The organism is Rhizobium sp. SRDI943, assembly GCF_057653695.1.
Window position 1 is genome coordinate 1,831,323 of sequence record NZ_CM172787.1, and the last position, 55,052, is coordinate 1,886,374.

The window sequence follows — 55,052 nt, forward strand, 5'->3', positions numbered from 1 at the left end:
AGGCTTCGGGGACAATCTGCCGCCGCCCGGCCTCTATGATCGCGTGCTGACCGAAATGGAATATCCGCTGATCCTCGCCGCCCTGACGGCGACGCGCGGCAACCAGATCAAAGCGGCCGATCTTCTCGGTCTCAACCGTAACACCTTGCGCAAGAAGATCAGGGAACTTGGCGTCTCGGTCTACAGGAGTTCTCGCACCGCCTGAGCCTGTTCGGGGGCGCGATGAAAAGAAGGCGGCGGGCCCTCATGTTTGCCCACCGCCCACCCTCCCGGCGTCCGCCGCCACGGTCGGGAGGAGAGGTGAGCCTATCTGAGCCAAGTTGCGGTTTATATCCAAGCAGACAAACAAAGATGCGGTGTCATTCAACAGTCACATAAGCATTTGTGAGGAGTGATGTGACGCCGGGTGAATGTCATTGAAGTTGCTGCGAACGTCGTCGCCGTGCCTGTGGATAAGCTGTGGACATCCGGTGGATGACGTGATCAATCAGCGGGCGATAATGTCGCAGATTCCAATCGCATGTTGCCTCTCCGTTCCGAATCTCATCATTCTGCCGTTGCTGCTGTCGACCTCCGCCGCAAACGTCGTCGATCGCATGCCACGGGGCGCTCCGACTGATGTCGTTGAGCGCCCTTTTTCTTTACGGTCGGGGGCTGGCGGGAACTGCGACATCGTGTTTTGGGCAACTTGCGGGCTGAGCCTCGCATATCGTTGCGCATGCCATAGATTACGCGAATCGGTCGTCGATCAATCGGGCGACGCCGACCCCGGTGAGCAGCCGGCACATATTCATAATTTGCGGGAGTTGCATGATGGAATATCGACGTTTGGGAAAGTCGGGCCTGCAGGTGAGCGAGTTCGCCTTCGGCTCATGGGTGACGTTCGGTAAGCAGGTCAATGGAGGCGACGCCGTCGACCTCATGAAGCTTGCCTATGACAACGGGGTGAACTTCTTCGACAATGCCGAAGGATACGAGAGCGGCAAGTCCGAGATCGTGATGGGCGAGGCGCTCAGCAGGCTCGGCTGGAGCCGCGACAGCTTCGTCGTCTCCAGCAAGGTCTTCTGGGGAGGCCAGAAGCCGACGCAGCGCGGCCTGTCGCGCAAGCATGTGACCGATGCCTGCCATGCAGCGCTTAAGCGGCTTCAGGTTGATTACCTCGACCTCTACTTCTGCCACCGCCCGGATATCGACACGCCGATCGAGGAAACGGTCCGGGCGATGCACGATCTCGTCGCCCAGGGCAAGGTGCTCTATTGGGGCACGTCGGAATGGTCCGCGCAGCAATTGACGGAAGCCTACGCCGTTGCCCGCGACCTGCGCATTACTCCGCCGACCATGGAGCAGCCGCAGTACAACATCTTTGAACGCCAGAAGGTCGAATCCGACTATCTGCCGCTCTACGACCTGATCGGCCTTGGCACCACGATCTGGTCGCCGCTCGCCTCGGGCGTCCTGACCGGCAAATACAACAACGGTGTCCCTGCCGACAGCCGTATGAACCTGCCGGGCTACGAATGGCTGAAGGAAAGTGGTCCAGTGATGCCGGCCTTGCCCAGCTCAAACAAGTTGGCGAGCTCGCAAAGCTCGCGGACGAGATCGGCATATCGATCACCCATCTCGCCCTTTTGTGGTGCCTCGCCAACCGCAACGTCTCGACCGTCATTCTTGGAGCCTCGCGCGCCAGCCAGCTGCAGGACAATCTCGCGGCCCTCTCACACCGAGAGAAGATGACGCCTGACGTGCTGGACCGGATCGACACGATCGTCGGAAACAAACCCGAAGGACCACGTCGCTTCTAGAGAAAACAAACCTCTCGACGGGCCAGATCAACGCCCGTCGAGAGACGTCGCTGGCCAATCGTTCCAGCACCATGGCGCGTGAGAGGGCCTGCGTATCCGTGACTAGGTTGGATCGGCTGTAACGAGCTTTTTGCAACAGTGACATGCTAGGGAGGCGGGATGCATTTTCTTGAAGTTTTCGCGATCGGAAGTCTTATAGCCGCTGGAATTTTTCACGTCTGCATGCTCTTCGCCTTCGAGCACCTGACCAGTAAGATCAACAAATATGGGCCGAACTTGGTAACGAAAAGGGGAAGGGCGCTCCCCGAAATTGATCAGAACAGCCAAGTGATTCCACGGGAATTGAAGAGTCAATTCGTGCTTTACAGGCAGTGTTGGATCGTTTTCATGGTCGTGTTTATGATGCCTGTGGCGGTTTACTTGATCAGTAAGGCAAAATGAAACGCTCTAAGTTTCGTATCCTTGCGTGGCTGTTATTTTTCTGCGCCATCAGTCAGGGGAAAATCGAGGCGAATTTGACAGGGATCAGTCTTTTCGCAAGACCTGATAGCTTTGCCAGTATGTATCTGAGAATAAACGCTTTCGATGAATCCTTCACTCGCTGCCGGATCGCCATGGACCTTGCAAGTGCGATCGGTGATGCCAGTTGCAGAAGGTCTCTACGACTCATCAACGAGTTCTCTGACCTGGTCGGTATGGGTGTAATACGCGATGACGACGAGAAGACGCTCAAACGGGTCTTAGATTTTCTGATCCAATACAGGGATCATAGTAAATGAGCCTGCAGTCTAGTTTTCAACACGACGGAAAGGCTGACGGCACACAGCATGGCAAACGGCAGGCGATTTGCCCAGCCTACAGCGTCTGCTCGTCAGTGTATCATCCGGCAACCGCGACGCCGCGACTGCGAAAGCATGGCCGACGAGACAAGGTTAACACGGCTTGACAATGTGACGAGACGCGTTGCATTTTCGCCACAATGCGTTGCTTAAAGGTCACGCAAGGGTTTTGGACATTCGCTCCCGATCGAGTCGTTGCAGCGCTGGCTTTCTAAAGCCGGCGTTGCTTGGTTTTCGATCGGATGGCGAGGGCGGCAGGTGTCGTCTGAAGAGAGGCCGAATGACGCAGGATGGGGTATCGCCGGCGGCGGCGGGCGAGACGGTGACGACAGTGACCGACCGCCGCGCCCTTTTTGCCGTGCCCGGCCTGGTGCTCGCCGGCGGCGCGCTTCTCTGCGCCACAGCGACGCTTTTCGTGCTGCTCGGCCTGACGCCGATCGCCCCGACGTCGCATGTCGTCATCACCTCGGTGATCGTCAATTCCTTCTTTGTCCTGACGCTGCTCGCCTTGATCGGCCGCGAGGTGGCAAGGCTGCTGAAAGCCCGCACCCGCGGCCGTGCGGCAGCCCGCCTGCACATCCGCATCGTCGTGCTCTTTTCGATCGTCGCGATTACGCCGGCGATCCTCGTCGCCATCTTCGCCAGTATCACGCTGAATGCCGGCCTCGACCGATGGTTCGCGCTGCGCACCCAGTCGATCGTCAGCTCGTCGCGCAATATCGGCCAAGCCTACATGATGGAGAATGCCAGCTACCTGCAGGGGCAGACGGTCTCCATGGCCAACGACCTGGAGCGCAACCGCGCGCTCTACAGCCTTGACAGGACCGGTTTTGCCGACCTGATGACCCGCCAGGCGAGGGGCCGCGGCCTGCTCGGCGCCTTCCTCGTCGAGCGCGACGGCTCGGTGATCGTCCAGGCCGACATCGCCACCGAAAAGCCGCTGCCGGCCATTCCACAGGACGCACTGGAAAAGGCTGCGGCCGGTCAGCCGACGCTGATCCCGCCCGGCGTCACCAATCTCGTCGGCGCCATCATCAAGCTCGACGCCATCCAGGGCACCTTTCTCTATACGGTGCGCGCCGTCGATCCCAAGGTCATGGGCGCCATGCGCATGATGGAGGAGAACGCCACCGAATACCGCTCGATGGAGGCCAACCGCTTCTCGCTGCAGGTCGCCTTCGCCGTGCTCTATATCGGCTTCGCGCTGATCGTGCTCCTGGCGGCGATCTGGACGGCGATCGCCGTCGCCGACCGCATCGTCCGGCCGATCCGCCTGCTGATCACGGCGGCCGACAGCGTTGCATCGGGCAATATGGATATCGTCGTGCCGGTGCATGCCGTCGACGGCGACGTCGCCAATCTCTCTCGCACCTTCAACAAGATGATCTCCGAAATTCGCACCCAGCGCGACGAGATCCTTGAGGCCAAGGACGAGGTCGACGACCGCCGCCGCTTCATCGAAGCGGTGCTGTCGGGCGTCACCGCCGCCGTCATCGGCGTCGAGCAGGATCGCCGCATCGCCATCGTCAACAGTTCGGCCGAGACGCTGATGTCGTTGTCGGCCGACGAAATGCTCGGAAAGCAGCTGGTCGACATCGCGCCGGAGGTCGATCACGTGCTGACGGAGGCTGCGGTGCGTTATCGCGGCGATTTCCGCAAGCAGATCGCGCTGGTGCGCGGCGGCACGGTGAGGACGCTGAGCGTGCAGGTCACCCGCGAGGAAGTGCGCGACATGAGCGAATCCTACGTGATCACGCTCGACGACATCACCGATCTCGTCATCGCCCAGCGCTCGACCGCCTGGGGCGACGTGGCCAGGCGCATCGCTCATGAGATCAAGAACCCGCTGACGCCGATCCAGCTGTCCGCCGAGCGCATCCAGCGCCGTTACGGCAAGCAGATCGACCCGGATGACCGGACCGTCTTCGACCAGTGCACGGATACGATCATCCGCCAGGTCGGCGACATCGGCCGCATGGTCGACGAATTCTCCGCCTTTGCTCGCATGCCGAAACCCACCAAGGAGCCGAGCGATCTGCGCAATATCCTGCGCGACGCGATCTTCCTGCGCGAGATGGGCAACCATCACGTCACCTTCGGGCAGGATTTCGGCGACCAGCCGCTGGAAGGCCTGTTCGACAGCCGCATGCTCGGCCAGGCCTTCGGAAATCTCATCAAGAATGCCGTTGAATCGATCGAGGCCGTTCCTGGCGACGAACGGGACGAACGCAAGGTTCTCGTCCGCGCCGCCCTCGATACCGGCCGCGACCGCTTCACCGTCGACGTGATCGACAATGGCCGCGGCCTGCCGGTGGAGAACCGCCACAGCATTCTGGAACCCTATATGACGATGCGCGAGAAGGGCACCGGCCTCGGCCTCGCCATCGTCAAGAAGATCATCGAGGAACATGGCGGGCAGCTCGAGCTGCATGATGCGCCCGCCGATTTTGACCGGGGAAGAGGGGCCATGATCCGCGTGCATCTGCCACGTCTGGATCCGACGCCTGCTGCCCCCGCAGCCAATGACAAGGAAAGCGTTTATGGCCTCTGATATTCTCGTCGTCGACGATGAGCACGATATTCGCGAGATCGTTTCCGGCATTCTCTCCGACGAAGGGCACGAGACGCGCACGGCCCATGACAGCGACAGCGCACTGGCGGCGATTTCCGATCGCGTGCCGCGGCTGATCTTCCTCGATATCTGGATGCAGGGCAGCAAGCTCGATGGTCTCTCACTGCTCGACGAGATCAGGACTCGCCATCCGGAACTGCCCGTCGTGATGATATCAGGCCATGGCAACATCGAGACCGCCGTCTCGGCGATCAAGCGCGGCGCCTTCGATTTCATCGAAAAGCCCTTCAAGGCCGACCGGCTGATCCTGATCGCCGAACGCGCGCTGGAGAATTCCAAGCTGAAGCGCGAGGTCTCGGATCTGAAGCGCCGCACCGGCGATGCGCTGGAGCTGATCGGCACCTCGGTTGCCGTCTCGCAGTTGCGCCAGACGATCGAGAAGGTTGCGCCGACCAACAGCCGCATCATGATCCTCGGCGCGTCGGGCTCCGGCAAGGAGCTGGTGGCGCGGATGATCCACAAGAAGTCGGCCCGCGCCAACGGCCCCTTCGTTGCGATCAACGCCGCCAACATCACGCCCGAGCGCATGGAAGTGGCGCTGTTCGGCACCGAGGGCACGCCCGGCCAGGCGCGCAAGATCGGCGCGCTCGAAGAAGCCCATCGCGGCATCCTCTATCTCGACGAGGTCGGCGAGATGCCGCGCGAGACGCAGAACAAGATTCTCCGCGTCCTGGTCGATCAGCAGTTCGAGCGGGTCGGCGGCTCCAAGCGCGTCAAGGTCGATGTCCGCATCATCTCCTCGACCGCATACAATCTCGAGAGCCGCATCGCCGAGGGATGGTTCCGCGAGGATCTCTATCATCGCCTTGCCGTCGTGCCGGTGCGTGTGCCCGCGCTTGCCGAACGGCGCGAGGACATTCCCTTCCTCGTCGATCAACTGATGCGCCAGATATCGGAGCAGGCCGGCATCCGTCCGCGCCGTATCGGCGACGACGCCATGGCGGTGCTGCAGGCGCATGACTGGCCCGGCAACATCCGCCAGCTGCGCAACAATATCGAGCGGCTGATGATCCTTGCCCGCACCGACGGCCCGGATGCGCCGATCACCGCCGACATGCTGCCGACCGATCTCGGCGACATGCTGCCGAAGGTGTCCGCCAAGAACGACTATCACATCATGACGCTGCCGCTGCGCGAAGCCCGCGAGATGTTCGAGAAGGATTACCTGATCGCCCAGATCAACCGCTTCGGCGGCAACATCTCGCGCACCGCGGAATTTGTCGGCATGGAGCGTTCGGCGCTCCACCGCAAGCTGAAGTCGCTCGGCGTCTAAGTGTATCCGGCGCGGCCGACCCCGCGCCGCGTCCCATATTGCTTCCCGGAAGACCAGGTTTCCCATGCCGAGAATTGCCTATGTGAATGGCCGTTACGTCAAGCATTCCAATGCCAGCGTGCATATCGAGGATCGCGGCTACCAGTTCGCCGATGGCGTCTATGAGGTCTGCGAGGTGCGCCACGGCTATATCGTCGATCTCACGCGCCACCTGAACCGTCTCGACCGATCGCTTGGTGAGTTGCGCATCGCCTGGCCGATGGGCCGGGCGGCGCTGACGCAGGTCATTCGCGAGACGCTGCGCCGCAACCATGTCCGCAACGGGCTTTTCTACATGCAGGTGACACGCGGCGTCGCCCGCCGCGATCACGTCTTTCCGGCCGAGGGAACGCCGCCCTCACTCGTGATCACCGCCAAGAGCACCGATGCCAGGATCATCGCCGCCAAGAACGCCAATGGCATCAAGGCGATCACCCTTGTCGATAATCGCTGGGACCGCGTCGACATCAAGTCCGTCGGCTTGCTGCCGAATGCCATGGCCCGCCAGCAGGCCAAGGAAGCCGGCGCCCAGGAAGCGATCTATACCGACGGCGACGGCATGGTGAAGGAAGGGGCGGCGACCAATGTCTGGATCGTCGATCCTGATGGAACGCTGGTGACGCGCCCGGCCGAACACGGCATTCTGCGCGGCATTACCCGCACCACTCTGATGGATGTCGGAGCCAAGCTGGGGTTGACGATCACTGAGCGGAACTTCTCCGTTTCGGAGATGCTCGCAGCCCGCGAGGTCTTCCTCACTGCAGCCACAAGCATTTGTTTTCCGGTCGTTTCCGTCGACGGCCAGCCCATTGCCAACGGTCATCCGGGCAGCGTTTCGCAGAAAGTCCGCGAGGCCTTTTTCGACGTTGCGGAAAAGATTGCGATTTGATACCAAGATTTGCTGGACAGGTGGAATGAGGATGCCACCGGTCTTCGCATGGTGAGGTTGATTGATATTCTACTGGCCGGATCAGGTCGGCAATAAAGAAAGAAGCGGCGCGATGGCGGAACGTTCTCAGAATCTTCAGGACTTATTTCTCAATACTGTTCGCAAGCAAAAGATTTCCCTGACAATCTTTCTGATCAACGGCGTGAAACTCACGGGCGTTGTTACGTCTTTTGACAATTTCTGTGTTCTTCTTCGCCGTGACGGCCATTCGCAGCTCGTGTATAAGCATGCGATCTCGACGATCATGCCGGGCCAGCCCATGCAGATGTTCGAGAGCGAAGAAGCAGCGTCCTAACAGGATCAGCCGTCATTTCGACACGCGATACCAAGAACGATTCGATCATCCCTGAGGCCGCCAAGCACAGGGACGACATGCGCGCGACTGTCGTCGTGCCGGTTCTGAAATCGCGCAGTCGCGGCGGCCAGGGCGAATCGGCCTCGACCCGCACACCGGAAAGCCGGCTCGAAGAGGCGACGGGCCTTGCCCAGGCGATCGACCTCGATGTCGTCAACGGCTCCATTGTCCCGGTCAACGATCCGCGACCGGCCACACTGCTCGGCACCGGCAAGATCGAGGAGATCAAGGCACTGCTCGATGAGCGCGATTCCGGTCTCGTCATCGTCGATCATCCGTTGACTCCGGTACAGCAGCGCAACCTCGAAAAGGTATGGAACGCCAAGGTCATCGACCGGACGGGCCTCATCCTCGAAATCTTCGGCCGCCGCGCCTCCACCAAGGAAGGCACGCTGCAGGTCGACCTCGCCCATCTGAATTATCAGAAGGGCCGCCTCGTCCGAAGCTGGACCCACCTTGAACGCCAGCGCGGCGGCGGCGGCTTCATGGGCGGTCCCGGCGAAACCCAGATCGAAGCCGACCGGCGGATGCTGCAGGACCGCATCATCAAGCTCGAACGCGAGCTGGAGCAGGTCGTGCGCACCCGCCAGCTCCACCGCGCCAAGCGCCGCAAGGTGCCGCACCCGATCGTGGCGCTGGTCGGCTATACCAATGCCGGCAAGTCGACGCTGTTCAACCGCATCACCGGCGCCGGCGTGCTGGCCGAAGACATGCTCTTTGCCACGCTCGACCCGACGCTTCGGCGCATGAAGCTGCCGCACGGGCGCACTGTCATCCTGTCCGACACCGTCGGCTTCATCTCTGACCTGCCGACCCATCTGGTCGCCGCCTTCCGGGCGACGCTGGAAGAAGTGCTGGAAGCCGATCTCATCCTGCATGTCCGCGACATGTCCGATGCCGACAACCAGGCGCAGAGCTCCGACGTGATGCGCATCCTGAACGATCTTGGCATCGACGAGGCCGAAGCCGAGAAGCGGCTGATTGAGGTCTGGAACAAGATCGACCGGCTGGAGCCCGAGGTGCACGACACCATGGTGCAGAAATCGGCCGGCGCCAGCAACGTGGTGGCCGTTTCGGCCGTCAGCGGCGAGGGCGTCGATACGCTGATGGAAGAGATCAGCCGCAGACTATCCGGCGTGATGACCGTGGCAACGATCCGCCTTCCGGTCGACAAGCTGGCGCTGCTGCCCTGGCTTTACGATCACGCGATCGTCGACGGCCGCGAGGATAATGAAGACGGAACGATCACCCTCGACCTGCGCTTGTCCGAAACCGAAGCCACCGAACTCGAGCGCCGCATCGGCAACGGCCAGAAGTCTTCAAAGGAAGATTGGGAGCGGTAAGGTCGGCGAGACCAGCCCCTCATCCGGCTGCCGCCACCTTCTCCCCGTAAACGGGGCGAAGGGACAAGCCGCAATGTCTCGGCTCTCGCGCACCTCTGGTATGGCACGTCCCCTCTACCCGTTCACGGGGAGAGGGTTAGGGTCATATGCGCTAGGTTTAGCCCTGGACATAAGGAATCTGGTTGTGATTCAAGCTTTGGATGAAGATTCGTCCTGAGGTTTTGGATCATTGGCCGGAAGTGCGCGAGCGGCTTCCGGCGGGTTTTGACTTGGAAGCAACGGCGCGGTTGCGCGGTGCTTTTACGCGGGTGCGGGAAATCAAGAATGCCGAGACGCTGTTGCGGCTGGCACTTGCCTATGGCGGCCTTGGCATGTCGCTACGCGAGACCTGTGCATGGGCCGAAGCGGGCGGGATCGCCCGTTTGTCAGACCCATCGCTGCTTGAGCGGCTGTGCAAAGCGGCGCCTTGGCTTGGCGACATCGTGGCCGCGCTGATTGCCGAACAGGCCAAAGTGCCGACGGGGCGCTTTGCGGGATATCGCTTGCGTGTGCTCGATGGAACGTCGATTTGCCATCCAGGCGCTGACCGCACGACATGGCGGTTACATGTCGGCTACAACTTGGCAACGGCTCAGGTCGATCAGCTTGAGTTGACCGACATCCATGGTGCCGAGAACCTTCAGCGCCTTACCTACGCACCCGGCGATATCGTGCTGGCCGATCGCTACTATGCAAGACCGCGCGACCTGCGGCCGGTGATCGACGCCAGTGCAGACTTCATCGTGCGGACCGGCTGGAACTCGTTGCGCCTGTTGCAGACGAATGGCGAGCCCTTTGATCTGTTTGCCGCACTCGCCGCTCAGCAAGAGCAGGAAGGCGAGGTGCAGGTTCGTGTCCACGAAGGCATGACGGGGACGCCGCCACCACCGCCGCTGGCCCTGCGCCTCATTGTCCGACGCAAGGATCCGCAACAGGCCCAAGCCGAGCAGGAGCGTCTGCTCAAAGCCGCCCGCAAGCACGGCAAAAAACCCGATCCGCGCAGTCTCGAGGCGGCGAAGTACATTCTGCTGCTGACCTCGCTGCCGGCCACCACCTTCCCGCCGGCCGATATCCTCACCCTCTATCGCTTCCGCTGGCAAATCGAGCTGGCGTTCAAACGGTTCAAGAGCCTGGCCGGCCTCGACAGCTTGCCGGCCAAGAAGCCGGAACTGGCCCGGGCATGGCTCTACGCCAGACTGATCGTCGCCATCATCGCCGAACAGATTGCCGGGCAAGTCCCGGACTCTCCCCCCTCTGGATGTGGCAACCCCACTGGCTAGCCCCCCCATTGGCAAGCCCATCGCGCTGGCGTCTCATGAAGATCGCCCTGGCCACCATTTGCGCCGCCATCCGCGGACCACTTCTGTGGCAGGCCGTCTGTAATCTCGTCACGCGAAGTCGTCGCCACCTCTGTGAGCCGCCGCGACGACGCCGAAAACAATGCGACGATCTACACGCTCGCTTAACCTAGCGCATATGAGGGTTAGGGTGAGGGGCAGCCATCTGCACAAACCGGACAGCCGATACCTCACTCCGCTCCAACCACGATCGCCCTTTCAATCGCCTTCGCCGCCTGCCAGATTTCCTCCATCCGCTCCAGCGTCGCGTCTTGCAGAGTCTCACCTTCTGCTTCAAGAACCTGTTCTATATGGCTGAACCGACGACGGAATTTCGTATTAGTTCCGCGCACTGCCTGTTCCGGATCGGCCTTCACATGCCGGCCGATATTGACGACCGCGAAGATCAGATCGCCGAGCTCGTCGTTGACCTTTGCCTGATCGCCTTCGCGAAGGGCCACCCGCAATTCGCCGATCTCCTCCTCGATCTTGTCGAGGATCGGCTCGGGCGCTGACCAATCGAAGCCGACCTTGGCGGCGCGTTCCTGCAGTTTCAGTGCTTCCGTCAAGGCCGGGAAGCTGCGCTGTACGGAGCCGAGGAAGCCGCTGTTGAAGTCCTCGGTGATGCCGCGCCGTGACCGTCGCTCGGCGCGCTCGCGTTTCTCCGCCTGCTTGATCTCGTCCCATTGTCTCTTCACCGCGTCTGGCGTATCCGCCGCCGAGCGTGCAAAGACGTGCGGGTGGCGGCGGATCATCTTGGCAGTGATGGCGTTGACCACGTCGCCGAAGGAAAATTCGCCGGCCTCCTCGGCCATGCGGGCGTGAAAGACCACCTGCAGCAGCAGATCGCCCAACTCGTCGCAGAGATCGTCCATATCGCCGCGCTCGATCGCGTCGGAGACCTCATAGGCCTCCTCGATCGTATAGGGCTTGATCGTCTCGAAATTCTGCACGATGTCCCAGGGGCAGCCGGTTTCGGGATGGCGCAGCGCCGCCATGATCTCGATCAGCCGCGAAATGTCTTTGGAAGGTTCCATGTTGCCTCAGTTCAGCGGGCCTCGGTTCGTGGGCCTCAATTCAGCGGCCCTCAATTCAGAGGAATGTCGTTGGCGTTCTTCGACGACTGGTAGCTGGTCGACAGCGCGTCGTAGCGCGCCTTGATGCGGGCGGTTTGCGTCTTCAGCGCGGTCTTCAGCTGAGCCTCCTCGGTCTCGACCAGATCGGCGATGGCAAAGCTGTTCCAGAATGCGTTTTGCCTGCGGTAGCCGCCGGGTTCAAGCCCGAAGACTTCCTTCAGGATCTTCAAATCGTGCGGAATGGCGAAGGCGTCGCGCGAATCCTCATGGCTGAAGAAATAATAGAAATTGTCAAAGCCGGCCCAGGTGATCGCCGACATGCACATGGTGCAGGGTTCGTGCGTCGAAAGGAAGATCAGATCCTTGGTCGGCGGCTTGTCGCCAAGCTCGTAGAAACGCTTCAGCGTATGCACCTCGCCGTGCCAGAGCGGATTTTCCAGCTCGTTATTGGTCTCGGCGACGACAAGCGAAAGATCGGATTTCCTTAAGATCGCCGCACCGAACACCTTGTTGCCAAGCGAAACCCCACGCTCCGTCAGTGGCAGGATATCGTCTTCCATGACCGAAAGCAGGCGGGAGGCAATGGTCTTATCAGGCATGAGGACACTCCAGTTTTCCTCAGTCTATCGCCTTGGCGGCGCGAGTGAAATGCGTCAAGCACGGGTGGACGTCTTTTGTCACAGGCTTTATACTGCACCGCAGCAAGCGGGCTGGGAACATGCGGCTTTTGGGACGCACGGGTGACTTTTCTCAAATCACTGACGGCACGAGCAAAAGAATACCTGTTTGCTTGGGCTTTCGAATTTCTGTTCCTTCAATCCCTTGTCGATCAAGGGCATATTCCGGCAACCTCGAAGTGGATTGATGATGCCTCCCAAGACTGAACAGCTTTCGGTATTTCCCGCCTTCTTTCGCGTGGAAGGCCAGAAGACGGCTGTCTTCGGCAATGGCGACGAAGCGTTCGCCAAGGTGCGGCTGCTGCTCAACACGCGGGCGCGGATTATCGCCTATGCCGACCGGCCGGAAGCCGATTACCACGCTTTCCTGATCGCCAACCGGATCGAGACCGTACGCGCTGCCTTCGCAGCCGAACAGGTCGAGGGTTCGGCGCTCGTCTTCGCCGCAACCGGCGATGAAGCTGACGACCGCAGCATCGTCGATGCCGCCCGCGCTGCCAGAATTCCGGCCAATGCCGTCGATCAACCCGATTACTGCGATTTCTTCACGCCGGCGCTGGTCAACCGCGCCCCCGTCGCCGTGGCGATCGGCACGGAAGGGGCAGGGCCGGTTTTGGCGCAGATGATCCGCGCGCAGATCGACCAGCTTCTTTCGCCCTCGCTCGGCCGTCTTGCCGGGCTGGCGACGAGCTACCGCAAGGCCGTCGAACAACTGATTCCCAGAGGCGTCTCCCGCCGGGTCTTCTGGCGCCGTTTCTTCTCCGGTGCCGTGGCCGATGCGGTCGCCAACGGCAACCTGCCGCAGGCCCGGCATGCCGCCGACCGGCTGCTGCACGCGATGGACAAGGTCGCCGGCCACGTCTGGCTGGTTGGCGCCGGTCCGGGTGCCGAGGACCTGCTGACGCTGCGCGCCCAGCGCGTGATGATGGAAGCCGATGTCATCGTCTATGACGCGCTGGTGCCGCAGGCGATCGTCGATATGGGCCGCCGTGATGCCGAGCGGCTTTCCGTCGGTAAGCGCAAGGGCTGCCACTCGAAGTCCCAGGAAGAGATCAACGACCTGCTGGTCGATCTCGGCAGTCAGGGCAAGCGCGTCGTCCGTCTGAAATCCGGCGATCCGCTGGTCTATGGCCGGGCAGGGGAAGAAATGGCGGCACTGCGCGCTGCCGGCATCACCTATGAGGTCGTGCCCGGCATCACCTCGGCTTTCGCCGCCGCTGCCGATTTCGAGCTGCCGCTGACACTGCGCGGCGTCGCCTCCTCGCTGGTCTTCACGACAGGCCATGATCTTACAGGCGACGTGCTGCCCGATTGGGCAAGCCTTGCCGTCTCCGGCGCGACGATCGCTGTCTATATGGGCCGCACGGTTGCCGCCTCCGTCGCCGAGCGGCTGATGCAGGCGGGCATCCCGTCTGAGACCACCGTCGCCGTCATCGAAAATGCCAGCCGCGCCGATCGCCGCCTGCTGCATGGCACGCTCGCCGATCTGCCCGATCTGCAGCACCGCGACGAATTAACAGGGCCCGTCATGGTCATCATCGGCGATGCGGTCGCCGGTGCCAATTTCGAACTGTCCGAGCCCTTGGTGCGCGCAAACGCCCGGCTCGAGGAACTTGCAAGGAGCTGAATATGGGTGACAAGGTTCTGACCGCCAACCGGCTGACGGACGGCATTGCCGTCTGGCTGGATGCGAACGGGAAGTGGTCCACCTCGCTGCAGGAGGCGCTTGTTGCCCGTCATGCCGAGGCCGTTGAGGCGCTGGAGGCGATCGGCAAGAAATCCTATGCCGACAACGAGGTGGTTGACGTCGCCGTTGTCGACGTTCAGGAAACCAACGGCATTCTCTGGCCTCTTCGCCTTCGCGAGCGCATCCGCGCGCAGGGCCCGACCATGGAATATGCCCCGGGCTACGCTCCTGCCGATCCCGAATTCATTGCAGTCTGAGGAAGACGATGTACCGTTACGACGAATTTGACCATGCCTTTGTTACCGAGCGCGTCGAGCAGTTTCGCGATCAGGTCGAGCGCCGCCTTTCCGGCGAGCTCGCCGAGGACGCGTTCAAGCCGCTGCGCCTGATGAACGGCGTCTACCTGCAGCTTCACGCCTACATGCTGCGCATTGCCATTCCCTATGGCACGCTGAGCTCCCGCCAGCTGCGCATGCTCGCCCATATCGCCCGCACCTATGACCGCGGCTATGGCCACTTCACCACGCGCCAGAACCTGCAGTTCAACTGGCCGAAACTGTCCGACATTCCCGATGCGCTTGCCGACCTTGCCAGCGTAGAGATGCATGCGCTGCAGACCTCGGGCAATTGCATCAGAAACGTCACGGCCGATCACTTCGCCGGTGCCGCCGCCGATGAGATCGCCGATCCGCGTCCTTACGCCGAAATCCTGCGCCAGTGGTCGTCGGTCCACCCGGAATTCTCCTTCCTGCCGCGCAAGTTCAAGATCGCCGTCACCGGCGCCGAGCGCGACCGCGCCGCAATCCAGGTCCATGATATCGGCCTGCACGTGAAGACGAACGACAAGGGCGAGATCGGCTTTGCCGTCTATGTCGGCGGCGGCCAGGGCCGTACGCCGATGATCGCCAAGCTGATCCGCGACTTCCTGCCCGAGGAAGACCTGCTCTCCTACACCACGGCCATCGTGCGCGTGTACAATCTGCACGGCCGCCGCGACAACAAATACAAGGCCCGCATCAAGATCCTGGTGCACGAAACCGGCACCGAGGAACTGACGCGCCAGGTGGAGGCTGAATTCGCCGCGCTGAAGGATACCGAGCTCAAGCTGCCGGAAAAGGACGTCCAGTCGATCGCTGCCTATTTCGCGCCGCCGGCGCTGCCCCAACGCGCCGAAGGTTGGGAAAACCTTGCCCGCTGGAAGAAGGCCGATTCCGGTTTCTCCCGCTGGGTTCAGCAGAACGTGCAGCCGCACAAGAACCCCGATTACGGCATGGTGACGATTTCGTTGAAGCCGATCGGCGGCATTCCGGGCGATGCCTCGGATGCGCAGATGGATGCGATTGCCGATCTCGCCGAGGAATATGCCTTCGACGAAATCCGCGTCAGCCATGAGCAGAACCTGATCCTGCCGCATGTGGCGCTTGCCGATCTCGAAGCCGTCTATCGCGGCCTCGTCGCCATCAATCTGGCGGAAGCCAATGCCGGCCTGATCACCGATATCATTGCCTGTCCCGGGCTGGACTACTGCGCGCTCGCCAATGCGCGCTCCATTCCGCTGGCACAGGAAATCTCCCGCCGCTTCGGCAATGCCGAACGCCAGGCCGAGATCGGCGAGCTGAAGATCAAGATCTCCGGCTGCATCAATGCCTGCGGCCATCACCATGTCGGCCATATCGGCCTGCTCGGTGTCGAGAAGAAGGGCGCCGAACTCTACCAGATCACCCTCGGCGGCTCCGGCGACGAACATACCTCGATCGGCGAAATCATCGGCCGCGGCTTCGAGCCGGACCGCGTGACGGACGCGATCGAGACAATCGTCGACACCTATCTCGGCCTGCGCCTCGATCAATCCGAGAACTTCCTCGCCGCCTATCGCCGCGTCGGACCGCAGCCATTCAAGACTGCGCTCTACGGCTCGGCCGCCGAAGCGGCATAAGGAGGGGATGATGACGAAGATCTGGAGAGAAACCGGTTTTGTCGAAAACGATCCCTGGGTGATCGAGACCGACGAGGTAAAGGCGACCGAGGAGCAGAAGCCGCTGCTCGGTCTCGACGAACTGATCGCCAGGGCCGACGAAAGCAACGATGTCGGCCTCGGCGTGCTTATCAAGCCGGCCGACGATGTGCGCCGGCTGGAGCCCTATCTCGATCGCCTCGAAATCGTCGCCGTCGCCTTTCCGGCTTTCAACGACGGCCGCGCCTTCAGCCATGCCTCGCTGCTGCGCCAGCGGCTCGGCTACACCAACGAGCTGCGCGCCGTCGGCGACGTGCTGATCGACCAAGTGCCACTGATGCTGCGCGTCGGGATCGACAGCTTTTCCGTCACCAACGCCACGGCGCTGAATCGGCTTTCTGAAAACCGTCTTCCCGCCATTCCCCATCATTATCAGCCGGCGGTGCGTGACGCCGAAGCGGGCAAGGGCTATAGTTGGCGCCGTCAGGCGAAGCCGGCCGCATGAGCGACCGGTTCGTCCTCGTATGATGACGGAACGGTAGCATGAAGACATTCGAAGTGGCGGTGATCGGTGGCGGTCTGGCCGGTATGATTGCTGCAATCGCGCTGGCGCGCGGCGGCCGCAGCGTGGCGCTGGTGGCGCCCGTTGCTCCGAAGGAAGACCGGCGCACCACGGCGCTGATGGATCAGTCGATCCGCTTCCTCGACCGCCTAGCGATCTGGGAAAAGCTCCGCCCCGCAGCCGCTCCTCTGACCAGCATGCGCATCGTCGACGGCACCGATCGGCTGCTGCGCGCGCCGACCACCACTTTCCGCGCGGCCGAGGTCGGCCTCGATGCCTTCGGCTACAATTTCCCCAACAAGGCGCTGACCGGCATTCTCGAAGAGGCCGCGGCCGGCGAGGGCAATATTACCCGCTTCACCGATATGGCCGAATCGATCGAAATATCGGCCGTTTCAGTCTCGATCACGCTTACCGGTGGCGAGATGCTGTCGGCCGATTTTGCCGTCGGCGCCGATGGCCGCGGCTCGAAGCTGCGCGAGACCTCAGGCATTGCCGTGCGCAACTGGTCCTATCCGCAATCGGCCATGGTGCTGAATTTCGCCCATTCGCTGCCGCACCAGAATATCTCGACCGAATTCCACACCAAACACGGCCCCTTCACCCAGGTGCCGCTGCCGGGAAGCCGCTCCAGCCTGGTCTGGGTGCAGGATCCCGCTGAGGCGGCGAACCGCATGGAATTGCCGCTTGCCGAGCTCGGCGCCCTTGTCGAGGCGCGCATGCAGTCCATGCTCGGCAAGGTCGATGTCGAAGAGGGCGTCCAGGTCTGGCCGCTCTCCGGCATGATGGCGCATCGTTTCGGCAAGGGACGCATCGCGCTGATCGGGGAGGCCGCCCATGTCTTCCCGCCGATCGGGGCTCAGGGGCTGAACCTCAGCCTGCGCGATATCATGGCGCTTGCCGATATCCTCTGCGACAGGGCGGAATTGCCGGTGCCGGCCGACGCCGGCGAAAGCTTCGACCGCAAACGCCGCGCCGACATCATGACGCGCACGGCAAGTGTCGATATTCTCAACCGCTCGCTGCTTTCGGATTTCCTGCCCGTCCAGATGCTGCGCGCTGCCGGCCTGCACATCCTCTCGGCCATACCGCCGCTGCGCAATATCGTCATGCGTGAGGGCATCGAGCCGGGCCGCGGCTTCCGCGATATTCCGGAGGCGCTACGGGAAAAGCTGAAGCGGAAGAAGGCCTGAGCGGATCACGATTAGCCAGAGCGAAACAGTCACCACCGAAAACACCGTCGTGATCAGGATCGTCGCCGAGGCGCGCTCCTGCCAGACGCCATACTGCTGACCGATGACGAAGACGTTGGTCGCCGTCGGCAGTGAGGCGAGCAGCACGGCCGCCTGGATCCAGACCGGTTCGAAACCGCCAACCGCCGTCAGCGCAACGAAGACCGCGATCGGATGAAGGATCAGCTTCGCCGGCACGATATAGGAGATTTCTGCCGGGATCCGCTTCAACGGTCGGAGCGCCAGCGTCACGCCCATGGCAAAGAGCGCGCAGGGCGCCGCCGCCTGGGCGAGATAGTCGACGAGGCGCTGAAACGCCGGCGGCTGGTCGATGTGCAAGGCGGCCACCGCAAAGCCCTGCGCGGTCGACAGGATGAAGGGATGCAGCGCCACCTTCCGGACGATATCGGCGGCGAGTTGGCCTGTTGAACGCTTGTCGTCGCCGGCCGCCGCCATCAGCGCCGGCGCCACGATGAAATGCAGCGCGTTTTCGAAGCAGATGATCAGCGCCACCGGCACGGCTGCGCCTTCGCCGAGCGCCAAGAGTGCCAGGCCCGGTCCCATATAGCCGATATTGCCATAGGCGCCGGCAAAGGACTGGATGGTGCAATCGGCCAGCGAATTGCCGCGCACGACGCGGCCGATGACGAAAAGCAGGATGAAGACCGCATAGGTCGCCGCGATATCGGTGACAATGAAATCGAGGCGCGTCAGCTCTTCGATCGGCGTGCGCGAGACGAGCTTGAAGAACAGCGCGGGCAGGGCGGCATAGATGATGAAAGTGTTCAGCCAGCCGAGCGCTTCGGCCGGCTGCTTGGTCGCCTTGGCGGCGATGTAACCGATCAGGATCAGGCCGAAGAACGGCAATAGCAGGCTGACAATATCGGCCAAGAGGTCTTCCAGGGCGCGGGGATGATCGGCGGGTCAGGATCTGACTTAAGCAATTCCAGCAAAAGTGTGTAGCGGTTTTTCGTCAGGAATTGCGCAGAAACAAGAGCAATTCCAGCGAAACTGTGTAGCGGTTTTGCGTTCGGAATTGCTCAAAAAAACAAACCAGTAGAGCGTGGACTCATTCACGCGATGAGTACACGCTCTGCGACCGCCAACAAGCGATCAATAGTCCCAGAAGGCCGCCACCCAACGAAAGGCGTCGCCGTCCACCGCCACCCGGCCGACGGAGGGAAACGGCAGGTGAGTGGCCACCAGCTGCTCGCCGGTCTCCGCCAGTTCCCGCAACAGACGGACCCGAACGCGCGCCGCCTCCTCGGGGTCGTGTTCGAAGCCGTTGTACCAGTCCGGATGTTCAAACCCGACCGCGAACACGGCGTCGCCGGCAAACATTAGCCTGTCGCCGCCGGAGGCCACGCGGACCACGCTGTGGCCGGGGGTGTGGCCGCCGGTGCGATGGACGACCACGCCCGGCGCCACCTCGTACTCATCATCGAACAGCCTGAGATGGCTGCGATACTCTTTGGCGAATCGCTTGGCGGTCGCCCGAAGCGCGTCCGGGAAGCCCGGCGGCATGGAGACCCGAGAGAAATCGGGCGCCTCCCAGAACTTGACCTCTGCCGCCGCCACGTGGATCCGCAGGTCCGGACGCAGCTGGTCCTTCACTCCGTCGACGAGCAGCCCGCCAATGTGGTCCATGTGCATGTGGGTCAGGACCACGTCGGTCACCGACGCAAGATCGATGCCGGCGGCCTCCAGTCGCTTGATCAGCTGCCCGGCCCGCGGCAGGTGCAGGTCCGGGTCGAGCCCCAACCCGGCGTCGAGAAGTATGGTCTGGTCGCCGCTGCGTACCACGACCACGTTCAGCGCCCAGTCGAAAGCGTCCGCTGGCAGGAACATGTCTTTCAGCCAGGCCGCTCGGACGGCGGGATCGATGTTGTGTCCCAGCATCGCGGTTGGGAGCGGTAGCACCCCGTCGCTGACCACCAGCACCTCAATCTCGCCGACCTGCACCGCGTAGCGCGACGGAACCAATTCGTCGAGCCGAGGTCTGCCGGTGTGTGCGGTGTTTTCCAGGCTCATCTTTGTCTCAAGGTTCATGTTCGTCTCCTTCTGACCGCCGCCTTAAACACGGCATCGACGACGCTACATGGAGCCGTGTTTTCGATCGATTGGGTCGAGGGATAAGGGCGGGTGGGGCCGAGGGACAGGGCAAGCCATACCACGGCATAGGTCCAGGCCTCGCTTTTTGCTGTCGGCGGCGTGCTGATGGGCGGACTCGATCAGATCAGCGAACGCGGCATGCCTGTGACTGGGCTCGCCACAAATGTCATTTTTGACAGTCGAGGCCGGACATGATGCCGTTTTCTACGCTGCCGGGAGGCATCTTGCCGGGCCAGCGGACCATGGCGGGCGCGCGAAAGCCGCTTCGAAAAGCTGCAAATAGCCCGCCACGGCAGCGCATCGCGGAGACAACTTCCGACGAAGACGATGCAGTGGCCGGTCGGTGGAGTCCGTCAGAGCGTGTCGATCAGGCCTCCGTCCACGCGCATCGAAGCTCCAGTCGTTGCGGACGCTAAAGGGGAGGCCAGATAGGTGACGAGATTGGCGATTTCCTCGACGCTCGCGGCGCGTTGGATGATCGAACCGGCGCGGTGCTTCTTGACGAAGTCCGCCGCCACCTCCTCGATCGGTTTCCCTGTCCTCGCACGTTCCTCGGCGAGCATCGCCTCGACGCCTTCGGACAGCGTGGGGCCGGGAAGGACGGAGTTCACGGTGACGCCTGTGCCGGCCATGCGTTTGGCAAGGCCGCGGGCAACCGCGATGTCCGCGGTCTTGCTGACACCGTAGTGGATCATCTCGACCGGTATGTTAAAGCCGGATTCGGACGCGATGAAGATGACGCGGCCCCAATCGAGCTTTTGCATGCCCGGAAGATATGCGCGCGAAAGCCTGACGGCGGACATGACATTCACCTGCCAGTGGCGGTCCCATACCTCGTCGTCCGCATCGAAGAAGTCTAGCGGCTGGAAGATGCCCGCGTTGTTGATGAGGATGTCCACGTGAGGAACCTGGGCGACAAGAGCGTTACATCCGCCAGCGGTTGCGAGATCCGCTGCCGCCGCGGTCACGCTTCCCTTGGCGCCTTCGCCTTTCAGGCGGTCGGCGGCCTTCGCGGTCTTTTCCTCGGACCGGCCGTTGACCACCACGTTCGCACCCGCCCTCGCGAGCTGGCGGACGATTGCGTATCCAATGCCTTCGGTGGATCCGGTAACCAGAGCGGTCTTGCCTGTAAGGTCGATCTGCATCTTCTGCTCCTGTGAGGTTGGATGACAGAACGTATGAACTGGCGGCCGGTCTCGCAACAGCCAACGATGCGGATAATCCTTTCGCGTAGGGGAGGGAACCGATCAACGGGCTCTAGTGGCGCAGAATCTTGCCGAGGAAGGCGCGGCTGCGGTCGGTCTTCGGGTGGGCGAAGAATTCATCCGGCGTGCCGCTTTCGACGATGGCGCCGGCGTCCATGAACACCACGCGTTGCGCGACCTTGCGGGCGAAGCCCATTTCGTGGGTCACCACCATCATCGTCATGCCTTCCTCCGCGACGGCGACCATGACATCGAGCACTTCCGATATCATCTCGGGATCGAGCGCCGAGGTTGGTTCGTCGAACAGCATGATCTTGGGGCGCATGCCGAGGCAGCGCGCGATGGCCACGCGCTGCTGCTGGCCGCCCGACAGTTGCGCGGGGTAAGCATCGACCTTGTCCGCGAGCCCGACCTTGGCCAGCAGCTCGCGGCCGGCCTTCTCGGCTTCGGCGCGCGGGATCTTGCGCACGTGCATTGGCGCCAGCGTGACGTTCTCCAGCGCTGTCTTGTGCGGATAGAGATTGAACGACTGGAAGACAAAGCCGATCTCCGCGCGCAATAGTGTCATGTTGGTGGTGCGATCGCCGAGACGCTGACCGTCGACAACCAAGTCACCGTCACGGATCGTCTCCAAACCGTTCACGCAACGGATCAAGGTGCTCTTGCCCGAGCCGGATGGACCGCAGACGACGACGACCTCGCGCGGCGCGACGTCGAGCGTGATATCCTTGAGCACATGAAGTGGGCCAAACCATTTATTGACGGCGCGAAACTCGATCATGCTGGTTCAACCTTTCGGATTCTGCGGCGGCGTCACAATCGCACCTCGCCATGGGCCGCGCCCATTCGAAGCTCCAGACGGCGGGCGAGCATGATGAGCGGATAGCAGACAATGAAATAACCCACGCCGACCAGGAAGAAGACCAGGAGCCCATTCGGCACCCGCTGCACCACCAGCCAGCCGACCCGCGTGAGGTCGGTGAGCCCGATGGCCGAGACGACGGAGGAATCCTTGATCAGCAGCACGTACTGGCCAACCAGTGGCGGCAACACGATCCGCATCGCCTGCGGCAGCACGACCTGGCGCATCCTCTGCCACCGTGACAGCCCGGACGCCAGCGCCGCCTCGATCTGGCCGGTTGGAACGGCGCGGATGCCGGCGGCGACGATCTCGCAGATAAAACAAGCCGCGAGGTTTGTCAGAGCAATGATGCCGGCACTGAAGGCGTCGAGCTCGATGCCGAATTCCGGCAGAATGAAGAATATCAGAAAGATCTGCACCAGGAACGGCGTGCCGCGGATCAGGTCGACCCAGGAGCCGATCGCTGCGCTTAAAAGCCGGCTTCCACCAGTCCGAAGGATGCCGAGGCAAAAGCCGATCAGCGTACCGAGCACCAGGCTAATCAGCGACAACGCGACGGTCATGCCGAGGCCACGCAAGGCGAGGGGATAGCTGCCGGCGAGGCTCTGCAACTGCTGCCAGATCATGTCCGCGCTCCTGTCGGCGCCAATCCGAGCCAGTACGCGGATAGCGCCGCTAGCCCCTTCAGGCCGTAATAGAGCAGGAGGTAGAAGGCCGCGATGGTCATGAACCCTTCGGCGGGCATGAAGCGGTCGGAGGCGAGCAGTTGCCCGGCACGGGTCAGTTCGGCGACCGAAATCAACGATAGCAAGGCCGAATCCTTGACCAGCACGATCGCTTGGCCGAGCAATGGTGGAATCGTCACCTTGAAGGCTTGCGGCAGGATGACGAAGCGCATGCGTTGGATGAAGGTCATGCCCGAAGCGATGCCTGCCTCCACCTGGCCGCGGTGGATCGACAGGATGCCGGCACGGATGATCTCGGCAATATAGGCACCGCTGTTCAGCGACAAGGCGAGAATGCCGACAACGAGTTCCGGCAGGATGAAGCCGAGGCGAGGCAGACCGAAATAGAGGAAATAGAGCTGCGCCAGCAAGGGTGTGGCCCGCACCGCGTCGATGAAGGCCTTGGCGGGAAGGCGAAACAGCCGGGCGGGCTGCAGGTTCATGGCGACGAGCACGATGCCAACGGCGAGCGCACCGGCGAAGGAGAGGAGCGACAGCCACACCGTCGTGAAGAGACCCTGCCCGAACAAGGGCAGATATTCAACGATGGCGCGGAAGCTGAAGTTCTCGAGCATGGCGAATGGCCTATCCCAGACGGCGGAAGACGAAATGTCCCGGACGGTCTCGCGACGCCGAAGCGCGCGCGAAACCGGCCGGATCAGATGGATGCTTGAACCATGGGTCGGGCTTAGTGATCCTTCTTCCAGTTGTCGGAGTTGACCCAATAATCGAGGTTTTTCTGCAGACGGCCGTCGAGGGTGACCTGGTCGAGAAACTGGTTCATCCAGATCAACAGGTCCGGTTCGTCATAGCGCGTGGCGAATGCCAACGGCTCCTTCGACAGCATGTCGGGCATAATGGTGAAGCTGCCGGCCGGATAAGCCGTTGACTGACCCTTGACCGCCGAGACGTCGTTGACGCCGCAATCGGCCTGGCCGTTATTGACGGCATCGAGCAGCAGCGGGCCGCCACCCTTGTAGCTCTTGATCTCGGCATCGGGAAAGGCGGCCTTGGCCTCTTTCTCGCCGGTGGCACCGAGCAGTACCGCGATCTTGGTGCCCTTGGCCTTGCAGTCTCCGGTCGTGTTGAACTTGCCGCCGGCCTTGGTGAAGACGGTGCTGCCGGTATACATGTAGGGCTTGGTGAAGGCGACCTTCATTCCCCGCGCCAGCGTCGGCGTCATGTCGGCGACCAGGAGATCGGCCTTTCCGGACAACAGCGCCGGGATCAGGCCATCCCAGTCGAAATCAAGGAAGGTGATCTTCACGCCCATTTCCTTGGCCATCAATTCGGCGAGCTCGACCGAGCTGCCGGTCCGTTCGCCGGCCGCGTCGACCAACGAGAAGGGAGGGCCTTGTGTCTGCACCGCGACGCGCAGCTCGCCGCGCTTGGCGATGTCGTCGAGCGTTCCGGCATTGGCGGCGGCGGCGATACTGGCAAGCGCGACCGCTGCGGCGAAAAACTTGGTAATGTTCATTTCATATTCCTCCCGGTTGTCGTTGTCCTACCCACCCGTGGGTGCCTTTTGAACCTCGGCGCCGTTCCCGGCGGCGACCGCGTTCGAAACTCTCAATCCCAGCTGACCGTCTCGGAAACCCGGATGCCGCGCCTGGCCAACTCGTCGAGGAAGCGACCGTCCGGCACATGCATCAGCGGGTTGAGCAGGCCAGGCTTAGCGATCTCGCCGCGGGCCAACATCTGCGCCACGATGCTGGCGGGATAGCCGACGCCGCGGCTCATGCCGAACAGCCCGGACGTCAGGTCGCGCTCTACGATCAGGTCCGATGTCACTGTCTTGCGGCGGCCGCCTTCGCTGCCGGAGAACACGTTGCGCATCACGCAAAGATCCTTCTCATCGACACCATACTGTAATTGCGGACCGAGCATCCGGCCGAGAAATTCGCGCGGGCTGGTGCCAATGCCCGGCACCTTGTCTTCGGAGAGGAAGCCGAGTTCCTTCAGCGGAGCCCAAAAAGCCGACCAGCCCGGCCAACGCAGTGAATAGCGGCCACCGCGCCGCAGCCCTTTGGCATGGCCGAGCATGTCGGAATAGTGCGGCGCATCGCCGTTCGGAAAGGCCTCCAGCCTGCCGAGGCCCGCGAACTCGATCTGATGGATGAAACGGTTGTCGTGTTGCCGGGCGGCGGGCACGTCGACCCGTTCGCCGTTTTCGACCAGCACGCTGTCGCGATTCTGGCTCGTCAAGACCATGTCGAAGTTCCAGCTCACCTTATAGCGTAGCGGCTCGGTCGTCGCTTTCGGCTCGGGGATGCCGCCGCAATAGGAGTCGATGGAGGTGATGGTGTCGAACTGCCTGGCGGCACGCGCGTAAAGCACCAGATCGATGCCGGGGTCGAGCCCGCATTCGGTCATGATCGAAACGCCCGCCGTCGTGGCCGCGGGATCGAGATCGGCGATGGCCTTGCCGTAATTGGTGGTGACGAGCGGCGTGCCTGTGGCGATCGCCGCGAGAACCGCCTCGCGCATCAGCGGCTGCGGCAAGAGGTCGATGACCGCGTCGGCGTCCTCCATCACATCCGCCAGCGTTGGACCGATCGGGCCTTCCGGCACCACGAAACGAATGCGGCCAATGTCTGTCAGTCCGGCAAGCAGGGCCGCGCCATCCGGCGCGGTATCGAAACAGACCACTCGCTCGACACCGTCGCTGGCGACGAGATCGGTGATCGCGGCGCGCCCTTGCAACCCGAGGCCGCCAAGTACCGCGATCTTCACGCGCTTTCCTTTCGAGGATTCTCGTCCGACCAGCAACCTTCCGGCAGGCTGACCCACTTGTTGCATGATGCCATGACGACGAAGGTCTCGCTGCGCACGACTTCGCCCGGCTCGCCCGCGCCCGGGATCAACTCGCTGGTGACGCGGTAGAGATCGGCGACATCGCCGACCACTGTCACGTCGACGATAATGTCGAAGCGCCCGGTGACCACGCAGGCGGAGTTCACGAAAGGCAGCTCGGAGATGCGTTCCGCCAGTTTCCGGGCCTGCCCGCGCCCCTGGGCATTGATGCCGACAATGGCCGAGATCAATTCCGGACGCTCGGTCAGGTTCAGCAATCCGACGATCTTGAGCAGGTTGCGGCCCAGGAGGTTTCGCAAGCGCATACGCACTGTCGGAACAGAGATCGCCATCTTCTCGGCGAGGCGATTGACGCCAAGCTGCGCATCCTCCGACAGCAGTTTAACCAGTCGCCGGTCGGTCTGATCGAGATGTTCTCGCAATGGTCATGGCTTTCATAAATAGAAAAAATCTGAAGATATTTCTTATAAAACTGAAGATATCCTAGGCATTTTCTTTTGAAAGGCAAGCACATCAATCATTCGGCATTCAATCGACGAGAATGCGGGCCCTTCAGGGCCAGGCACGCCAAGGCGGCCGTCGGCGTTTTGCCGCGACGATTAACTCGCTCGCAAGATTCCACGTTCAATACGATCTTGAGGCGCTCTCAGACAACGACTGCGTGCGAATTCCTGGCGTATCGGCTAGCCAGGGTCGACGGTCACGATCCCTCGTCCGGTATGTTCAAGACCTCTCCGCACGCCTTGCAATGAACGGCGTCGGCGTCATGGCGCTGAAGGCCGCATCGGTGACAGGAATAGGTCACTTTGTGAGGGCGGACCACTGCCTGAGCAAGCCTGACGAATAGGGAGATGCCGACGATCATCGTCACAACGGAAGTGAGCTTGCCCAGCGTTCCCGGAAGCGTGATGTCTCCGAATCCCGTCGTCGTCACCGTCGCGACCGTGAAGTATAGCGCATCGACGAATCCTTCGCTTCCCTCCCTGTTGTAGAAGAAGGACGTATAGACGAACCCGGTTGCCATGAAGAGGAACACAAGGAGATTGATCACCGCCCGGACGACGTCGAGAAGGTACAAATAGCCGGCCTTGCGCAGCAAGTCCTTGAGCAGCGGACTGGTGCCGATCGCCCAGAACCGCATGATCCGCAGGAAAGCGAAATTGAAGAGCAGGTCCGGCAGCAACAGCGTGGCCAGCACCACGAAGTCGATCCAGGTCATCGGTCGCCGAATCCACTCGCGCAAAGAGAATGCGGCGACCGCCCGGCCGACCATCTCGGCGGCGATCCACACTGCTATCGCATAGTCGATGATCAGATAGGACGGACCGGATCGCAGGTACGGACCGAGCAGGAAGAAGGCGAGAATGGCGACGTCAATGGCAGCAAATACCAGCCGAAAGGCAATCGCCTGCCTGCCGTCGGCCCTATCGAGCCCTCGCAGCACCTGACGAAGCGAATTCTGCAGAGAGCCGTCGTCGGATTCGAAAGTTTTCATCCAGGGAATGTAGATCCCTCATCGGCGTCCGCAAGTCGCCGAAGAGATCCTTGTCCGGCAAATCGTTGTTCTCGTCTGGACAGGACTTGCCCTGCAGGGGCCGCCTCGGTCTCAGGCGACGGACCATCCACCGTCTACCAGCAGATTAGCGCCGGTAATCAGGCTCGCAGCCGGTGATGCAAGGAAGACGACGGCACCCACCACATCATCGGTCTCACCGATCCGGCCGAGCGGAATGTGACCGAGCGTCGCTTCCCGATTGTCGGCGTCGGATAGAAAAGGCGCTGTGCCATCGGTGTGAATGAATGTCGGCGATACGGTATTTACGGTGACGTCATAGCGTGCCCATTCGGCTGCAAGGCAGCGCGTGAGGTGATTGATGGCCGCCTTGCTCATGCAATAGATTGCCTCGCCGCGCAGTGCCACGGTGCCGGCCTGTGAGCTGATGTTGATGATCCGGCCGCCGTTGCGCTTGATCATGTGCCGGCCCACAGCCTGCGTCATCAGAAAGGTACCCTTGATGTTGACGTCGAGTATCTCGTCAAGATCCTTCTCTTCGACGAGTTCCGCGAGATTGCCTGGAGCCACGCCGACGTTGTTGACGAGGACGTCGATCCGGCCGAATGTCGCAAGCGCCGCGTCGACGGCTTGTGCGATATGGGCCTTGTTGGGGATGTCCAGTTCAACAGGGAGAACTTTTCGGCCCGCGCCCTCGAGTTCGGCAACCAGGTCCGCCGACGCCGCGACATCGCGGACCCCTAAAACAATATTGGAACCTGCTGCGGCGCAGGCAAGTGCGCAAGCTCGACCGATGCCGCGGCTCGCTCCTGTCACCAAAGTCACCTTGCCCTCAAGGCTGAAGTCCGGCGCATTCTTCTGCATCACGATGCCTCCCTCGATGAAGCTCCATTTATGGCAGTGTCGGCGTGCGGATGCCAGATATTCTCAGCATGCTGAGGAGTGTCTCTTTGACCAATGGGCGATCCGGCAACGTGGGACGCTTTTTCCGATACCTGCACACGACGACAGACGGCGCGGAAGGAAGCGGAGGAGCCCGCGCACCTGCACCATGGCCTGGAAAATCGGCAGCCGGTGGCCTAGCCGATCTGCATCAGGATCGGAAAGGTCTGCTGGAACCAGATCGCCACATTGCTGACCCATCCGAACAGGAAGGCGAGGCCGGTAAGCACGAGGAACAGACCCATCACCTTTTCCACCGTGCCGAGATGGCGGCGGAAGCGCGACAGGAAGCGCATGAAGGAGCCGGAAAAGCCGGCGGCGATCCAGAAGGGGATGGCAAGGCCGAGCGAATAGATGGCGAGCAGCCCGGCGCCGGAGCCGACCGTCTCGCGCGAGGCGGCAACGCCGAGGATTGCGCCAAGCACGGGGCCGATGCAGGGCGTCCAGCCGAAGGCGAAGGCAAGGCCCATGATATAGGCGCCCGTCAGCGTCGCCGGCTTGCCGCTGCCCTGGAAGCGCGCCTCACGCGCCAGCACCCCGATTCGAAAGAGGCCAAGGAAGTTCAACCCCATGACGATGATGATCAGCCCGCCGATCTTCGACAGGAGGTCGAGATGCTGGCGAAGCACCATGCCGATGCTGGAAGCACCGGCGCCGAGCGCCACGAAGACGGTGGCAAAGCCGAGCGTGAAGAGCAGTGCGGAAAAGAACACGCCGCGCCTGACGTCGGGCGCCACCGCCACTGCACCGCCGCCGCGAAACTGCTCGACGGAGATGCCGGCCATATAGCAGAGATAGGGCGGGACGAGGGGAAGCACGCAGGGCGACAGAAAGGAAAGCGCCCCGGCAATCAACGCGCTCCACAGGGAAATATCGGCAATCGACACGCATTCTCTCCGGCTGCAATCTGCGTGATGTTCCTAGCTTTGCAGGCAAGCGATTGCCAATCACCTTTTTGCGCGCGCGAGACATCTGTGTCTGAGCCCGCAAGAAATGTGCCGAACGTTTGCAAAAGGCAAAATTTTCGGTTGACCGGCATGGGTCGCCTGCCTATGTTCCGCCCACTTCCAGCCGGGGTGGTCACACCCGCGGAGAGGGAGAGCGTAGCTCAGCTGGTAGAGCAACTGACTTTTAATCAGTAGGTCTCGGGTTCGAACCCCGACGCTCTCACCATTTTAATCTTCAAGATAGCTGCCGCGATCTTAGATCAGCAGTCGCAGTAACGCGCCCTCGTCCTTCACCCCATGCTGGTACGAATGGATAACCCGCCGAGCAAGATCTTCGCGCTCGGTGTCTGTTGTGATTTGTCGCATCGAGCTGATGTGGTCGAATACTCTCTGGCAGAGGGCAACTTCTTCGTCGCTCAACACGGTTTGTGCGTCGGCTATCTGGGATCGGATCATGATCGCCCTCGCTTCCTTCGGATCGATAGGAGGGTGGAACATCTGCTTTTTAAGCGGGTGAAGGGAGACACAAGGTCGTGAGGTCTCACCCTCATTGTCGTGATAGGTCTTTGTCCCATCTGGCAACTAATTCTCGTTCGGCCCGCTCCACACATATGCAGAAGCCGGCTTTCGCTGGGCATTCCAGATCACTTCGTACCCTATCTTCTCAAGCGAGAGTAAAGCGCCAAGCCTTTCGTCATCTGAAAGGCTTCGCAGGGAAACGTTAAGTGCGTCCAGGCCGCCTAAATTGTAGAGGCTAACGAATACATTGAGTGACATTGTTCCTCTCCCGTTGGTACAGTATAACACGCAAAGAAATATTTGCTTAGGCCTAGATAAATATTTTCAACATCTAGTATAGCTCCAAAAATTTATTCAGATTTCCTTGTTTGGAGTGTGGGTTTGATTTGAGATGGGTAGCGCCTTGCGTCTTTCCCGCAGGAATTGAGCTTCACTCGGTGCCATGCCACCCATTGAAATTTCTGGAAGTTGTTATAAAATCAGTTCGTTGTGGTTACGTGTCACGTCAGCATCTGGGAGGATTGCGATGTTTCAAGGTATGCACGGCTCCAAGTCGGCACTGGGTCCAGAAGACCTCACAATGATCAAAGACATCTATGACGAATGGTGCGCCGCGCGCTGCTGCGCCAAGGATAGCCCAAGTGCAATCAAAGCAGCTCAAGAGTTGATCTCCATGTTCGAGCATGGGGTACGATCAAAAGATGATCTCCGCACTATGGTCGGTACAATAGGTGCGCATTTGCTCAAACACTGAAATGAGCCGATGGCGATCCGCTGCTGGCGAGCGCCTGCGCGAATGGCCTAACCTGTCGTTTATGTGCGTCGATACAGGTCACGCGACGGTTTAAGAAATTGGCTCAGACACAGGAACCAAATTCCGCTGCGGTCCGTTTTCTCCTCATCAACAACAGGAGAAATCCACCATGGATTGGAATCGTATCGAAGGAAACTGGAAGCAGGCGAAGGGCAAGGTCAAGGAGCAGTGGGGCAAACTCACTGACGACGATCTCGACCAGATCGCCGGCAAGCGCGACCAGCTGGAGGGCAAGATCCAGGAGCGGTATGGCATCGAAAAGGATCGTATTAAACGCGACATCGATGACTGGTCTGGTCGCCAAACTTGGTAGTCACAGAACAAAAACCCGGTGAAAGCCGGGTTTTTGCTGCCGAAGGAGTGGAGTTAAGGCGGCTGATGTCCGTCGGACGTCATGAATATCCGCCAAAAGCCAGGAGAAGGACGCCGAGCGCGATCACGGCGAGCGCCGGCCAGTTTTGCGATAGGCCGAGGAACCTGAGGCCTTGGCGCCGGGGTTCCAGCGTGGTGCCGCCTTGCGGCATTCGATGCGGATCACTCGGTCTTCGACCAAGCGCCGACGTAAAGAGAAAAAGAACTCCGCCGATGATGAGAGCGGCTCCGGTGAGGATTGCCCACATGGTGGCCTCCGCTAGCGATGAGGATGTGGATTAACCAAATCCGGACCTGATCGTTCCGTGAGCGGCTACTCACTTGAACAACCGCCGCGTCAGAACCAAAAGCGCTCGCATTGAATTTGACCGCTGAGCAATCCTGGAGATCCCTGATGGACAAGACACCGAAGACGGCCATCCGCGGCATGATGTTGTACGTACTCGCTCTTCTCGTCCTGGGGGTGCTGGCGGGGGCTGCGTACACGATCTATGGCCATCCCGCCGATCCGTCCGAGCGACCGGCGGCCGAGACGATTCCGCAAAAAGCTCCGGCTCCGCAGTAAGATACCTCTTTCCAAGTCATTGATTGATCGCCGTTCGAGAACAGACGATGACCGGGGAAGATGCCTGTCAAAATCCGGCGCCCACCCAGTCAGGTCGTACTGAAACGCCTGTGCTCCATGGCACCAGATCAGCAAGTGGCAAAGAATATGGCTTCGGAAAGCAAGCCCGACATCCTGTCGCAAGTCCTTCCAACCAGTATGGAACTCTTATTATAGGGAGAACAACCTGCGACAGAGAAAATCGGCATCTGCGCAGAAGCGATGAGATTGGGGAGAAGCAGTGGGGGCCAGCTCTGTCTGGAACCCTGAGAGAGTGCGCCGGAACAGAGGAGTTTACGGATGAGGGAACATGCAGTCGTGATATCAGGGGCAGGGCCGACGGGCCTGATGCTGGCAGGCGAACTGGCCTTGGCGGGCGTCGACGTCGCCATCGTCGAGCGCCGACCCAATCAGGAGCTTGCAGGTACGCGGGCCGGCGGTCTGAGTGCGCGCACGCTCGAGGTTCTCGATCAGCGCGGCATCGTCGACCGGTTCCTCGCGGAAGGGCAGATAGCCCAGGTCACGGGGTTTGCGGTCACGCGGCTTGATATCAGCGATTTTCCGACCCGGCACAATTACGGGCTGGCGCTGCGACAGAAGCATATCGAGCGCATTCTGGCCGGCTGGGTCGGCGAGTTGGCGGTGCCGATCTATCGCGGCCTTGAGGTAACGGGTTTCGCGCAGGACGATACCGGCGTCACCCTTGATCTCTCCGATGCCGCGTTGCTCAGGGCAGGCTATCTCGTCGGCTGCGATGGAGGCCGCAGTCTGGTTCGCAAGGCTGCCGGCATCGCGTTTGAAGGATGGGATCCGACGACCGGCAACATTCTCGCCGAAGTAGAGATGGACGAGGAGCCGCCATTGGGCATCCATCGCACGGCCCTTGGCATCTATGCCTTCGGCAGGGAGGAGTATGAAATTCACGACGGCAAGATCGTCTTTGCCAAAGAGGGTCCGATCGGCGTGATGGTGCCGGAGACGAATGCCGGCGCGACGACTGAACCGACGCTCAGTGATCTCAAAGAAGCGCTCATTGCTGCATTCGGAACGGATTACGGACTCCATCGCGTCAACTGGATTTCCAGGTTCACCGACATGTCCAGGCAGGCAACGGCCTACCGCAAGGGCCGGGTACTCCTCGCTGGCGATGCCGCCCATGTGCATTCTCCGGTCGGCGGGCAGGGCCTGAATACCGGTGTGCAGGATGCCGTCAATCTCGGTTGGAAGCTGGCCCAGGTGGTTAAAGGGAGATCGCCTGACGCCTTGCTCGACACCTATCACGCCGAACGGCATCCGGTTGCGGCCCGCGTGTTGCGCACGACGATGGCGCAGGTCGCATTGCAGCGCACCGACGATCGCACCGAAGCCTTGCGTGACATTGTGACGGAGTTGCTTGGCATGGAGGAGCCGCGCAAACGGATCGCTGCCGAAATGTCCGGATTGGCGATTCGCTACGAGTTCGGCGAGGGGCATCCGCTGCTCGGCCGCCGCATGCCTGACCTCGACCTCACCACGCCTGATGGTCCCACGCGCGTCTATAAGCTGCTCCAGGATGCGCGGCCGGTGTTCTTGAACCTCGGCGCGGCCGGCAGCTTCGACATCGCGCCGTGCTCGGACCGCATCAAATTGGTTGACGCCGGATATGACGGCGCATGGGAGCTGCCTGCGCTGGGCTTGGTCTCCGCGCCAATGGCAGTGTTGATCCGGCCGGATGGATATGTGGCGTGGGTAGGCGACAGGACGCAGGATGGTCTGCAAGAGGCGATGAATAGCTGGTTCGGATCACACGGCTAAACGCCGAAAAGCGCTGACCTAAGCGGCGAGCGAGATCGGATCGCAATCCGATATCGTCGTGGCATCCGGCATCGGCTTACCCCGGCGTTCCCATGTCCGGCGGCTGATGCCGAAAGCCTCCCAGGGGCGCACTTGGCTGAAAGAATTGGCGAGATAATCGGCTCTGGAAAGCGCGCCGGCGGCACGGCGCTGCTCCTCTTTTCGGCTTCGGTCCCGCTGCCGCCGCTTTTCCTTTTGAAGTTTTGCTCTCTTCCGTTTCGGCACATCGAAGGCACCGATGGTGCGGATATCGAGGGCGCTCCGTTCTGCGTAGCTTAAGTGCAAAGCATGGCCGAGGGCGTCGGCGGACAAGTCGGAAAAGCGCAACTTTGTCCGCTCGTAGATGACGTCCTCTATCTCGGCTTTGCCAGCCCAGGGAAGCCATCGCGCCGCCCAGCCGAGGACCACCTCGACAAACTCTTCCTTGAATTCGACCAAGGCGAGGCCGGCGATCACCTCGACGTAAATCAATGCGTCATCGGCCTCCGGCACGATGTCTCCGTGGCGATGCCTGATCAATTTTTCGATCTCGCGCATCCGGCCGCGGAAATGGTTCCAACGGCTGGCCCGCGTACGGCGCTGGACGGCCTTGTAACCCAGCAGACAGTCGCCGACCTTGATGGCCGTAACATTCCGCGACAAGCCATCCGGCTGGTCCGCTTTGGCAGTCCGCTTTTCCGATTGAGTCGCTTCATCCGGACCCATAAGACGAGCCATCAATTTTCCTTTGCCATCTGCCTTGGGGGGCCGAAACAGCTGATTGTAAAGGAAGGCCGAGGGGGTGATCATCCACTTTTTGCGGTGATCACACGTCATTCTGCGAAGAAGCGGCGGTGGGGGAGATTGCCTGTTGCGGCCTAAATCATTCGCCGGATTTCGTTGACGAGAGGCGCCAACTCGCGGTGGAAGCTTTTGATCATCGCTTGTAGAAACGGCCCAGGGCGCAGTTGGTCTTCATCGATCTCATATCCTGCATTGCGCGCCAGCATCGTCAGAAAGACCAGCTGGATCCGTCCGTTACCTTCGCGGAATGGATGGATCGCGTTGATTTCCGCCAGAAACCATGCTGAGTCTTCAGCGAAGGCGTCCTTTTTTCCGGTTTGGGCGAGATATTCGCGGCTTGCCAATTGAGCAAACAGCCGCTTGGCCTCCGGCTCGATATATTCAGGATAACCGAACCAGTTGTCACCCTTGCCGGTGCGGATGGTTCTGATATTCCCGGCCCACTCGTATACATCCTGGAAAAAATGATGGTGCAGCGCCCGATAGTGCGCGAAATCCCAATTGCCCTCTGGCAGAGCTTCCGTTGCGCGGGAATCGAACATCAGCTGTTCGAATTGATTAAGCTGCTCTTGATCTTCGATATCTGCCTTGTTGCGTAGGACGTGAGTGCCTGGATAACAGAGCGGATCCTCGACGGCATTGTAACGGACCACCCGTCAGACTTTCTTGAAGGCTTTAAGTATCTCTCGGCGGTAAGCGTCCCCCTTGAGGTCGCCGGACGTTAGTTTCTGCGACAGCGCCTTGGAACCGGCACTCATCTTCAAACCTTCGACCGCGGCGAATTTCTCCGCCTTCTTTTCACCGATCGGACGTGTGACAAACCGGCCGGATTCAGCAGATCGACCTAATTTCGTTTCTTTTGCCATGTCGCATCGTACCATCCAACCCAACCCTTTGCCTACTGTCTTATGACCGGAAAGGTACTGTTAAGTCGCTGTTCAGCGATCCATCGGCGCGGAGGATTCATCGTCCGTCCGATCGCCGGAAAGGGAAGACGCGGTTGAGCCACGACATTTCCATCAGCACGTGTCTGCAATCAGCGGAAGCCGAAGAAACTCAAAATCGCGAGCACGATAACGACAGCGCCGACAAGCCAGATCAAATTGTTCATGGGAAAGCGTTCTCCTGTTTAGTGTCGGGCCATTGTGACCCGATCACTTAACGGTGAGGCAGGGCTTGGAGTTCCCAACCGGTCCAATTGCTGTAGCGTGCCACCTTCGGCGCAGGACCAATTTCCGGCTCTATGCCTTTCAATAGCTGCACGAGCGAGCATTGCTGGGTCTGAACCCATCCGCACATGCCGGGTTTACCGATGTATTCCGCTGATATTGAAAGTCCTGGTGATCCTGCCTTGCAGGCGATGTGCAGGAAGACGTGAACGCGGACACACTGATCAGCACTCCCACTACCAATGGAAAAAATCGGTTCATCTGAACGTCTCCTCACAAGCCTGTCATGGTCGCAATCTACCATGCCAACGCGAGCCTATACGAAAACTTGTGGCCCGCTAGATCACGCTCACCTGAGCCGAAACATTCGCACGATTGATCAATCAATCTATAATCGTGATGTGTCGCGCCTCAGTTGATGATTAAATTCACGTAAGTCTAGCCTGGTCGGGCTATTCTGTCGTTATGGAAGTAGTTTCGCGACGTTAATAGTCAAGTGGACGCGATTTCGACTTGAATAGATTGCGATTTTTGAGTAAAATTACACCATAAAAAAGTAATATAAATGGGAGGATACTATGTCGTCAACTCGGTTCGATCCGATTCTGCTTCATCGTCAACATATCATCGATGAGGTCACGTGCCTCGATGAAATCTTCGATGTTCTGGACGGGTGGCCGGAGGACAAACGGGGTTTGGCGTATGACACGCTGTTGAAGGCGTGCAGAGATGCGGCCAATGGGCGTTTCCCGCTGAGCGCTGCGCGCGAGAATTTCCGGCGGTTCCTGAAGATGGCTGGCGTCCTTGCGAAGGTCGAGGGTGGCCCCAAATTCGACGGACCGATGAACCACCAAATTGGTAATGCTTAGTAAGATTATAGGCCTGTTGCGGGCCGTCTGCATGGCAGGGAGGGCGCGCCGTCACATCAGTTGCGGCGCGTTCTGGTTTCGATATCTGCTGATCGGATGATCGCCTATTTCTTGGCACAAGGCGCCGCGGCAAGCCCTGCAAGAGGCAGCCGGCTATTCGGGTGTCGGATCCAGCAGATCTTAGTTCACGCCGGCATTGGCCCAGTCGCATCGGAAGACGAGCATGGGCTTCGAAAACCCCTTGAACCGTCGGCGCGTTGCGTGAGCGAAGAGATCGGCGGCGCCGTATTCCCGAAAAATATTCTCCGAGACGAGGATCTGGTCGCTGGAGGCTGCCGCACAGAGTCGCGCGGCAAGTTGCACGGTCGTGCCGAAGAGGTCGTTGCTGTCCTCGACCGGCTCGCCGCAGTCCAGTCCGATGCGGATATGAATCGGCTCGGTGTTTCCGCCGTTGTAACGCTCGAATTCCCGCTGGATCGCCATGGCGCATTCGACGGCTGCCGTTGTCGCGGCGAAGGCCGCCATGATGCCGTCGCCGGTGTGTTTCACTTCGCGGCCTGAATTCTGGCTGAGGCATCGGCGCACGACAGCGTCATGGGCCCTTACCATTTCGGTCGCAATGCGGTCGCCGAGGCGCGATGTCATCGCCGTCGATCCGACGATGTCGGTAAAAAGGATTGCCCGGTGGCCAGGATCCACCTGAGCGGAGGATTGGCCGGGGGCCGGCTCAGGGTCATGGATTCGGCCTAGAAAAGCCTCAACCGCGGACAGGGCGACCTCGACGATCTCGCCGGCGACGAAGCCATGGGCCTCGCGATGCACGCATTGCGCAGTCTCCGCATCCGGCGCATCCACGAGGCAAAAGGCGGTCCCGCGCCGCTGATCGAACCAGTAGGTCAGGAACTTGACGCCGTACTTGTCCTGGATATCGAGATCCATGCGATGCGCCCGGGCAACGTCAGCCGCTGACGTTCCTTCAAGAAAGTGCCGGTCCATGAAAATAGGCATCGCGCGCTCCTCCCAGATCCGCCGCGTGCAGGAGATGGCATTGTACGACCGGGACGAAACTCCGTCCACCTCTGGCACAATCAATGAATGATTAGAGAGGTTCTTGCTTCCAGCAATGCATATGAGTTGCTGTAATCCTTATAGAGTATAAAAGGAAAGACTGAGTTTTAATCAGCGGGAGTGGGATGGAAAGCCCGATATTTACCATAATCAGTCGCTTAATGACTGGTCGGGGGAGCTGTCGGGGTCTTCAGGCGTTCCATGTTCTCAAACGCGGCGGCTGCCGGACCCGGGAGGGATGGAGAAACACGTCTGTTACGGCCATGATTGACCTGAGCATAATGCCGAAAAGTGTGAGCGGTTTTCGGAAGACATCATGCTCTAACTCTATAGTGTGGAACAGGATTCAGATTTCAGGCCGACCCGGGCCTAAATCATCCTGTTCTAGGATCAAAAGCCAAGCTTTCGTCCCGGTAGGCGACCTGCCAACGGCACGCAAATTGCATCGTATTCCATAGCTCCACCGAAATTGGGAAAAGCTGTAGCAAAGTGAGACAGACGGCACATTTTCGACCGGTTGGCTTGGCCTCAATGGGGCTCGGCCATTATGCCGTTATTAACTCTGTGTGGGACGCCGCGCGCACGCTCCTGCGCGACTGGCCGGTAGACGACGGCGAAGAGTATTTCGAGGCCGTCAAGTCGTGCCTGGATGCGATTATCGGCGACCTCCCACCGGAACACGTTCGGGCAGCCTTCATCAGGGCTGCGCAGGAGGCCGGCATTGCCGTCATAGAAGCGGCGGACTGAATACTCTCCGCGCTTCCCCACCTATCCTCAACGCCAGATCGTCCCGACGCTTGACTTTTCCTGCCGAAGTTCTAACTTAGAACAAAACAGGAACATTGGAGATGATCATGACGCATACGGAACAGGTGATCGCCAACGCCCTCGCGCTTGTCGAAGCGTCCCGCGCAGCCCGGGAGCGGGATCAACAGCGGCGCGCCGCCTGGCAGAGAAAGGTCGAACTCAGTCGGCCGCTGCCGCCATTGCCGCGTCCGGTTCAATTGCCGTTGGCGCTGAACTGATGCGGCCGGCAAGGATCTTGGAACCCGGTCAGGTGCGCTCCGAACAAGTTGGGTCCGATCAGGCTTGGCCCGATCAGGCCTGGGAAATCGAAGCCGTGCTTGCCTGGCATGACGACAATGCCAAAGCGGCGATACGTTCCCTGCTCGACGACTGCAAACATCTCCGCCAGCAACTAGCGCTGGCGGAAAGCGTGATGAGCCGCGGGATGGCCCGCGGATGGGCGCCGCGATACGAGCGCGACGCTCTCTGAAATTGAGGCGATCCGAACCGGCAAGAGGCTTCAGCCGCCGGTAGCACTCGTCTCCGGATCGATTGCGGGCAGCCGGCTGCGGGCGATGACGGCTCCGACCAGTGCGATCGCCACCACGGCGCCGATCCATGCGCCATACAAGCTCTGCCCGAGAATGACGCCGGCAAGGACCGGCGTGACGATGTCGGTGACGGCGACGAGCGACTGCGTTGCTCCCATGACGATGCCCTGGCGTTGCTGCGGCACATGCACGGAGAGTGCTGCAACGAATGTCGGCCGCGCCAATGCCACGCCCGTGCTGATGCAAAGGACGGCGAAGGCGAGGGTAACGATGTCGGTGGCGAGGCCAGCCGTGACATAACCAATTGAGAGAATGGTGAAGACCAGGACGATCAGGCCTCGCTCAGAGAAGGCGCCGCCGAGCCATCTCAGCAGGAAAAGCTGGACCAGGACGTTGATCGCACCGTCGGCGCTCAGGAGGTAACCCAGCTCCTTCGGACCGAACGCATGTTCATTCCAGGTGAATGTATCCGCCAGAAAAACGGCGAGCTGCGAACTGAACATCCCGTATGAGAAATAGTGGCAGAGAAGAACGGCGACGAGGACGCGGATGACCGGCGAGGCGAGCAGGGTTCGGAAGGAAACCTTCTCGCCGACCGTCTCGTCCGCTTCGCTGTCGTTGCCGAACCGGCCGGGCGCATCGGCGCCTTTCAGCCAAAGCCCGGTCACCAGCATGCTGGTCGCCGACAGGGCAAGCGCGACCCAGATCGGCGCCGTCAGAGACGTGTCGGCAAGGTATCCGGAGAGGCTCGGTCCGATCATTCCGCCAAGGCCGAGGCCCGCACTCAGAATGCCGATGGCCTGGCGCCGGGTGGTGGCGCTGCTGTTGTCGGCAGCATAGGCTGCCGCGGCCGAGAAATTGGCTGCGGTCAGGCCGAGCAGGATCCGCGCCAGCAGCACGAAGACGACGCTGTTGGCAAGCGCCAGCAGCAAAAGGCTGATCAACGCTCCGGCCTGGCTGGCGAGCAAAACCCTCTTGCGTCCGCAACGGTCGGAAAGTTGACCTAGCCAGGGCGCGGCAACGAACTGGCTGAGCGCTTCCGCACCGAGAACAAGCCCGAGAACGAGCGGCGACGCCCCGAGATTCCGGAGGTAGAAAGGCAGGATCGGCAGAATGGCGCCGCTGCTGGCGGCATCGAGGCTGACGATGATGAAAACCGGCAGCATCCGCCGCCAGTCAAGCCTCTGCGACGCGGCGCTTGCGGCAGCATCGATCGGACGCAGTTCGTCGCTCATCACATTTCTCTCTGATTGAGGCTAGGACGGTGCGCGCGGGCGGTCGCCCTGAGAAACTCGCGTCGACGCATTTCTCCGGCGCGCCACGCGATCGCGGCGGTTTTTTCCGAAACCGGCTCCAGCAGCGCGTCCTTTCAGACGCGCCGAGGCCGTGACGCTTTGAGTTGCCGCTTACGCAGCAAGGCCGACATTTGCGAGATAGGCTTCCAGAGCCCAGGCGTGAGCGGACGCAATGATAGCGCCGACATAGCCATCCGGACGCACGAGCACCCAGTCGCCCGATGTCAGACCGTAGGCATCATGGAAATGCCCGCCTTCATCGATGACATCTCCGCGCTCGCCGATCCTGTGGATATGCAGGCCCGGGCGCGGCGGCACGGCGGCTTGCTCGACCTCGTAGCCGAGCAGCGTCCAGTGCGGCCCCCTGAACAGTTCGAACAGGCGCGTTGGCTGGCCGGCGACACCTTTGAGCGGCGCATCGGGCGCACGGTCGCCCGCAAGCAGGCCGGCGTTCCGCTCCGGCTTTTCCAGGGCGAAGGAGGAGGAGGGATAGCCGATATCGAGTTGATGCACAACGCGGCCGCGCCGCATATCGCCTCGCTTCATGGCGTCGAGAAGATTGGTCGCCAGACCGAGAACGGCGGCGGCGACCGGGCGGCGCTCTTCCTCATAGCTGTCGAGCAGCGCGTCGGGGGCGCCCGCAGCGACCGCAGCCAGTTTCCATCCGAGATTATAGGCGTCCTGAACGCTGGTATTCAGACCCTGTCCGCCGGTCGGCGGATGCGTATGGGCGGCATCGCCGACCAGGAAGACGCGGCCGAGCCGGTAGCGATCGGCAAGCCGGGCGTTCATATGGAAGGCTGACGCCCAGGAGACCGATCGGACCTCGATGTCGTCGCGGCCGGTGCGTTCCTTCACCAGGGCGGTCAAGCCTGCCGCGGAGAGGTCGACCTCGCCTTCGAGCGGGATGGGTCCCTGGATCTGGAACAGGTCCGTCCCCGCCAGCGGGCAAATGGCGATCTGCCGCTGCATGTCGCCATCGCCGAAGCGATGCCATACCTCTCGGTCCAACCCTGTCAGAATGACATCGGCGACCATGGCGCGCACGCCGAGCGTCTTGCCGGGAAAGCCGATATCCAGCGCATGGCGCACAAAGCTGCGGCCGCCATCGGCGCCGACGAGCCAACGCACGCGGATGGTCTCTTCACCGGATGTGCCCTTAAGTCGAGCAGTCACGCCCGCCTCATCCTGTTCGAAGCCGATGAGTTCGCATCCGAATTCGGGGCGATGCCCAAGCTCGAGCAGGCGTTCGCGCATCACGCCTTCGGTCAGGAACTGCGGCACCATCAGCGGAAGATGATAGGGCTCGGCCGGCGTCGGCTCGCCACCCACCACAGCGTCGGATTCGCTGACGCTGCCATCGTCACGATATTCCCGCTGCCTGGGATAGGTGCCGCCTTGGGCGACGATCCGGTCGAGAATGCCGAGATCCTCGAACACTTCCTGGCTCCGCGGCTGAATGCCCTTGCCGCGGGAACCGCGGAACGGGTCGTTCAATTTTTCGATCAGGCGGAAGGATACACCCCGCCGAGCCAGCTCGATCGCCAGCGTCAGGCCGGCAGCCCCGGCGCCTGATATCAGCACGTCGACTGTGGAATTCTCTGTCATTGATTTCTCCATGTGTGTATTATGCACATAATAGGAGAATCGGCATGGCGTCAACAAAGAATGTGCAAAATACACATATAAGCGGAAAGCTGCGCGAGCTGCATGGGGCTTTGATCGAGATCGTCAGCGTCATGAACCGCCCGCAGCGCGACGAGCAGATGGTCCGCGAGGCAGGCATTTCGCTCGATCGCGCCCTGTTTCCGCTGCTGGTCACGATCGAACGGCTCGGTCCCATCGGGGTGGTCGAACTCGCCGACCGCGCCGGGCGCGATTACACCACCGTCAGCCGTCAGGTCGCCAAGCTCGAAAGTCTCGATCTGGTGGAGCGCCGCGGCAATGCTACCGACCGCCGCGTGCGCGAGGCGGTCATCAGCCCGAAGGGCAAGGCAATGACCGATCGCATCGATATCGCCCGCGAGCGGATGGGCCGCGCCATTTTCGAGAGCTGGGACGAACATGACTTCAATGAACTGGTGCGGCTCATGCGGAAGTTTGCCGAGGATATCAGCGGCGATATCGGCAATGGCGCGGGAGAAGCTGCGGGCGAGGGCGGACGGCAAGCGGATTAGCCTCTAAATTCCTCCTTGATATGTCGGGTGAATTCACCGGAGCCATTGCGCCGGCGCGTCTGCGATGATCTTGTAGCGACCTGCAATCGCAACGTTTTCCGGTGATTCCCAATGTTCGATATTCTGTGGCGCGGCCTGGTGATCGGCGCCGGCGCAACCATCCTCATGGACCTCTGGGCGATCCTGCTCACCCAGTTCGGCCAAGCGGCCCCCAATTGGGCACCGGTTGGACGCTGGTTCTGGCACCTCCGCCGCGGCAAGGTCTTTCACGAGAGCATTGCCGACGCCGAGCCCTATGCCAATGAGCTGGCGCTCGGCTGGATCAGCCATTACGCCGTCGGCATTCTCTATGGGGTGATCTTCGCCATCATCATGGGCTCAGGCTGGTTGGCGGCCCCGACATTTCTTCCCGCCTGGATCTTCGGCATCGTCACCGTCGGGGCAGGGTGGTTCCTGCTGCAGCCGGGCCTCGGCATCGGCTGGGCCGCTTCCAAACATCCGACCCCAAACAAGGTTCGGTGCTTCAACCTTCTCGCCCATACGGTTTTTGCGCTGGGGATTTATGGCACGGCATTGATCATTGGGTGAGCTCGGGGTCTGCTCGCCTCGCCCAATGAGGATCGCCGCCTGCCCCTCACACTAACCCTCTCCGCGTAAACGGGGCGAGGGGACGTGCCCTGCGAGAGGTTGTCGAGGAACGGAGAGGTGAGCGGCAATCCCCCTTCGCCCCGCAAGCGGGGAGAAGGTGCCGGCAGGCGGATGAGAATCTGTGTTGGTTGTCAAGGGGGATTTGGGGTCCAGAGGCGATCCTGAGATAGAAGGCAGTTTGCCAGAACGAGCAATTTACGCATGACGGCGACCAAGATGACCTTCGCTGGTTTTCCTGCGGCTTTGAGTGTGTCTGCGAAACGAGCAAGGGTGGGATTGTAGCGACAGGCAGACAAGGCGGCCATGTAGAGCGCGCGCCGGGGTGCGGGCCTGCCGGCGCGGATGGAACGACGTCCGGTTCGGGCACCGCTGTCGTTAGCGATTGGGGCAAGCCCTGCCAGCATGGCGGCCTGCTTGCCCGAACAACTGCCCAACTCGTCCATGCCGGCCATCAATGCCAGGGCCGTGACGCGGCCGATGCCGGGAATGGAGGTGAGGATCTCGGCCTTGCGGTAGAGCTGCGGATCCTCGCCGACACGTCGCTCGATCTCTTTGTCGAGACGTTCGACATGCTGTTCCAGCCGACGCACGAGACGGTTGAGTTCGCCGCGCAGAAGGGCGGTGGTGGCAGTCTTGCTGCGGTTCTGCAGGGCGGTGATGTCGCATTTGGCTGCCGATCGTGCATTGACCAGCTCCTGCAAGGCCTCAACGTGAGGACTTGGCGGCGTGTCGGCCGGCGGGCGCAGGCTCTCGGCCAGGAGCGCCAGGAAACGGGCATCGAGACGGTCGGTCTTGGCGAGATAGCCGCAGGCACGGGCAAACATGCGGGCGCGCAGCGGATCGACCACGGCGACGGCAAAGCCATCGAGCCAAAGCGAGCGATGGGCGGGGCGATGGAACTTGCCGGTTGCCTCCATCACGATGCTTTTGGGCCGATGCCTGGCCAGCAGCCGTTTCAGCTGGCGGATGCCAGTCTTGTCATTGCTAAACCGCCGGCTTTCGCCCAGCGGATGCAGATGAATATCGAGCCACTCTTTACTCACGTCCACACCGGCATAAACTACCGGCATCGCGTCTTCTTGGAACGAAACCTTGCCTTGCATGCGGGACTTGCTCCCCATCATCTGTTCAGGACAAACGCGAGGACGGCCGGACCAATCTCATCCCCGGTTCACGCCAAGGGGCCTGCGGTCCCGGCCGTCCGCACTCCGGCGGATGGCCATCCGCCGGAGTGCGCACCAATCATCCAACAATCAGTGCAAATTGAACATGCAAGGGGCAACCCTTGCCAGAGGGCTCCATGTGCCCCTCATAGCGGCAGCCTCAATCGAGCCTCACCTTACCGCGCAGCCCAGTTGGCGCCGCGGCGGAAGATGGTCTTCATCTGGGGAACGTCGAATTCCTTGGCCTGATGGCCGAGCGAGGAATAGAAGACCCGGCCCTTGCCGTATTTCCGCTTCCAGACGACGGGCATGACGACGCCGTCGATCCAGTAGGCGTGTTCGCCGGTGAACTTGGTCGTCGCCAGAACCTCGTTCGAGGGGTCGACATGCATGTAATATTGCTCTGACGTATAGGGAAAATCGGCAATGCCCTCCATGAGCGGATCGTCGGGCCGGGTAATGTTGACGGTATAGTCGATGATGTTGCCGGGGTGAGCCACCCACTGGCCGCCGATGATGAACTGGTAGTCGACGGAGTCCCGGAAGGCATCGCCCGCGCCGCCGTGATAGCCGGCGATACCGACGCCGCTCTCGATCGCCGTGGCGAGGTTCTTCACCTCCTCCTTCTCGATCTTCGACATCGTCATGATCGGCACGACGAGGCTGAGATCATGGACGGAGGGGTCGGCAAGCGCCTCGGTGCCGTGTTCGAGATAGACCTTGAAGCCGTCTTCCTCGAGCATGGTCTTGATGATTTCGGCGCACTCCTGCGGCTCATGCCCGCTCCAGCCGCCCCAGACGATCAGTGCTTCACGCATAGTCTTTCCTCCTGAAACTTATTTCGCCAGTCGTCCGTCGACGATGGAATCGGACAGCGGCGCAGGGCGCTCCGTTGCCGTGGTGATCGCGACCGTGCGGCCGGTCGAGGCGGCGGTGTGGAATGCTTCCATGACTTCGAGCACATGCAGCGCCAGATCGCCATTGGCGCGGTGCGGCCGGTTGGAGCGGATCGCATGCGCCATGTCGGCAACGCCGAGCGAGCGATAATTGCCGTCGGCATAAGGCGATGTGACCGGCTGGTCCTCGAACGGACCGCCCTTCTTCAGATATTCCACAGGGCCGCCGAACTTGTTCGGATCGGGAACGATCAGCGTGCCCTCGGTCCCGTAGACTTCCAGCGGCACATGTTTGTGGCCGGCGACATCGAAGCTCATAGCGATCTGCACGACGGCGCCATTGGCAAAGGCCATCATGCCGGTGACATGGGTCGGCACATGCACGGGAATGCGTTCGCCATTGCGCGGTTCGCTGGTGATCAGCCGTTCCGCCCGCGGTGTCGTCGCAAAACCCGCAACTTGTGAAACCGGTCCGAGAAGATTGACGAGATCGGTGATGTAATAGGGACCCATATCGAGCATCGGCCCGCCGCCGACCTCGTAATAGAAGGCCGGGTTCGGATGCCAGCGCTCATGGCCCGGGCACATGAAGGTTGCCGAGCCGCCGACCGGCTGGCCGATGACGCCTTGGTCGATCAAGCCACGCGCCGTCTGGTGGCCGCCGCCGAGGAAAGTGTCGGGGGCAGCGCCGATGCGCAGATTCCTCGCCTTGGCGGCCTCCGCCAATTTTTTCCCTTCCGCGAAATTAATCCCGAGCGGCTTTTCCGAATAGGTGTGCTTGCCGGCATCGAGCGCCTGCAGCGCCACGGCAACATGGGCCTTCGGGATCGTCAGATTGACGATGATCTCAACCTTGGGGTCGGCGAAAAGCTCTTCGACGGTCTTGACGGGAACGCTGAATTCCGCAGCCTTTGCTTCCGCCAGCTGCCGGTTGAGATCGGCGACACCGCGGATGTCGAGAATGGGAAAGGATGCCATCGCCGTGAGATAGGCGCCCGAAATATTGCCGCATCCGATGATGCCGATACCGACCTTGTCCATGAATTCCTCCATTCATCGTGCCATTGATTTTGATTGTGCCGCCCGTCAGAGCGCCGGCCCTGTCGTGCTCCAGGGCGATTCGTAGAGTTCGTAGAGCGCCACCGCAGCGGCACCCTGCGCCCAGAAATCATCGGTCGAATCGTCGAAGACGAGTTCGCTCACCCCGCGCAGCGACGGCGGAATGGCGAGCGCATAAGCATCGCGCAGGCTGTTGAGAAAGGGTTCGCCGAGCGCCAGGCTCGACCCCACAAGAATGACCCGCGGCGGCGCAAACAGCGTGACGATATTGGCAATGGTCAAACCGACCGCTTCGCCGGCGCGGATGGCGGCACTGATCAGCCGGTCGTCATCGGCCTTGATCAGCGCCTGGGCATGGTTCATGCCGCGGCCGAGACGGATCGCCTCGGCAAACCGCCCGTCAGCCTGTTGTTCTCCGAGGATCGCGCTTTCGCCGGCCTGGCTGAAAAGCCGGACGACGCCATTTGGTCCCATGCCGAGCACCAGGTCGCCGAGATTGTGGCTGAGGCCGCCGGCACCGCGAAACAGGCTGTTGCCGTGCAGGACCCCGAGACCCAGTGTCTGCTCCAGCGAAATCAGCACCATATCTTCGAGATCGCGCGCCTTTCCAAACCAGTGATGGCCAAGCGTAATGGCGTGGGCGTCGCTTTCGACAATGGTCGGCGTTGCCAGCCGCGTCGACATTTCGGCGGCGAAATTGACATTGGTGTCGCGAAAGATCGGACTGCTTCTGATATAGCCGGTACGGTGCTCGATGACGCCGGGAAAGCCGAGGCAGACGCTGTCGACATCCTCCAGTGAAAGCCCGGCATCGACGACGCAGCGCCGGACACCATCCTCGACGAGATCGGCGATGACGCCGATCGGCTGCCGGTCGATGCGGATCGGCAAGGCAAGCTTCGACAGCACGTCGCCGCGGAAATTGGTGACGACGAAAACCATCCTGTTGGCGGCGATCTTGGCGCCGACCACGCGGGCCGCATCGGGATTGAGCTCCAGCATCACCCGCGGCCGTCCGCGCACAGCCTCATTGCGGATATCGCCTTCGTGACGCGGCAGGATCAGCCCGTCGTCGAGCAGCGAGGCGGTGATCGCCGAAACGGTCGTGGTGGAGAGTTCGGTACGTTCGCTGATCTCTATCCGCGAGATCGGACCATGGCGCCTGATGGTATCGAGCACGTTCAAGCGATTGATCGCGCGCATTAATTCGGGATCTGCGGTCTTCATGGGAACTAGCCAGGCGAGCGTTTCGTGGGGCGGAACCCAAATATTTTTAACGGGTTACGAAATAAATAGCAGGGAATTCAGTGGTCCTGTCAAGCGCATTTGATAAAAATAGAGGCATTGGGTTGACAATATGCCAAAGCTCCGTTGAATTAATCCGCATAGGGGAAAAATTGTGAGGACAGGACCCCTGGGAGGAAAAATCATGACTTTTAGGTTCAAGAGCGCCGCTTTTGGCGGCAGGAGTATCGCATCCATGGCCGCGGCTGCCGGCATGTTGCTGGCCGGAGCAGGTGCGGCTTCGGCGGCGACGGTCGTCAAGTGGCTGCATCTCGAGCTCGACCCGAAATATGTCGCGGCCTGGGAAGACATCGTCAAGAAATACGAAGCCCAGCATCCCGACGTCGATATCCAGATGCAGTTCCTCGAAAACGAGGCCTTCAAGGCCAAACTTCCGACATTGCTGCAATCCGACGACGTGCCGGATTTCTTTTTCAGCTGGGGCGGCGGCGTCTTGAAGCAGCAGTCCGAAACCGGCGCGCTCCAGGATGTGACGCCGGCGCTGGATGCCGATGGCGGCAAATTGCGCGGCGCCTATAGCCCGGCTTCGGTCAGCGGCCTGACATTCGAGGGCAAGACCTGGGCTATTCCCTATAAGGTCGGCCTGGTCAGCTTTTTCTACAACAAGGAACTCTTTGCCAAGGCCGGCGTGAAGGCCGAGGACATCAAGAACTGGACTGATTTTCTAGGTACCGTGAAGAAGATCAAAGAGGCAGGCATCGTGCCGATCGCCGGCGGCGGCGGTGAAAAATGGCCGATCCACTTCTACTGGAGCTATCTCGTCATGCGCGAAGGCGGACAGAAGGTCTTCGAAGCGGCAAAGACCGGCCAAGGCGAAGGTTTCCTCGATCCCGCAATCATCAAGGCCGGCGACGACCTCGCCGAACTCGGAAAGCTCGAACCGTTCCAGCCTGGCTATCTCGGCTCGACCTGGCCGCAGGCGCTCGGCGTTTTCGGTGACGGCAAGGCTGCGATCATCCTCGGCTTTGAAAATACCGAGGCCAATCAGCGCAAGAATGCCGGCGACGGCAAAGGTCTCGCACCCGAAAATATCGGCCGTTTCGCCTTCCCGGCGGTCGATGGCGGCGCCGGCAAGCCGACCGATACGCTTGGCGGTCTGAATGGCTGGGCTGTCACCAAGAAGGCATCCAAGGAAGCGATCGATTTCCTCGCCTTCCTGACGAATGCGGACAATGAGCGGGCGATGGCCAAATCAGGCATGCTTCTACCTGTCGCCGTCGGCGCCGGTGATGGCGTCACCAACCCGCTGCTTGCCGAATCGGCAAAACAGCTGGCCGCCTCGACCTGGCATCAGAACTATTTCGACCAGGATCTCGGTGCGGCGGTCGGCCGTGTCGTCAACGACGTGTCGGTGGAAATCGTCTCCGGTCAGATGAATTCCAAGGACGGCGCCCAGATGATCCAGGACGCTTTCGAGCTGGAACAATAACCAGCGCCTGCAGACCCATCCTGGCGCTCCAGTGAAGAGCGGGAGCGCCAGCCTTGCTGCCGACGAGATGCGAAAGCAGGACCCATGGCCAATATTTCAGTCCCATCGATAACCACTGCCGCCAGGCCGGCAAAAAGAGCCGCAAACAGCAAGAGCTCGGTCGCCCATGACCGGCTGGCGGTGCTGTTGATCTTCCTGCCGCCGGCGCTGCTGCTTTTCACCCTCTTCGTCATCATGCCGATGGGCGAGGCGGCCTGGTACAGCCTCTACAAGTGGAACGGCTACGGCACGCCGACTGAGTTCATCGCGCTGCGCAATTTCCAGGTTCTGTTTCGAAATGCGGCTTTCACCCAGGCGCTGGTCAATAACGGCCTGATCATCGTGATCTCGATCTGCATCCAGGTGCCGCTCGCCATCTGGCTCGCCACCATGCTGGCGCACCGCATTCCGGGTGTCGTCGGTTACCGCCTGATCTTCTTCCTGCCCTATGTGCTGGCGGATGTTGCCGCGGGTCTTATCTGGCGCTTCGTTTATGATGGCGACTATGGCCTGTTTGCCGCCGTTTCCAACTTCTTCGGCTTCGCCAACCCTTACGTGCTCGCCGACAAGGACGTGGCGATCTATGCCGTGCTTGGCGTCATCGTCTGGAAATATTTCGGCTTCCACATGATGCTGTTCATCGCCGGCCTGCAATCCGTCGACAAGAGCGTGCTGGAGGCCGCCGAAATCGACGGCGCCACCGGCTGGCAGAAGTTCCGTTATGTCACGCTGCCGCTGCTCGGCTCGACCTTGCGTCTTTCCATCTTCTTTGCCGTCGTCGGCTCGCTGCAGCTCTTCGACATGATCATGCCGCTGACGGGCGGCGGGCCGTCCAACTCCACACAGACGATGGTCACCTTCCTCTACACCTATGGCGTCATGCGCATGCAGGTCGGCCTCGGCAGCGCCGTCGGCGTCGTGCTCTTCATCATCTGCGTGACGCTCGCCTTCGGTTACAAAAGGATATTCATGCGCCATGACTGATATGAGCTCTTCCATCCGCATGAGCACGTCCACACGCGTCTATCTCTACGTGTCGCTGAGCCTGATTGCCGCAATCGTGCTCGTGCCGTTGCTGACGACGGCGCTCGGCGGCTTCAAGACGCTGGGTGACCTGCGCACCAATCCCTTCGGCCTGCCGACAGAGTGGCAATGGGCAAACTATACCGACATTCTTTTCGGTGAACGCTACTGGCTGCAGATCGGCAATTCGCTTGTGATCGCGTCGCTTACCGTCCTCCTGACGCTGATCGTCTCGTCGATGGCGGCTTTCGCCTTTGCCCATGTCCGGTTCTTCGGATCGTCGTTCCTGCTCAATTATTTCCTGCTCGGCCTGATGTTTCCGGCGGCAACCGCGATCCTGCCGCTCTTCATCCGCATCCGCGATCTCGGCCTGCTCGATACCTATTGGGGCGTGGTGCTGCCGCAGGTGGCCTTCGGCCTTGGCATGAGCATCCTGCTGTTTCGAAACTATTTCCGCAACCTTCCGGAAGAATTGTTTCAGGCGGCTTTCGTCGACGGTTGCGGTTATCTCCGCTTCTTCTGGCATATCTCGCTGCCGCTTTCCCGGCCGATCGTCGCCACCGTCAGCATCATTTCCTTCGTCGGCAGCTGGAACAGCTACATCCTGCCCCTGATCATGCTGAACTCGGAATCGAAATATCCCTGGCCGCTCGGCATCATGGTCTATCGCGGCGAGTACGGCACGGAGTGGCAGCTGGTGCTGGCCTTCATCACGCTGACCATCCTTCCCACCATCATCGTCTTTTTCGTCGCCCAGAGACACATCATCGCCGGTCTGACCGCCGGCGCCGTGAAGTCCTGAGCCGAACCATTGGAGGTGCAATCATGGCATCCGTTGAACTCACCGATATCAGTAAGACCTATGGCGCCGTAGACGTCATCCACGGCATTTCGCTTCATATTGAGGATGGGGAATTCGTCGCGCTCGTCGGCCCGTCCGGTTGCGGAAAGTCGACGCTGCTGCGGATGATCGCCGGCCTCGAGGAGATCACCGACGGCGAAATCGCCATCGGCGGCAAGGTCGTCAACAGCATGACCCCGCGCGAACGCAACATCGCCATGGTCTTTCAATCCTATGCGCTTTATCCGCACATGACCGTCGCGGAAAACATGGGCTTCAATCTGAAGCTCGCCGGCGTTGTCAAACCCCAGATCGAGGCCCGGGTGGCGGAGGCCGCCCGCATGCTGGATCTCGCCGAACTCCTCGACCGCAAGCCGGCCCAGCTTTCTGGCGGCCAGCGCCAGCGCGTCGCCATGGGCCGCGCCGTCGTGCGCAATCCGGCCGTCTTCCTGTTCGACGAACCGCTGTCCAACCTCGATGCCAAGCTGCGCGTGCAGATGCGCTCGGAAATCAAGACGCTGCACCAGAAGGTCAGGACGACCTCGATCTATGTCACCCATGACCAGATCGAGGCGATGACGCTTGCCGACCGTATCGTCGTGCTCAATCAGGGCAGGGTGGAGCAGCAGGGGACGCCGCTCGAACTCTACAGGAAACCCGCCAATCTCTTCGTCGCCGCCTTCATCGGATCGCCGGCAATGAACATGCTCGAAGGCACGGTCGACGGAGAAAATGGTGGGCCTGCGGCTCGTCTCAGCGACGGTACGGCGATCCGCATCGCGCCCGACCGCAAGGTCAAGGCCGGCCAGGCCATCACCATCGGCCTGCGCCCCGAACATCTCGTTCCCGGTGTCGCCGCCGGCACGCCGCTCGCCGGCCGGACGATGCTGGTGGAACCGACAGGCGCCCAGACCCATGTCGTCTTCGATCTCGCCGGACAACAGGTGACCGCCATCGTCGATGGCGAATATCCCGCCCGGTACGGCGCCGTCTTCGAGGCAAGTATTACGAGCGATCAGGTGCACGTCTTCGACCGCGGTACTGGTGTGGCGCTGTAGGCGGGGCGGTTTGTCCCACGGCTGTCCAATTCGCGGCGACGAGCGGGAACCGGGGAGGATGCGGCATATCCTCTTCTCCCTGAGGAGAGAAGAGGGAGTCGAGAGATCGCGCGATGCCCGTTTGCGCGCAAGCCGAGTTAGAAGGACGGGCGAGACACATGGCTCCAACTAATCAATGCTGTGATTTGTCTTGCCATTTCGCGAGCCGTTCTCGGCGCGTTTTCGAAAATTGAATAACATCGAATATAAAACTGTCTTCTTCCGGAAAGTCTTTCTTGATCTGCTCGATTTCCTTGCCGTCGCGGATGCAACGAATGATATCTAGCCCTCGAACTGCGCGTTTTAGAATGGAGGCATTCCAGAAATCATTACTCAGAGGGTTAGGGAACCGAAACTCAGGCCAACCGGCTCCAGCTTCAACCAATTGGGAAAAGTTTTCAAATCTCTCATCGGATATATGGACCGCCCAATTAATTACTTCCACCCTCACATATAGGTTCAAGTCCAATAGGCATTTAGCCAAGGCGTTGGAAATCGTTTGATCATAGCGTCCGGAATTCACTGTGTATTCGACAAACGCCCTACGACAATCTGACAGGGCGTCATCGGCGAGTTGTGTCGCAGCGACATTCAAACCTTCTACCTCCTGCCCCAACTCCGCAAGGTATTGTGCACCACGGAGGCGGTCCCGCGAACTCTCCGAAAGAAGGAGATCGATGAGGAATTTTAGATCAACTCCTTGTCGCCATCTTCTTAAAACGGATTGTGTTGCGGCATACCTATTTTCGTTACCGGCGTCCTTGTCTTGGATGATATTCATAAGTGCGGAAGTTGATCGTTCATCAAAATGATCGCTATTCATCTGCGGCCTTTATTGTGCTGTCGCTTCCGGAATTTCGATCAAAAGACCGAAACGGACGGATGAGCGGCTAAGCCATTTGGTTTCTCAACGATATCCGCCGCCACCGGACGTTGCCAATGCCACAAGTTGCACTATTGTTTGTCCGGCACGCAAAAACCTGATGGTGATTATGCCAGTAGTAACTCGACATCTCATTTACCGGGGTGACGGAGCCACGGTCGAGCTTTTTCAAGCTCAAGCCGCAAGCGAAACGCCCGCAGGAGCAATCCTATTTGTCCACGGCAATCAGGGTGGCCGTCTGCTTGGAGGGATAGAGGCGGTCGACAGCGGCGCGTTGCTTCGCTTCTGTTCTGGTTTGAATATCACTGCTGCGGCAGTCTCGCAGCCCGGTTTTGTGGCATCAGATGGCCCTCCAGATTTCTGCGGTCCCAAAACCCAGCAAGCGATCATAGCTGCTCTCGCTTTCCTGCGGGGCCAGCCTTCCGTCGATCCTGACCGAATTGTTCTCTATGGAAACAGTCGTGGTGCCGTTGCATCGGCAATGGTCGCCACCCAGGTTTCTGATCTGCGAGTAGTCATTCTATCCAGCGGCGTCTACGATCTTGAAGTCGCTTATCACGAGAGTTCAGACGGTTTGCGGTGGGCTATCGAGAAAGAGGCGGGCCTATCGAGAGAGGCCTTTCTGGCTCGCTCTGCATTGCATTATGCGCCCGAAGTTCGGTCTGAGACGCTGTTGCTGCATGGAAAGCATGACGACCGTGCTCCTGTTGCCCAAGCCGAACTCTTCTCAAAAGCTCTGTCCAATGCCGGAGCCCTGGCGACGCTTCACCTCTTTGAGTGTGGACATCAAATTCCAAGGAACCACATGCAGGGAGCTCTCAGGCCCTTCCTGCAAAGGGTGTTCAATCCCGTCGTGACGTACCACTAAGGCAGCATGACAGCTTCGGGCAGCGGGAAAGTGACGAAAACCTAAAAGAGATTAAGCCCAAACCCGCCTCTTGAAAGAGGAGAAAAAATGAAACGCATCGAGATGGAGGTGAGCGGCGGCTGCCAGTGCGGTGCCGTGCGCTACCACGCAACCGCTATGCTTGACAATTCGCATCTCTGCCATTGCCGCATGTGTCAGAAAGCCTCGGGCAACATCTTTGCCGCGCTCGTCGCCGCGCCCGATGAAGCGCTCAGCTGGACACGCGGCAAGCCAAGCATCTGGAAGAGTTCGGAGCTTGTCGAGCGCGGCTTCTGCGCCAATTGCGGCACGCCATTGTTCTTCCACCACGTTGAAAACGGTCGCACCAACCTGATGATCGGTTCGCTTGACGATCCGCACGCCTTCTCGCCGCTTGCCAATACCTGCACCGAGAACATGGTGGCATGGTTCGATACGATCACGGGCATAGAAGATACCGGTGCGACTGAAGACAACGGCGCCGACTGGGCGGCGGCGATCAAGGAGAGCAACAACCAGCACCCAGATCACGATACCGCCTCATGGGCGGTGAGGGGGCGTGATGGCTGAGTCTTATTCCGGCGGTTTCCGGTGCTGCGCAGTCCGAGGCCATGGCGTGTGGGCAGTGGCCGGGGCTTTGCTCGAGCTATTCGCCGCGGCCGGAGACGCGTTAAGACGGCCAGTTTGAAAGTCGCCAATATCAGAGCGTTGCCGGTGATATGGGGTCAGCGCTGCGAGTGCTACCCTGCGACTGGGATCGTTGCGCATCGATGCTAGCGACCACCGCGAGGCGGGCGATAGCATCGCATGACGAGGGCTACTTTGCTCCTGCGGCCGCTTCTATGACCGCAGCCACTTCCTCGGCGTGCGAGGCCAGCGAGGCGTGGCTACCCTCGACCGTCGTCACCTTGGCCTTCATCCGTTCGGCAAAGAAAGCCTGTGCGTGGGGATCAAGGACGAGGTCCTTGGAGCTCAGGACGTACCAGCTTGGCTTGTCGTGCCATGCCGCGACCTCAGCAGGTGCATCGAAGGCAGTGTGGTTGATCGGCATCTGGTGCGCTGCCAGATGTTCACCGATCTTCTTGGGCAGGTCGCCCGCCACTGCACTGGGGAATACTGCAGGATCGATGGTCAAGTAACCCTTTGCGTCGGGCCGAATGGCCGCCGCTCCGGGAGTTGCCGGACCGCTGGCTGCCAATGCTGTGATGGTTTCACCTTTCTCGGGCGCAAAGGCCGAGACATAGACGAGTGACGCCACCTTGGCGTTGTCGCCCGCCTCGCCGATCACCACGCCACCCCAGGAATGCCCCACCAGGACAACCGGGCCATTTTGCGCATCCAGCACCGCATTGGTGGCAGCGACGTCGTCAGCAAGCGAGGTCAATGGGTTCTTTACCGCAGTCACCTTGTAGCCCTTGGCGGTCAGGATTGCAGCGACGCCGTCCCAACTGGTTTCGTCGACGAAGGCGCCGTGGACAAGAACGATATTCTTGATTGTTTGATCCGGGAGAGCCGGCTGGGCCCACGCGGGTGTAGCACCAAGCATGGCGGTCGTCAGCATCAGGGCGGACATAAGAAGAGATTTCATTTGGAGCTCCTACAGGGCGCATCAGCGCAATTGCTTAATTCGGATAATCTGCAATGCTATCGCCTACGCGACGGCAGGAAGACCAGGATGGCCTTGCCTTCGCGCAAACACTTGAACTGCCAGATAATTCCTCGTTGAAGACAAAACCAAACTAGGGCTTGCCGAGATGGATCACCATGACCAGAGCCCCGCAATGCATGCTCCGTCGTCCAAAAATGCGATCATGCTCGCCTCTCGGGTGGATCTGCTCTCCCAGATTTTGGCCATGGTCAGCCTGCATGGCGAAATCGTCTTTACAGTTGAGCTCAGCCAACCATGGGCGTTACGCTTTCATCCAGGAGCGGCTTATTTCTTCATCGTGCTCGAAGGGGGCCTGAGCGTTGTGAACGATCAGGGCCATGCCTTGCAGGTGGCAACTGGCGATCTGATCATGCTGCCG

The 55,052-nt window shown here is 60.8% G+C and carries 59 protein-coding genes, 1 tRNA gene and 1 pseudogene (2 of these 61 cut by a window edge); 32 read left to right on the top strand and 29 right to left on the bottom strand.

The features are described 5' to 3' along the window. The 9 genes and pseudogenes from ntrC to AC245Y_RS09690 form a co-directional block, all read left to right on the top strand. A protein-coding gene (gene ntrC, locus AC245Y_RS09650; RefSeq protein WP_012757342.1) for a nitrogen regulation protein NR(I) crosses the window boundary here: on the top strand, window positions 1-205 show its 3' portion. The gene continues 1,247 nt to the left of window position 1, outside the view; the window shows 205 of its 1,452 coding nt (coding positions 1,248-1,452); its start codon lies off the left edge, out of view; the stop codon is at window positions 203-205. A 608-nt stretch (window positions 206-813) separates the two neighbouring features. Further along, a pseudogene (locus tag AC245Y_RS09655) lies at window positions 814-1,802 on the top strand (potassium channel beta subunit family protein). Between the two features lie 437 nt (window positions 1,803-2,239). After that, the gene (locus AC245Y_RS09660; protein ID WP_012757345.1) at window positions 2,240-2,581 is read left to right on the top strand and encodes a hypothetical protein; all 342 of its coding nucleotides are present in this window, start codon (window positions 2,240-2,242) and stop codon (window positions 2,579-2,581) included. A gap of 340 nt (window positions 2,582-2,921) precedes the next feature. Further along, window positions 2,922-5,192, top strand: coding sequence for a sensor histidine kinase NtrY-like (locus AC245Y_RS09665; protein ID WP_017994000.1), 2,271 nt, complete (start codon window positions 2,922-2,924; stop codon window positions 5,190-5,192). Continuing rightward, on the top strand, window positions 5,182-6,546 hold the full coding sequence (gene ntrX / locus AC245Y_RS09670; RefSeq protein ID WP_003559163.1) for a nitrogen assimilation response regulator NtrX: 1,365 nt from the start codon (window positions 5,182-5,184) through the stop codon (window positions 6,544-6,546). Before AC245Y_RS09665 ends, ntrX begins: the two co-directional genes overlap by 11 nt. A gap of 64 nt (window positions 6,547-6,610) precedes the next feature. After that, window positions 6,611-7,474 carry a D-amino-acid transaminase gene (locus AC245Y_RS09675; RefSeq protein WP_012757347.1) on the top strand — a complete coding sequence of 288 codons (864 nt, stop codon included), beginning with the start codon at window positions 6,611-6,613 and terminating at the stop codon, window positions 7,472-7,474. Window positions 7,475-7,586: 112 nt separating this feature from the next. After that, entirely contained in the window at window positions 7,587-7,829 is a 243-nt protein-coding gene (gene hfq, locus AC245Y_RS09680; RefSeq protein WP_003539403.1) for an RNA chaperone Hfq, read from the top strand. A gap of 77 nt (window positions 7,830-7,906) precedes the next feature. Beyond that, on the top strand, window positions 7,907-9,232 hold the full coding sequence (gene hflX, locus AC245Y_RS09685) for a GTPase HflX (RefSeq protein WP_012757348.1): 1,326 nt from the start codon (window positions 7,907-7,909) through the stop codon (window positions 9,230-9,232). A 269-nt stretch (window positions 9,233-9,501) separates the two neighbouring features. Continuing rightward, window positions 9,502-10,551: an IS4 family transposase gene (locus tag AC245Y_RS09690; protein ID WP_245273995.1), complete on the top strand. Its 1,050-nt coding sequence runs from the start codon at window positions 9,502-9,504 to the stop codon at window positions 10,549-10,551. Window positions 10,552-10,799: 248 nt separating this feature from the next. Here AC245Y_RS09690 and mazG read toward each other — a convergent pair whose 3' ends face one another. Both mazG and AC245Y_RS09700 read right to left on the bottom strand, forming a co-directional pair. Then, complete coding sequence (gene mazG, locus AC245Y_RS09695) at window positions 10,800-11,645, bottom strand: nucleoside triphosphate pyrophosphohydrolase (RefSeq protein WP_012757349.1); 846 nt, start codon at window positions 11,643-11,645, stop codon at window positions 10,800-10,802. 50 nt (window positions 11,646-11,695) lie between these two features. Further along, window positions 11,696-12,283 (bottom strand): deaminase, encoded by a 588-nt coding sequence (locus AC245Y_RS09700; protein ID WP_017994002.1) that lies wholly within the window; start codon window positions 12,281-12,283, stop codon window positions 11,696-11,698. 268 nt (window positions 12,284-12,551) lie between these two features. On the opposite strand from AC245Y_RS09700, the gene cysG reads away from it, so the two are divergent. Genes cysG through AC245Y_RS09725 form a run of 5 tightly spaced genes read left to right on the top strand, consistent with a single transcriptional unit; the run spans window position 12,552 to window position 17,757 of the window. Beyond that, window positions 12,552-13,988 carry a siroheme synthase CysG gene (gene cysG, locus AC245Y_RS09705; protein WP_026157344.1) on the top strand — a complete coding sequence of 479 codons (1,437 nt, stop codon included), beginning with the start codon at window positions 12,552-12,554 and terminating at the stop codon, window positions 13,986-13,988. Window positions 13,989-13,990: 2 nt separating this feature from the next. Further along, entirely contained in the window at window positions 13,991-14,305 is a 315-nt protein-coding gene (locus AC245Y_RS09710; protein WP_012757352.1) for a DUF2849 domain-containing protein, read from the top strand. An 8-nt stretch (window positions 14,306-14,313) separates the two neighbouring features. Beyond that, a complete protein-coding gene (locus AC245Y_RS09715) occupies window positions 14,314-15,984 on the top strand; it encodes a nitrite/sulfite reductase (RefSeq protein ID WP_017994004.1) in 1,671 nt (556 codons plus the stop codon). A 10-nt stretch (window positions 15,985-15,994) separates the two neighbouring features. Next, window positions 15,995-16,507, top strand: coding sequence for a DUF934 domain-containing protein (locus AC245Y_RS09720; RefSeq protein ID WP_017994005.1), 513 nt, complete (start codon window positions 15,995-15,997; stop codon window positions 16,505-16,507). 38 nt (window positions 16,508-16,545) lie between these two features. Next, the gene (locus tag AC245Y_RS09725) at window positions 16,546-17,757 is read left to right on the top strand and encodes a UbiH/UbiF family hydroxylase (protein WP_017994006.1); all 1,212 of its coding nucleotides are present in this window, start codon (window positions 16,546-16,548) and stop codon (window positions 17,755-17,757) included. Here AC245Y_RS09725 and AC245Y_RS09730 read toward each other — a convergent pair. The 12 genes from AC245Y_RS09730 to AC245Y_RS09785 all read right to left on the bottom strand — a co-directional run bounded on the left by AC245Y_RS09730 (window position 17,725) and on the right by AC245Y_RS09785 (window position 28,856). Continuing rightward, window positions 17,725-18,687, bottom strand: coding sequence for an AEC family transporter (locus tag AC245Y_RS09730; protein WP_017994007.1), 963 nt, complete (start codon window positions 18,685-18,687; stop codon window positions 17,725-17,727). The two genes, AC245Y_RS09725 and AC245Y_RS09730, sit on opposite strands and share 33 nt — an antisense overlap. A 222-nt stretch (window positions 18,688-18,909) precedes the next feature. Further along, entirely contained in the window at window positions 18,910-19,845 is a 936-nt protein-coding gene (locus AC245Y_RS09735) for an MBL fold metallo-hydrolase (protein WP_017994008.1), read from the bottom strand. 416 nt (window positions 19,846-20,261) lie between these two features. After that, a complete protein-coding gene (locus AC245Y_RS09740; RefSeq protein ID WP_017994009.1) occupies window positions 20,262-21,053 on the bottom strand; it encodes an SDR family NAD(P)-dependent oxidoreductase in 792 nt (263 codons plus the stop codon). 112 nt (window positions 21,054-21,165) lie between these two features. Further along, window positions 21,166-21,894: an amino acid ABC transporter ATP-binding protein gene (locus AC245Y_RS09745; protein ID WP_012757358.1), complete on the bottom strand. Its 729-nt coding sequence runs from the start codon at window positions 21,892-21,894 to the stop codon at window positions 21,166-21,168. A 32-nt stretch (window positions 21,895-21,926) separates the two neighbouring features. Further along, a complete protein-coding gene (locus AC245Y_RS09750) occupies window positions 21,927-22,601 on the bottom strand; it encodes an amino acid ABC transporter permease (RefSeq protein ID WP_012757359.1) in 675 nt (224 codons plus the stop codon). Next, the gene (locus tag AC245Y_RS09755; RefSeq protein ID WP_017994010.1) at window positions 22,598-23,275 is read right to left on the bottom strand and encodes an amino acid ABC transporter permease; all 678 of its coding nucleotides are present in this window, start codon (window positions 23,273-23,275) and stop codon (window positions 22,598-22,600) included. The genes AC245Y_RS09750 and AC245Y_RS09755 overlap by 4 nt, the downstream gene beginning before the upstream one ends. A 113-nt stretch (window positions 23,276-23,388) precedes the next feature. Then, complete coding sequence (locus AC245Y_RS09760; RefSeq protein ID WP_012757361.1) at window positions 23,389-24,177, bottom strand: ABC transporter substrate-binding protein; 789 nt, start codon at window positions 24,175-24,177, stop codon at window positions 23,389-23,391. 92 nt (window positions 24,178-24,269) lie between these two features. After that, window positions 24,270-25,433, bottom strand: a complete 1,164-nt coding sequence (locus AC245Y_RS09765) for a saccharopine dehydrogenase family protein (protein WP_017994011.1) — start codon at window positions 25,431-25,433, stop codon at window positions 24,270-24,272. Beyond that, window positions 25,430-25,936 carry an Lrp/AsnC family transcriptional regulator gene (locus AC245Y_RS09770; RefSeq protein ID WP_012757363.1) on the bottom strand — a complete coding sequence of 169 codons (507 nt, stop codon included), beginning with the start codon at window positions 25,934-25,936 and terminating at the stop codon, window positions 25,430-25,432. Before AC245Y_RS09770 ends, AC245Y_RS09765 begins: the two co-directional genes overlap by 4 nt. A gap of 278 nt (window positions 25,937-26,214) precedes the next feature. After that, window positions 26,215-27,009, bottom strand: coding sequence for a potassium channel family protein (locus AC245Y_RS09775; protein ID WP_012757364.1), 795 nt, complete (start codon window positions 27,007-27,009; stop codon window positions 26,215-26,217). 111 nt (window positions 27,010-27,120) lie between these two features. Then, window positions 27,121-27,891 carry an SDR family NAD(P)-dependent oxidoreductase gene (locus AC245Y_RS09780; protein ID WP_012757365.1) on the bottom strand — a complete coding sequence of 257 codons (771 nt, stop codon included), beginning with the start codon at window positions 27,889-27,891 and terminating at the stop codon, window positions 27,121-27,123. A 215-nt stretch (window positions 27,892-28,106) separates the two neighbouring features. Continuing rightward, window positions 28,107-28,856, bottom strand: a complete 750-nt coding sequence (locus tag AC245Y_RS09785) for a cytochrome c biogenesis CcdA family protein (protein WP_012757366.1) — start codon at window positions 28,854-28,856, stop codon at window positions 28,107-28,109. 210 nt (window positions 28,857-29,066) lie between these two features. Between AC245Y_RS09785 and AC245Y_RS09790 the strand changes: the two genes are divergently transcribed. Beyond that, window positions 29,067-29,142: transfer RNA gene (locus AC245Y_RS09790), tRNA-Lys, on the top strand. A 29-nt stretch (window positions 29,143-29,171) separates the two neighbouring features. Here the strand turns inward: AC245Y_RS09790 and AC245Y_RS09795 are convergent. After that, window positions 29,172-29,372, bottom strand: coding sequence for a hypothetical protein (locus tag AC245Y_RS09795; RefSeq protein WP_012757370.1), 201 nt, complete (start codon window positions 29,370-29,372; stop codon window positions 29,172-29,174). A gap of 126 nt (window positions 29,373-29,498) precedes the next feature. Further along, window positions 29,499-29,693, bottom strand: coding sequence for a hypothetical protein (locus AC245Y_RS09800; RefSeq protein WP_012757371.1), 195 nt, complete (start codon window positions 29,691-29,693; stop codon window positions 29,499-29,501). A gap of 322 nt (window positions 29,694-30,015) precedes the next feature. Here AC245Y_RS09800 and AC245Y_RS09805 point away from each other — a divergent pair, with 322 nt between their 5' ends. Both AC245Y_RS09805 and AC245Y_RS09810 read left to right on the top strand, forming a co-directional pair. Continuing rightward, entirely contained in the window at window positions 30,016-30,189 is a 174-nt protein-coding gene (locus AC245Y_RS09805; RefSeq protein WP_245274015.1) for a hypothetical protein, read from the top strand. 169 nt (window positions 30,190-30,358) lie between these two features. Then, a complete protein-coding gene (locus tag AC245Y_RS09810; protein WP_012757373.1) occupies window positions 30,359-30,562 on the top strand; it encodes a CsbD family protein in 204 nt (67 codons plus the stop codon). 79 nt (window positions 30,563-30,641) lie between these two features. Here the strand turns inward: AC245Y_RS09810 and AC245Y_RS09815 are convergent, their stop codons facing one another. Continuing rightward, the gene (locus AC245Y_RS09815) at window positions 30,642-30,869 is read right to left on the bottom strand and encodes a hypothetical protein (RefSeq protein ID WP_012757374.1); all 228 of its coding nucleotides are present in this window, start codon (window positions 30,867-30,869) and stop codon (window positions 30,642-30,644) included. Window positions 30,870-31,015: 146 nt separating this feature from the next. Between AC245Y_RS09815 and AC245Y_RS09820 the strand changes: the two genes are divergently transcribed. Continuing rightward, the gene (locus AC245Y_RS09820; RefSeq protein ID WP_012757375.1) at window positions 31,016-31,186 is read left to right on the top strand and encodes a hypothetical protein; all 171 of its coding nucleotides are present in this window, start codon (window positions 31,016-31,018) and stop codon (window positions 31,184-31,186) included. A gap of 339 nt (window positions 31,187-31,525) precedes the next feature. After that, window positions 31,526-33,019, top strand: coding sequence for an FAD-dependent monooxygenase (locus AC245Y_RS09825; protein WP_017994014.1), 1,494 nt, complete (start codon window positions 31,526-31,528; stop codon window positions 33,017-33,019). Window positions 33,020-33,037: 18 nt separating this feature from the next. On the opposite strand, the gene AC245Y_RS09830 is transcribed toward AC245Y_RS09825, so the two are convergent. The 3 genes from AC245Y_RS09830 to AC245Y_RS09840 all read right to left on the bottom strand — a co-directional run bounded on the left by AC245Y_RS09830 (window position 33,038) and on the right by AC245Y_RS09840 (window position 34,707). Further along, entirely contained in the window at window positions 33,038-33,775 is a 738-nt protein-coding gene (locus AC245Y_RS09830; RefSeq protein WP_026157346.1) for a hypothetical protein, read from the bottom strand. Window positions 33,776-33,915: 140 nt separating this feature from the next. Beyond that, window positions 33,916-34,494: a Fic/DOC family protein gene (locus AC245Y_RS09835; protein WP_017994016.1), complete on the bottom strand. Its 579-nt coding sequence runs from the start codon at window positions 34,492-34,494 to the stop codon at window positions 33,916-33,918. Between the two features lie 3 nt (window positions 34,495-34,497). Beyond that, window positions 34,498-34,707: a hypothetical protein gene (locus AC245Y_RS09840; RefSeq protein WP_017994017.1), complete on the bottom strand. Its 210-nt coding sequence runs from the start codon at window positions 34,705-34,707 to the stop codon at window positions 34,498-34,500. An 881-nt stretch (window positions 34,708-35,588) separates the two neighbouring features. Here AC245Y_RS09840 and AC245Y_RS09845 point away from each other — a divergent pair. Further along, window positions 35,589-35,879 carry a DUF982 domain-containing protein gene (locus AC245Y_RS09845; RefSeq protein ID WP_017988273.1) on the top strand — a complete coding sequence of 97 codons (291 nt, stop codon included), beginning with the start codon at window positions 35,589-35,591 and terminating at the stop codon, window positions 35,877-35,879. 180 nt (window positions 35,880-36,059) lie between these two features. Here AC245Y_RS09845 and AC245Y_RS09850 read toward each other — a convergent pair whose 3' ends face one another. Continuing rightward, window positions 36,060-36,887, bottom strand: a complete 828-nt coding sequence (locus tag AC245Y_RS09850) for a nickel-binding protein (protein ID WP_026157348.1) — start codon at window positions 36,885-36,887, stop codon at window positions 36,060-36,062. A gap of 549 nt (window positions 36,888-37,436) precedes the next feature. Between AC245Y_RS09850 and AC245Y_RS09855 the strand changes: the two genes are divergently transcribed. The 3 genes from AC245Y_RS09855 to AC245Y_RS09865 all read left to right on the top strand — a co-directional run bounded on the left by AC245Y_RS09855 (window position 37,437) and on the right by AC245Y_RS09865 (window position 38,223). Beyond that, window positions 37,437-37,694, top strand: coding sequence for a DUF982 domain-containing protein (locus AC245Y_RS09855; RefSeq protein WP_011651896.1), 258 nt, complete (start codon window positions 37,437-37,439; stop codon window positions 37,692-37,694). 101 nt (window positions 37,695-37,795) lie between these two features. Beyond that, window positions 37,796-37,972 carry a hypothetical protein gene (locus tag AC245Y_RS09860; protein WP_003559231.1) on the top strand — a complete coding sequence of 59 codons (177 nt, stop codon included), beginning with the start codon at window positions 37,796-37,798 and terminating at the stop codon, window positions 37,970-37,972. Further along, window positions 37,972-38,223 (top strand): hypothetical protein, encoded by a 252-nt coding sequence (locus AC245Y_RS09865; protein ID WP_012757382.1) that lies wholly within the window; start codon window positions 37,972-37,974, stop codon window positions 38,221-38,223. The genes AC245Y_RS09860 and AC245Y_RS09865 overlap by 1 nt, the downstream gene beginning before the upstream one ends. Before the next feature lie 30 nt (window positions 38,224-38,253). Here the strand turns inward: AC245Y_RS09865 and AC245Y_RS09870 are convergent, their stop codons facing one another. Together AC245Y_RS09870 and AC245Y_RS09875 are read right to left on the bottom strand one after the other, a co-directional pair. Beyond that, on the bottom strand, window positions 38,254-39,519 hold the full coding sequence (locus AC245Y_RS09870; protein WP_017994019.1) for an MFS transporter: 1,266 nt from the start codon (window positions 39,517-39,519) through the stop codon (window positions 38,254-38,256). Window positions 39,520-39,690: 171 nt separating this feature from the next. Then, window positions 39,691-41,187: an FAD-dependent oxidoreductase gene (locus AC245Y_RS09875; protein ID WP_017994020.1), complete on the bottom strand. Its 1,497-nt coding sequence runs from the start codon at window positions 41,185-41,187 to the stop codon at window positions 39,691-39,693. Between the two features lie 44 nt (window positions 41,188-41,231). Between AC245Y_RS09875 and AC245Y_RS09880 the strand changes: the two genes are divergently transcribed. Then, a complete protein-coding gene (locus tag AC245Y_RS09880; protein WP_012757385.1) occupies window positions 41,232-41,756 on the top strand; it encodes a MarR family winged helix-turn-helix transcriptional regulator in 525 nt (174 codons plus the stop codon). A 111-nt stretch (window positions 41,757-41,867) separates the two neighbouring features. Continuing rightward, window positions 41,868-42,344 (top strand): DUF2938 domain-containing protein, encoded by a 477-nt coding sequence (locus AC245Y_RS09885; RefSeq protein ID WP_017994021.1) that lies wholly within the window; start codon window positions 41,868-41,870, stop codon window positions 42,342-42,344. Window positions 42,345-42,535: 191 nt separating this feature from the next. Here the strand turns inward: AC245Y_RS09885 and AC245Y_RS09890 are convergent, their stop codons facing one another. From AC245Y_RS09890 to AC245Y_RS09905, 4 genes are all read right to left on the bottom strand, one after another. Continuing rightward, window positions 42,536-43,507, bottom strand: a complete 972-nt coding sequence (locus AC245Y_RS09890) for an IS110 family RNA-guided transposase (RefSeq protein ID WP_017992870.1) — start codon at window positions 43,505-43,507, stop codon at window positions 42,536-42,538. A gap of 236 nt (window positions 43,508-43,743) precedes the next feature. Then, complete coding sequence (locus tag AC245Y_RS09895; RefSeq protein ID WP_003539493.1) at window positions 43,744-44,385, bottom strand: ThuA domain-containing protein; 642 nt, start codon at window positions 44,383-44,385, stop codon at window positions 43,744-43,746. 18 nt (window positions 44,386-44,403) lie between these two features. After that, on the bottom strand, window positions 44,404-45,504 hold the full coding sequence (locus tag AC245Y_RS09900; protein ID WP_017994022.1) for a Gfo/Idh/MocA family protein: 1,101 nt from the start codon (window positions 45,502-45,504) through the stop codon (window positions 44,404-44,406). A 45-nt stretch (window positions 45,505-45,549) separates the two neighbouring features. After that, complete coding sequence (locus tag AC245Y_RS09905) at window positions 45,550-46,749, bottom strand: ROK family transcriptional regulator (RefSeq protein WP_017994023.1); 1,200 nt, start codon at window positions 46,747-46,749, stop codon at window positions 45,550-45,552. 202 nt (window positions 46,750-46,951) lie between these two features. On the opposite strand from AC245Y_RS09905, the gene AC245Y_RS09910 reads away from it, so the two are divergent. From AC245Y_RS09910 to AC245Y_RS09925, 4 genes are all read left to right on the top strand, one after another. After that, complete coding sequence (locus tag AC245Y_RS09910) at window positions 46,952-48,256, top strand: ABC transporter substrate-binding protein (RefSeq protein ID WP_017994024.1); 1,305 nt, start codon at window positions 46,952-46,954, stop codon at window positions 48,254-48,256. Between the two features lie 84 nt (window positions 48,257-48,340). Beyond that, window positions 48,341-49,279 (top strand): carbohydrate ABC transporter permease, encoded by a 939-nt coding sequence (locus tag AC245Y_RS09915; protein WP_003559249.1) that lies wholly within the window; start codon window positions 48,341-48,343, stop codon window positions 49,277-49,279. Further along, complete coding sequence (locus tag AC245Y_RS09920; protein ID WP_003539503.1) at window positions 49,272-50,120, top strand: carbohydrate ABC transporter permease; 849 nt, start codon at window positions 49,272-49,274, stop codon at window positions 50,118-50,120. Before AC245Y_RS09915 ends, AC245Y_RS09920 begins: the two co-directional genes overlap by 8 nt. Window positions 50,121-50,143: 23 nt before the next feature. Continuing rightward, complete coding sequence (locus tag AC245Y_RS09925; RefSeq protein ID WP_017994025.1) at window positions 50,144-51,217, top strand: ABC transporter ATP-binding protein; 1,074 nt, start codon at window positions 50,144-50,146, stop codon at window positions 51,215-51,217. Between the two features lie 172 nt (window positions 51,218-51,389). On the opposite strand, the gene AC245Y_RS09930 is transcribed toward AC245Y_RS09925, so the two are convergent. Beyond that, a complete protein-coding gene (locus tag AC245Y_RS09930) occupies window positions 51,390-52,079 on the bottom strand; it encodes a hypothetical protein (RefSeq protein WP_032996353.1) in 690 nt (229 codons plus the stop codon). Window positions 52,080-52,239: 160 nt separating this feature from the next. Here AC245Y_RS09930 and AC245Y_RS09935 point away from each other — a divergent pair, with 160 nt between their 5' ends. Together AC245Y_RS09935 and AC245Y_RS09940 are read left to right on the top strand one after the other, a co-directional pair. Continuing rightward, a complete protein-coding gene (locus AC245Y_RS09935) occupies window positions 52,240-53,007 on the top strand; it encodes an alpha/beta hydrolase family protein (protein WP_017994027.1) in 768 nt (255 codons plus the stop codon). Window positions 53,008-53,094: 87 nt separating this feature from the next. Continuing rightward, window positions 53,095-53,595: a GFA family protein gene (locus AC245Y_RS09940; protein WP_017994028.1), complete on the top strand. Its 501-nt coding sequence runs from the start codon at window positions 53,095-53,097 to the stop codon at window positions 53,593-53,595. Between the two features lie 247 nt (window positions 53,596-53,842). On the opposite strand, the gene AC245Y_RS09945 is transcribed toward AC245Y_RS09940, so the two are convergent. After that, a complete protein-coding gene (locus AC245Y_RS09945; RefSeq protein ID WP_017994029.1) occupies window positions 53,843-54,613 on the bottom strand; it encodes an alpha/beta fold hydrolase in 771 nt (256 codons plus the stop codon). Between the two features lie 166 nt (window positions 54,614-54,779). On the opposite strand from AC245Y_RS09945, the gene AC245Y_RS09950 reads away from it, so the two are divergent. After that, window positions 54,780-55,052, top strand: partial view of an AraC family transcriptional regulator gene (locus tag AC245Y_RS09950; protein ID WP_017994030.1) — the 5' end (the start) only. It continues 726 nt past the right edge of the window; 273 of the gene's 999 nt are visible here — the first part of the coding sequence; the start codon lies at window positions 54,780-54,782; its stop codon lies off the right edge, out of view.

What these genes read in the sequence shown, in the direction of transcription:
- AC245Y_RS09845 (WP_017988273.1), top strand. Translation starts at nt 35,589, where the DNA reads ATGTCGTCAACTCGGTTCGATCCGATTCTGCTTCATCGTCAACATATC.
- AC245Y_RS09805 (WP_245274015.1), top strand. Translation starts at nt 30,016, where the DNA reads ATGATCAAAGACATCTATGACGAATGGTGCGCCGCGCGCTGCTGCGCC.
- AC245Y_RS09875 (WP_017994020.1), bottom strand. Translation starts at nt 41,187, where the DNA reads ATGACAGAGAATTCCACAGTCGACGTGCTGATATCAGGCGCCGGGGCT.
- AC245Y_RS09830 (WP_026157346.1), bottom strand. Translation starts at nt 33,775, where the DNA reads ATGGCTCGTCTTATGGGTCCGGATGAAGCGACTCAATCGGAAAAGCGG.
- AC245Y_RS09880 (WP_012757385.1), top strand. Translation starts at nt 41,232, where the DNA reads ATGGCGTCAACAAAGAATGTGCAAAATACACATATAAGCGGAAAGCTG.
- ntrX (WP_003559163.1), top strand. Translation starts at nt 5,182, where the DNA reads ATGGCCTCTGATATTCTCGTCGTCGACGATGAGCACGATATTCGCGAG.
- AC245Y_RS09725 (WP_017994006.1), top strand. Translation starts at nt 16,546, where the DNA reads ATGAAGACATTCGAAGTGGCGGTGATCGGTGGCGGTCTGGCCGGTATG.
- AC245Y_RS09935 (WP_017994027.1), top strand. Translation starts at nt 52,240, where the DNA reads ATGGTGATTATGCCAGTAGTAACTCGACATCTCATTTACCGGGGTGAC.
- AC245Y_RS09815 (WP_012757374.1), bottom strand. Translation starts at nt 30,869, where the DNA reads ATGTGGGCAATCCTCACCGGAGCCGCTCTCATCATCGGCGGAGTTCTT.
- AC245Y_RS09660 (WP_012757345.1), top strand. Translation starts at nt 2,240, where the DNA reads ATGAAACGCTCTAAGTTTCGTATCCTTGCGTGGCTGTTATTTTTCTGC.
- AC245Y_RS09860 (WP_003559231.1), top strand. Translation starts at nt 37,796, where the DNA reads ATGATCATGACGCATACGGAACAGGTGATCGCCAACGCCCTCGCGCTT.
- AC245Y_RS09885 (WP_017994021.1), top strand. Translation starts at nt 41,868, where the DNA reads ATGTTCGATATTCTGTGGCGCGGCCTGGTGATCGGCGCCGGCGCAACC.
- AC245Y_RS09945 (WP_017994029.1), bottom strand. Translation starts at nt 54,613, where the DNA reads ATGAAATCTCTTCTTATGTCCGCCCTGATGCTGACGACCGCCATGCTT.
- cysG (WP_026157344.1), top strand. Translation starts at nt 12,552, where the DNA reads ATGCCTCCCAAGACTGAACAGCTTTCGGTATTTCCCGCCTTCTTTCGC.
- AC245Y_RS09710 (WP_012757352.1), top strand. Translation starts at nt 13,991, where the DNA reads ATGGGTGACAAGGTTCTGACCGCCAACCGGCTGACGGACGGCATTGCC.
- AC245Y_RS09800 (WP_012757371.1), bottom strand. Translation starts at nt 29,693, where the DNA reads ATGTCACTCAATGTATTCGTTAGCCTCTACAATTTAGGCGGCCTGGAC.
- AC245Y_RS09720 (WP_017994005.1), top strand. Translation starts at nt 15,995, where the DNA reads ATGACGAAGATCTGGAGAGAAACCGGTTTTGTCGAAAACGATCCCTGG.
- AC245Y_RS09735 (WP_017994008.1), bottom strand. Translation starts at nt 19,845, where the DNA reads ATGAACCTTGAGACAAAGATGAGCCTGGAAAACACCGCACACACCGGC.
- AC245Y_RS09750 (WP_012757359.1), bottom strand. Translation starts at nt 22,601, where the DNA reads ATGATCTGGCAGCAGTTGCAGAGCCTCGCCGGCAGCTATCCCCTCGCC.
- AC245Y_RS09740 (WP_017994009.1), bottom strand. Translation starts at nt 21,053, where the DNA reads ATGCAGATCGACCTTACAGGCAAGACCGCTCTGGTTACCGGATCCACC.
- AC245Y_RS09900 (WP_017994022.1), bottom strand. Translation starts at nt 45,504, where the DNA reads ATGGACAAGGTCGGTATCGGCATCATCGGATGCGGCAATATTTCGGGC.
- AC245Y_RS09775 (WP_012757364.1), bottom strand. Translation starts at nt 27,009, where the DNA reads ATGAAAACTTTCGAATCCGACGACGGCTCTCTGCAGAATTCGCTTCGT.
- AC245Y_RS09665 (WP_017994000.1), top strand. Translation starts at nt 2,922, where the DNA reads ATGACGCAGGATGGGGTATCGCCGGCGGCGGCGGGCGAGACGGTGACG.
- AC245Y_RS09760 (WP_012757361.1), bottom strand. Translation starts at nt 24,177, where the DNA reads ATGAACATTACCAAGTTTTTCGCCGCAGCGGTCGCGCTTGCCAGTATC.
- AC245Y_RS09940 (WP_017994028.1), top strand. Translation starts at nt 53,095, where the DNA reads ATGAAACGCATCGAGATGGAGGTGAGCGGCGGCTGCCAGTGCGGTGCC.
- AC245Y_RS09820 (WP_012757375.1), top strand. Translation starts at nt 31,016, where the DNA reads ATGGACAAGACACCGAAGACGGCCATCCGCGGCATGATGTTGTACGTA.
- AC245Y_RS09840 (WP_017994017.1), bottom strand. Translation starts at nt 34,707, where the DNA reads ATGGCAAAAGAAACGAAATTAGGTCGATCTGCTGAATCCGGCCGGTTT.
- AC245Y_RS09780 (WP_012757365.1), bottom strand. Translation starts at nt 27,891, where the DNA reads ATGCAGAAGAATGCGCCGGACTTCAGCCTTGAGGGCAAGGTGACTTTG.
- AC245Y_RS09925 (WP_017994025.1), top strand. Translation starts at nt 50,144, where the DNA reads ATGGCATCCGTTGAACTCACCGATATCAGTAAGACCTATGGCGCCGTA.
- hfq (WP_003539403.1), top strand. Translation starts at nt 7,587, where the DNA reads ATGGCGGAACGTTCTCAGAATCTTCAGGACTTATTTCTCAATACTGTT.
- AC245Y_RS09700 (WP_017994002.1), bottom strand. Translation starts at nt 12,283, where the DNA reads ATGCCTGATAAGACCATTGCCTCCCGCCTGCTTTCGGTCATGGAAGAC.
- AC245Y_RS09905 (WP_017994023.1), bottom strand. Translation starts at nt 46,749, where the DNA reads ATGAAGACCGCAGATCCCGAATTAATGCGCGCGATCAATCGCTTGAAC.
- AC245Y_RS09755 (WP_017994010.1), bottom strand. Translation starts at nt 23,275, where the DNA reads ATGCTCGAGAACTTCAGCTTCCGCGCCATCGTTGAATATCTGCCCTTG.
- mazG (WP_012757349.1), bottom strand. Translation starts at nt 11,645, where the DNA reads ATGGAACCTTCCAAAGACATTTCGCGGCTGATCGAGATCATGGCGGCG.
- AC245Y_RS09865 (WP_012757382.1), top strand. Translation starts at nt 37,972, where the DNA reads ATGCGGCCGGCAAGGATCTTGGAACCCGGTCAGGTGCGCTCCGAACAA.
- AC245Y_RS09910 (WP_017994024.1), top strand. Translation starts at nt 46,952, where the DNA reads ATGACTTTTAGGTTCAAGAGCGCCGCTTTTGGCGGCAGGAGTATCGCA.
- AC245Y_RS09850 (WP_026157348.1), bottom strand. Translation starts at nt 36,887, where the DNA reads ATGCCTATTTTCATGGACCGGCACTTTCTTGAAGGAACGTCAGCGGCT.
- AC245Y_RS09895 (WP_003539493.1), bottom strand. Translation starts at nt 44,385, where the DNA reads ATGCGTGAAGCACTGATCGTCTGGGGCGGCTGGAGCGGGCATGAGCCG.
- AC245Y_RS09915 (WP_003559249.1), top strand. Translation starts at nt 48,341, where the DNA reads ATGGCCAATATTTCAGTCCCATCGATAACCACTGCCGCCAGGCCGGCA.
- AC245Y_RS09715 (WP_017994004.1), top strand. Translation starts at nt 14,314, where the DNA reads ATGTACCGTTACGACGAATTTGACCATGCCTTTGTTACCGAGCGCGTC.
- AC245Y_RS09825 (WP_017994014.1), top strand. Translation starts at nt 31,526, where the DNA reads ATGAGGGAACATGCAGTCGTGATATCAGGGGCAGGGCCGACGGGCCTG.
- AC245Y_RS09920 (WP_003539503.1), top strand. Translation starts at nt 49,272, where the DNA reads ATGACTGATATGAGCTCTTCCATCCGCATGAGCACGTCCACACGCGTC.
- AC245Y_RS09890 (WP_017992870.1), bottom strand. Translation starts at nt 43,507, where the DNA reads ATGCAAGGCAAGGTTTCGTTCCAAGAAGACGCGATGCCGGTAGTTTAT.
- AC245Y_RS09810 (WP_012757373.1), top strand. Translation starts at nt 30,359, where the DNA reads ATGGATTGGAATCGTATCGAAGGAAACTGGAAGCAGGCGAAGGGCAAG.
- AC245Y_RS09675 (WP_012757347.1), top strand. Translation starts at nt 6,611, where the DNA reads ATGCCGAGAATTGCCTATGTGAATGGCCGTTACGTCAAGCATTCCAAT.
- AC245Y_RS09870 (WP_017994019.1), bottom strand. Translation starts at nt 39,519, where the DNA reads ATGAGCGACGAACTGCGTCCGATCGATGCTGCCGCAAGCGCCGCGTCG.
- AC245Y_RS09745 (WP_012757358.1), bottom strand. Translation starts at nt 21,894, where the DNA reads ATGATCGAGTTTCGCGCCGTCAATAAATGGTTTGGCCCACTTCATGTG.
- AC245Y_RS09795 (WP_012757370.1), bottom strand. Translation starts at nt 29,372, where the DNA reads ATGATCCGATCCCAGATAGCCGACGCACAAACCGTGTTGAGCGACGAA.
- AC245Y_RS09930 (WP_032996353.1), bottom strand. Translation starts at nt 52,079, where the DNA reads ATGAATAGCGATCATTTTGATGAACGATCAACTTCCGCACTTATGAAT.
- hflX (WP_012757348.1), top strand. Translation starts at nt 7,907, where the DNA reads ATGCGCGCGACTGTCGTCGTGCCGGTTCTGAAATCGCGCAGTCGCGGC.